Here is a 55,525-nt window from a genome sequence, read left to right as displayed (position 1 = left end):
GACGTCGGCCAGGTCGTTGTCGAGCATGACCACGTCGAACACCACATTGGGCAGGCCGTCACGGTCCTGGTCGTGGGTTTCCAGCCAACTGCCCACCAGCGCAAACAGGCGCGCCGGGTGATCCGCGAAACTCTCGATCGTGATTGTCGCGCTGTAGTTCATGTCACCCATGTGCATGCCCTGGGTGTCGGGCTTCCAGACCAGTTCGACCTGGACCTGGTCGGTCCAGCTGTCGAGCTTTTCGGGGGCCACCAAGCGGCGATCAATGAGGTAGGCCGTCAAAGCCTGCAGCTTGATCACAGCAGCACCGCCGTGATGCGCCCACGGCCCTGCAGCGATCGGACGGCTTGCTGACTGAACTCCAAGAATGTTTCGCCACGCTCGGGCAGGTCTATGCCGGTGTTCTCCGCGCTGTCGCGGCGGGTCACGGTGGCAAACTGAGTAAGCAAACTGGCCTTGGCGCGGCAGTACACGGCGCGTTTGTACGTCGCTGTGTGAAATGTGCGCTCCGGCAGCACCATAGGGTCCGCAGATTCCACGGTGGTGACGCCTACGTTCTGCCATTCGCTTTTGCGCTTGGCCAGGTCTCGATTGACCTCGACCAGCGCGGTGGTCAAATCAGTGACCAGCATGTCCACCAGGTACTCCGCCGGCAGGCGGTAACTCTTCTGGAACTCGGTCACGGAGAGGTTCGGCCAAAAGCCGTCGTTCTCGATCGCCTGTTCCACAAAGGTCGTGGGTTTCCCGGAAAAGCTGCTCATTGCTGGCCACTCAAATAGGGGCGGGAAAACTGTTTCAGTGAGTCATGGCCATAAATGGTTGGCTCACATCCACAGTTTCTCGCCGGGGGGGTAGTCGGTTATTCGGTGGCGTTGTTAGCCAGGTCTTTTGCCAGCGCTTTGCGAGCGCCTTCCAGGCGCGTGCCCACACCGGCGGCGGGGTGCAATTCAGTGGCGCGTTCAAAGTGGGTGATGGCTTTCGCCCAGTCCTTGGCGGCCATTGCTCTGATGCCAATCAACTTGTGGTACTTGGCCGGAATTTGCTCGGTGAGCTCCCATTCGCCATCTACTCGAGGCAACAGGTCGGACAGGTACGGTTCCGGGCTGCGACCGGCCTTCTGCTCGGCTTCAGCCCACTCGATCACCGCATCGGCGACAAAGGTCGGCACGTCGCGCTTGAAGCGCTCAGGCAGCGGTTGGTCTTGTTCCATGGCGAAGTTCGCCAGGTCCAGGCCCGCTTCGAACTGCACGGTGTCAAACAGCCAGACCAGGACCTGCATCATCACCGCGTTCGGGAAGCTCAATCCGGAATCGCGATAGCGCTGCACATAGTCCAGGTACTTGGGTAGCAGCTCGTCACGCTTAAGCTGCTGACGCAGTTCGCGGCTGTTGATCGCGCTGATGCGTTCGAGGTCCTGCTCCAACGCGTCTTCCATCAGCTTCAAGTGTTTCTTCGCGTTCGCTGGGCTGGAAAGCGCGGTGGCGGCGGAATACGCCACCGCTTCGGCACCGGCGCGTACAGCAGCGGCTGGGCCTTCGGCTTGAACGCGGCGCTTGTGCGCCAGTGCCAGGCTCATCAGATCAACACCACGTTTTCAGCGGCCGCGAATTTCTCCAGCTGCTCGATCACGTAGCCTTCGTTGCGGCCGTTGTAATCCTCGACGCGCGAGCGTTTCGGGTTCTCGAGCAGGTGACGGCGCCAGCTGCTGTCCTGGAAGTAAATCGAGAGGTTGTCCCAGCTGGTGACGACCACGGCGTTGACCGGGAAGTGCGGTACGGTGAAGGTCGGCAGACCACCGTAGGTCGCGATGACCTGGGCACTTTCGATGCGCTCTTTCTCAGTTGGCTTGCCCGCCTGGCTGGAATACAGCTTGGCCTTGTCGGCTGCCAACAGGTCGCTGCCAACGATCGCCACCAGGTCACCGCCATCGCGGAACACGGAGCTGATCATCTGCTTGGTGTCGTGCACCAGGGCGTCGAGGTTTTCGTAATCGCCGCCGGCGCCGAGGGTGATTTTCCCGACGGCTGCGCCTTCGTGCAGCACCTGTTCAGGAATCTGCTCACGCGCCAATTGCAGCCAGCCTTTGTTCACGTCCTGCAGCATCGGGTAGGTGGCCAGATTGGTCTGCGCTGCAGCATGAGTACCGTGCCAGCCAATCATGATGCGATCGAGGGCGATCTGTTTCTGCACTGCCGCCGAGTAGCGATCTGCGAAGTCCGGAAACTTCGCCCAGCTGTCGATTTTGGCGAAAGGCAAACCAACGTCCGACTCGGTGGCGAACAGCTCATAACCCTCGCCAGTCAGGTCGGAAACATCCTTGGCTTCGCGATCAGTCGTCTTGGTGTTGGTGCGGCTGGTCACCGGACCGTTCACGCCGAACATGACCTTTTCGCCCTTGATCTCAGTGACAGGCACGACGTTGATGCGCTCGAGGAAATCGGCGCGCTCGGTGATCTTGTCGTTCAGTTCCTGGGCGATGCTCGGCTCGACGTTGAACTGGCGAGTCACGTCGACGCCATAGGTTTCGCCGATCGCCAAACACAGTGCGGAGTATTGCAACAGAGCACGGTTGGACAGGGATTTCTGGCTCATATCACAGCACTCGCGCTTTGGTGCCGGCGGGGCCGGTGGAGCGCGGCAGCTGGCGACCTTGAGGGGTGTTCGACAACGTAGCGAATTGCTTTTGCAGTTGCGCCAGGCTAGCCAGTACGGCTTTGTTGCCGGACTGTTGGCGGCTGAGGTTCTTCTCTTCCTCGGCCGTGGTGACGATTGCATCGACCGCCGTTTGCACGTCATCGATCGGTGCCTGGTCCGGCTCGTCTTCGGTGACAATAGGCTCAATCAATACTTGCAGGCCTGCGGCCACAATCATCAATTGCTCGATCAGGGCTTTGACGGCCTTGGCTGTAGCTTCATCCATTGGGGGTTTGCTCTCGGTGGGGGTTTGCGGGTCTGCTGGGGTTTCTTCGATACCGAAGCGCTTGAACAGCCCGGTGAACATGCCCAGAAGCTTGGTCAATTCGCCTTGAGGCTGATCGTCGCGGAGAGGGCCAAGCTCATGAGAGGCGGCGAAATACGCGGCCTTGCTTGTCTTGTTTGAAAAGTAGAGTTCCTGAGTGCCCAGGCTGGCCGGTTCGTCGGTCACACCCAAGCCAGTCAGATAAGCCTTGCCGGTGTTTGCGAAGTTGGGAGTGATCTCGATGCTGGTGAACAGCTTTTCGCCCTGGTCGTTAAGCCACAGCAATTTGTTGTTCGGCTTCAGTTGGGCCTCGAGCGCGATCTGCCCCGGGGCCAGATCGTCGCCTTCTTCCACCAAGCGCACCGCGAAGACAGTGCCATGCGAACCTGGCCAGCGTTCGTGGTCACACCAAATAACGGCGGTGTACAAAGAAGGCTTGTAGGTCTCAGCGATATCGCGCAGTTCCTGGGGAAGGATCTCGCGGCCATCTACGGTCGGGCCGCTGGTGGCGACACGTTTCCAGAACGAAACAAGGGAACGGGGCATGGGCGTTAACTGCGCTCAATCGGTGATTTGAGCCGCCAAGATATGGAGCAAAACGCTCTCTAACAAACGGTTCAATTGCGCGCTTCTCCTATATCCGCGATCTAGGTGAAACCCGGAATTTAACCCCGCGTTTTCGCTGTTTTCGCCGCATAGACTGCGGCCCATGTACTACTCGACCGAAGTTAAAGAAGCCGCCAAACGCCTGTTTCTGCGCCGCTGTAAGGCCAAGGAAATTCAGGCGCAACTCAACCTGCCCAATATCCGGATCGTCTATTACTGGATCCGCCAAGGCGGCTGGGAAGACATGCTGTCGGACGAGGAGCCGCTGACCGCTGTAGGCCGACGCATCACCCTGCTCCTGGACAAGGTCGGAAGCCTGTCCAAGGACGAATTGAACGAGCTCGACCGGTTGACCACCGTCCGTGAACGGCTGTTGAAGCAATCGGCGAAACCGGCGATAGCGCCGATCGGCGATCCGCCGGCAGACGACGGCCAACGTCGAGACAGCCAGCGCAACGACCGCCGGGACAAAAGCGATCGCGGCGAAAAAGGCGGGAAGAAGCGCGAGAAGAAAGCCAAAAACGAAGTGGGCGAGCTGACGGAAGTCGACTTTCTCGACAAGTTCATCAGCAAAATGTACGGCTACCAAAAGGAGCTGTTTGCCGCCAAACAGAACCCGCTGACGAGCCGGATCCGGAACATCCTCAAAAGCCGCCAGGTGGGTCTGACCTACTACTTCGCCGGCGAAGCGTTCATGGACGCTGTGCTCACTGGTGACAACCAGATTTTCCTGTCGGCCAGTCGCGCCCAGTCCGAGATTTTCCGCAGCTACATTGTGTCGTTTGCTCAAGAGTGGTTCGGCCTGGAACTGACCGGCAACCCGATTGTGTTGAGCAAGGACGGCAAGCCGTGGGCCGAGCTGCGCTTTCTCAGCACCAACAGCAGCACCGCCCAAGGTCACCATGGCCACGTCTACGTCGACGAATATTTCTGGATCCGCGACTTCGAAAAACTGAACACGGTCGCCAGTGCAATGGCCACCCACAAGAAGTGGCGTAAGACCTACTTTTCCACGCCCAGCGCCGTGTCGCACCAGGCCTACCCGTTCTGGACCGGCGAGAAATTCCGTAACAGCAAACGCAAGAACGCCAAGGATCCGTGGCCCAGCGAAGCACAAGCCGCAGCTGGCTCGCTGTGTCCGGACGGGCAATGGCGCAAGGTCATCACCATCCTAGACGCGATCGCCGGCGGCTGTGATCTGTTCGACCTCGAGCAGCTGCAGCTGGAGTACGACGAAGACAAATTTCAGCAGCTGTTCATGTGCAAGTTCATCGACAGCACGCAGAGCGCATTTTCCCTGGTCGACCTGGAGCGCTGCTATTCCGATCTGTCGCTGTGGGCCGACTACGACCCCGACGACCCTCGCCCCTTCGGCAACAGCCCCGTGTGGATTGGATACGACCCGAGCCGCACCCGCGACGATGCAAGCTGTGTGGTCATCGCCCCGCCGCTCGAGGACGGCGCCAAGTTTCGGATTCTGGAAAAACACAGCTGGCGTGGGCAGTCGTTCAAGTACCAAGCCGAGCAGGTCAAGAAACTCACGGAGCGCTTCAACGTGCAACACATCGGTATCGATACCACCGGCATCGGCTACGGCGTGTTCGACCTGGTGCGCGACTTCTATCCGCGAGCGACCTCGATTCACTACAGCCTCGAAACCAAAAACACTCTGGTGCTCAAGGCGCAGGACACGATTCAGGGCAGCCGCATCGAGTGGGACGCCGGCTGGAATGACATCGCTCAGGCGTTCCTAACGATCAAGCGCGGCACCACCGGCGGCGGGCAAGTGACGTACAGCGCATCCCGTACCGACGCGTCCGGCCACGCCGACATTGCCTGGGCAATCATGCATGCCCTGGCCCATGAACCCCTCAACACCAACAAGCAGCGGCGCAGCCGCTACACACTCAGCGGATCAAGCACCAATGGGCAAACCAGTAAAAAACCAGCCGCAAAAACCAGCACCAGGTCCGATGCGGGCGTTTTCATTCGGTGCACCGGAGCAGGTCCTGACCGAGAACATCGGCCATTACTTGGGCGTGTTCGCCAGCCACGACGGAAAGACCTACACGCCGCCGGTGTCCCGCCAAGGCCTGGCCAAGCTGCTGCGCGCCAACGCTCATCACGGCGCCATTCCCGGGTTCAAACGCAACCTGCTGCTGCGTGAGTTCATTCCGTCGGAGGGCTGCTCGGTCCAGACCATGCGCTGCGCTGGGCTGGATTTTATGGTGTTCGGCGAGGCGTATTTCCTGCGCAATCGCAACGCTTTCGGCCAGGTGCTGCAGATGGAGCACCTGCCCACGATCAACATGCGGGTAAGGGTTGGTGGCGGGTTTGTGATGCTGTTGCCGGACGGCAAGCAGATGGAGTTCGAAGAGGATGAAGTTGAACACGTTAAGGAGTACGACGTGGAACAGAACGTCTACGGCGTGCCCGACTACCTGGGCGGCATGCAGGCGCTGTTGCTCAACGAAGCCGCCACCCTCTTTCGTCGGCGCTACTACAGCAACGGCGCGCATGCCGGTTACATCTTCTACACGAACGACCCGAACCTGACCGAGGAGGACGAAGAGTCCCTGCGCGATCAGATCAGCGCGAGCAAGGGCGTGGGCAACTTCCGCTCGATGTTCGTAAACATCCCGGGCGGCACCGAGAAGGCGATTCAAATTATCCCGGTCGGCGACTTCCAAGCCAAAGACGAGCTGGAGAAGGTCAAGAACATCACCCGTAACGACGTGATCGCGGCTTGGCGGATGAATCCGGCACTGGCGGGCATCATCCCGGAAAACAGCGGTGGCTTCGGCGACATCGAGAAGATCGATCGCGTGTACACCAGCAACGAGATTCGACCGATCTGTCAGTTGTTCAACCAGCTCAACGACACGTTGCGCGAAGACAGGCGATTCACCTGGAAGAAACAACCAGAAGTAGTTGATTCACCTGCATCTGGTGCCTGATCAAGAGATTGCCACTATATATTGTGGCAATATAGTGGCGATTGGCTGCCCTGGGGAGGGACACAATGCGAGTTGAATGCAAATGCGGACACAGAGGGCGGATCGCTTCGAGAGAGAAGCTTTCCACGGAGTTTGCGAAGTTGTACTGCCAGTGCCTGGACGCAAAGTGCGGCCACACATGGGTGGCGAACTTGACGTTTTCGCACACGTTGAGCCCGTCGGCTCAGTCATTCGAAAGGATGTTGTTCGATCATTTGCGGGACATGCCCAGGGCGAAACAGCGGGAGCTGTTCGAGCAACTGGGTTCGCAGGCGGTGGCGTGAGACGCAAACCGCCGAATCAAGGATGTCGGCGATCAGATACATCTACTGAGCTATCAGCGATCGGAAATCAACTGGCTTCCGCCTCATCCGGGACGGTTACAAGTGCCTCAGTTAGGCGCCGCAGTTGCTTTCGGTCCTGCTCATTCAACTGACGGTAAAGCCCGATCAGGCTACGTTCAATTTTCGAAAGTGCGTGCCACTCAAACTCAACAGCTTGGGCATGGCCATTCTCGATTTTTGCGCGATCCAACATGCTCACTACTCCATATAAGTGCATTGCTGAATCGACGTTATCGGGACGATAAATGGCTTTGAAACTATGAGGGCGACGAATGACATACATGTTTTGTTACAAGTTAATTCGAACTCTTTGCTACGTCGTCGGCGATCGCCTGCAGGAATCGACGCACAGATTTTTGGTCGTCGAGAGGAATGCTGCGATAGCGCTTAATCAGAACTTCTTCATCGTCACTCAAGGCACCAGCACGCTCAGGCGTCCGGGCTCCGGTGACGACGTAGAGGACATCAAGACCCACAGCGTGCAAGGCCTTCAGATAGCCAGTATCCGGGCGACGCTCATCGCGCTCATAGCTGCCCTGGGTGTTTCGGGTTACTCCCCCAATCTGGGCCATTTCTTCTTGTTTAAGGCCCAATCGGACCCGTTCTTCGCGCAAGCAATCGCCAGCGCTCAACTCCGAGAGCCCTACCGGTGACAAATTTTTCAAACTCTAGCCCCTTTACAGGACAAATAAACTGGTCATAATCGGCGCTGTACGAACACGAACCCACACAAACGCACACGAGCCAACACTATGCCCGCCCCCCTAACAACCGAGCAAGCCCGTGAGTCTCTGGATCGCAAAGGAATGAGCATTGCGGAGTTTTGTCGCATTCACTCGCTGAATAACAATTTGGTCAGCGACCTTTTGAACGGTCGTAAAAAAGGTCGCCGTGGGGAGGCACATCGCGCCGCCGTATTACTCGGCATCAAAGACGGCGTGATCGAACAGTAATGGCACTGGGCCACAGGGAAAAGCAGAAGATGAAAAGCTCAGTTCTAAAGACTCGACGTCAGGTAGTCAGCGCAATTATCTGCGCGTACCCAGGCGGACGCGAATGCGCAGCGGCGCGTATCGGTCTGTCACTCAAGAAGTTCGATAACCACGCCTACGAGAACAACAACAGCCGCCCGTTGACCGACGCGCAGATTTATCAGCTCGAGCTCGAGGCCGGAACGACCTTTTTGCCGGAGTACATCACGGCCATGTACAGCGGCATGTTCGTTCCTGTAGCTGAGCCCGATTCATTGGACAACGTCGAGATGTACGCCCGATGTGTCCAGGCTGCCGCCAAGAAGGGCACCGTCGACCACCTCATTGCCGAGGCATTGAAAGACGGGACCATCAACGAAGCCGAGGCTGAAGCAATCCTTCACGCTGACACGCTGCATCTGGCAGCCAGGCACGCCGAGGTTCTGGCGGTCATCCAACTGCACGCGTCGAAAGCGGGGAAATCCAAATGACTCAGTTGCCGGCAGTACAGGAATATCAGGACGTGCTCAAAGCAGCAGCGCTTGTGTTTTTGGAGCGTCACCACTGTGAACACCTGGGCGACGATCAACAGTTGTTCGACCGCGCCGTGCAGCACCTGGTCAGCGACTATGACGCGCTCACACAGACCGCTGAAAAATTGGTGCATTTGGCCTGCAGCGATATGTCCGCCGTTCGCGATCGGCAGCGCCTGGACATCGTCAGCAGCACGTCGACACACACCGTCATCATCGACCCGGCCACCGGCAACGCGTGGGCCGTCCCGGTCAGTTTGATCTACGAACGCATTCTCAACGCACCGGACAACGGTCGTTTCCGCGTAGCCGCACCGTAACCCCCAACCAATAAATCCGCCTGCCCCACCCCCGTGGGTTTGGGTGAGCTGCGCCCGAAATTGAGGTTTGACGATGGAAAACGCCCTGAACATCAACGCAAAGCTGCCGCCGGATCAAGCCCAAGCGCTCTTGGCAAACCTGCGTGAACAGTACCGTCTCAGCCTCAATGACCTTTGGTACGCAGACCAATACCGCTTTATCCCCGAGGGCCTGCGCCACGGTTCGATCCTTACCAACGATCCAGTGATGGCCGCTCGAAAACACCTGATCGGCGCTCTTGCCGGCGCTCTGACCCAAAGCCTCAAAACAGTGAAAAAACCATGAGAGACGATCTGCGCCTCGACGTCCTACAGCGCATCGAATCGGAGTTCGGCCTAAAACACCGTTCACCTACGAACTACATGCGTGGCGGCACCTGCCCAAAGTGCAACAAAAAAGAGCTGTACACCCGTTTCGATAGCCCATGGCAGCTGATTTGTGGTCGTCAGGAGAAGTGTGGTCACACGGTGCATGTAAAGGAGATCTACGACGATCTGTTTGAGGACTGGAGCAAGCGCGTACCCGCCACCGAGAGCGCCCCCACAGCGACTGCCCGGGCATACCTGGAGTTTGCCCGAGGCTTCGACATCTCGTTGATCGCCGGATGGTTTACCCAAGAAACGTTTTATTCCAGCCATGACCAGGCAGGCAGCGCAACGGTGCGTTTCGCCTTGGAAAAGGGCGGGTACTGGGAACGCCTCATCGACCGGCCTGCCCGCTTCGGCAAGATGAAGGCTCGCTTCAAACCAGGTGAAACCTACCGTGGCGTGTGGTGGTGTCCGCCGTGCGTTGATCTGCTTGAGGTCAACGAGATCTGGATTGTTGAAGGGATCTTCGACGCAATCGCACTGGTGCACAACGGCCTTTCTGCCGTCTCGGCGATGTCCTCGAACGCCTTCCCTGAGGAGTCGCTGAAAGTGCTAATGCGCGATCGCACCGACAAGTTGCCGAAGCTCGTTTGGGCGTTGGACAACGAGCCAGGCGCACATGCCTACACCCGACGCTGGGTCCGCCAGGCGCGTGAAATGGGCTTCGTCTGTGAAGCAGCACAGATCCCGCAACGCGACGGCCGGAAGCTCGACTGGAACGATCTGCATCAGCGCTGGGCCTTCATCGAAGGTGATGAAAAACGAGCCGCCCAAATCGCTACAGAAATCAAACAGATTCGCCACCAGGGCGCGCTGCTGATCGCTGAAAGCGCTGCCGAGAAGGCGTTGCTGATGTACGACTGGAACAAGCGCGGCGAATTCCACCTGGGCTTCGGCAACCGCCTCTATTGGTTCAAGTTGGACATGGAGAAATACAACCGTGCCGTGCAGGACCTCGAAGACAGTGAAAAGCACGACGAGCAGCTGCTGAACCAGGCGCAAATGCGAGAAAAGGCACTGCAGCAATCCGGCAGCGTGGTGGAGATCGCCAACTGCTACCCGCAAGCCCTGTACTTCCAGCGGAACGAAGTCACCGACGAGTCTTGGTACTACCTGCGCGTGGACTTCCCCCATGACGCCGGCAGCGTCAAGAACACCTTCACCAGCGGCCAGCTCGCCGCCGCCAGCGAATTCAAAAAGCGACTGCTCGGGATGGCCGCTGGTGCCATGTATACCGGCAGCGGCCAGCAACTGGACAAGCTCATGAAAGACCAGCTCTACGGTATCAAGACGGTGTCCACCATCGACTACGTGGGCTACAGCAAGGAATACGAGTGCTACATCTACGGCGACGTGGCCGTCAAGGATGGCAACGTTTACCCGGTGAACAGCGAGGACTACTTCGAGTTCGGGAAAATGCGCCTCAAGACCCTACAGAAGGGCGTGCCGGTGCAGCTGCAGCGCGATGCTAAAGGCTACGACGAGGAATGGCTGCGCTTGCTCTGGATCTGCTTTGGCACCCAGGGATTGGCGGCCTTGCTGTTCTTCTTTGGCTCGTTGTTCTGCGAACAGATCCGAGCCCGGTATCAGTCGTTCCCGTTCCTCGAGGCCACCGGTGAAGCCGGCGCCGGCAAGACCACCTTGCTCAACCTGCTGTGGAAGCTGCTCGGCCGTGAAGGCTACGAAGGGTTTGACCCGATGAAGTCCACCAAGGCCGGCCGGTCGCGCTTGATGGGGCAGGTGTCTGGAATGCCGGTCGTGTTCCTCGAGGCCGACCGCCATAGCGAGGATAAGGCGCACGCCAAAACTTTCGAATGGGACGAGCTGAAAGACTTTTTCGGCGGCGGCACGCTGGCGACCAAGGGCGTCAAAACGGCGGGCAACGAAACCTACGAGCCTCCGTTTCGCGGCACGATCGCAATCAGTCAGAACGCCGCCGTGGTTGCTCACGAAGCGATCATGACGCGCATCGTAAAGCTGCACTTCATTCGACCGACCGTCACCCCTGAAAGTCGCGCTGCAGCGGACAAACTGAACGCCCTGGACGGAAAAGCGCTCAGCCACTTCCTGCTGCAGGCAGTACGCAAAGAGGCCGAGGTGATGGACCTTTTCAGCAAACGCTTTCCTGAACACGAAACCAAGCTACGCCGGCTGCATACCCATTGCTTCGCATGTGACACCCAGTTCAAGGGTGATGGTGCCTGCAGCAAGTGCGGCAATAGCCTGCGGGGCTACATCGGTGTCGAGCGAATCATCAAAAACCACGCTCAGCTGTTCGCCTTACTGGATGCCATCCGCCTGGTCACCACCTTGACCGAAGTGCAGGTCAACGCCACGCGCCGGCAGATCGTCGAAATGGCGATCGAGCGGCAGAGCACGACCAACGCTGACCACAGCGCCGTTGCCGAGTTTTGGCAGGTTTATGACTATCTGGAATCGATCTACGACGAGCCCCTGGTCAATCACAGCAAGAACCCCGACGTCATCGCCATCAACCTCAACGAGTTTGCCGAGCGTGCAGCAGAACATCGCCAGAAGCTGACCGATGTCACCACGCTAAAGGATCTGCTCAAGGAGTCCCGTAGCCACAAGTACCTGGACTACAAGGCGGTAGACAGCGCTGTACGGTCAGCGCAAGCACTCAAGAACCCAATGGTCACCCGTTGCCCCACCGTCAAATGCTGGATTTTCAAAGCCTGATCAGGAGGCAAATCGATGCAAATCCAAGTGATTGTTGAGCAGGAACGGGACAACGCGATCGAGGAGATCCGCCGGATCCACGCGGTAATGGCCCAGCTGGGTTACGAGGGCAGAACAGTGTTCGCCGAAGCCTACGGCGCTGACGGCCTGGTCCAGATCCTTGAGGTTCGTGGCAGCGGTGGCCAAGGGGAAATTCTGGTCATGGACTGTTCACGCGAACAGATCCAGGCAGTCCTGGAATGGCAGTCCTGCGACGACGAAGGGGAGTTTGAAGATCTGGTGATTCACCTGGTGCGTAAGGCCTGAGCCAAGCACCAGTTTCTAACGCCGGCTGGGCCGGTAATTGAGTGGTGTCGAGGAGTTCGTACCTCCCCGGCACCAACCACCACTGAGGGCAACACCATGCAAGCACAGCACCAAAGCAGCAGCGACTCGAAGGCTATCACATTGCCGGCCGGCGGCGTGCAGGAGGCTCGCCACTTGATGGTCATCCGCATCGTCGGTACCGCGCTTTTTGACTACCAGTTGCGCAAGACACCTGACGCCCGGATCCGTCTCGAATCCCTGACCACCATGGCCCATCTGCTCGGTGACCTCACTGCAACCGAGGCTGATGTGGTGGCCCAGCTGTTGGCCAAGCCCACACTGTTTGGAACTTCCGTATGAACCCAATTGCACAACAAGCGCTAGAGCGCGCCAGAGCAAGCACTGCTGATGCGAAACAAGGTCGGTCGACCACCCGCCGGCGCTTCTGGACAACGGCCGAAACGGCGCGCCTGGCCACCCTGTATTCGGACACTCCAATGACTCAGCTTCAGGCAAAGTTTGGACGTCCAAAGTCAGCGATCTATGGCAAAGCGAAAGAGCTCGGATTGAAGCGCAGCGCAGAGTTTCTGGCGGGCGAGCATTCGGGTCGGCTTCGTAGCAACGACAACCCCGGTGTGGCCACTCGCTTTCAAAAAGGTCACGGAACCTGGAACAAGGGTAAGCCATTCGCCGCCGGTGGCAGATCTGCAGAGACACAATTCGCTTCGGGCCGGCTGCCGCACAACCATGTTCCGATCGGAACGGAAGTCATGGCCACGGATGGATACCTGAAAATCAAAGTTGCCGAACCCAACACGTGGGAGTGGACACACCGACGCAATTGGGAAGCGGTCCACGGACCAATAGCGACGGGTTTCCTCCTGGTTTTCAGAGACGGTGACCATAACAACTGCAACGTCGACAACCTTGAATTGATAACCCGGGGCGAACTCATGCGGCGCAACACCATTCACCGATACCCGGAAGAACTCAAATCGACTATTCGCCAACTCGGCAAACTCAAGCGCGCAATTGGGGCCGCTCATGAATAACAAAATGACGGATCTACGAAACCACTTGTTTGCCACCTTGGAAGCCCTTCAAGACGAAGAGAAGCCAATGGACATTGAACGAGCGAAGGCGATCGCCGAAGTAGGGAAAGTCCTGGTGGACTCCGCGAAAGTGGAGGTCATGTTCATCAAGGCAATGGACGGCGACGCCAAAAGCACCGGCTTTATCGAGTCTGAAAAGGAACTGCCGAATCACCCCCGAGTGACGCACCAATGACCAGCTCGACCACGCCAGCAACAGAAAGAATCCGGCCTGCAGTGGCGAGCCAGCGGCTTGATCTTCCCAGCGTCTGCGATATCTGCGGCTTCGCTCGCTCGATACGCCGACATCAGGCCTGCAGCAAGCTACGGCAGCAACGGAAATCAAAGGAGTGGACGGCCATGATGGAAGAGAAGCTTGCTGCTCGAGCAGCTCGGGAGAAACGTTATGCACGCTGAGCCAGGAAATGAATTGCCGCAGGAGCTCCGGCCCCCGCAAACCATCAAGGGCCTGAAACGCCAAGCCACCAAAATAAAGAAAACGCGAGGCATTCGCCATGCGGAGGCTTTGGAGATCGTCGCTCAAAGCATGGGTTACACCAGCTACAAGTCGGCACTGAATGATCTGGGAGACTCGGCCCTGGAGCCTAGCCAATAGATCTCAGATGTTTGTAATCCAACTTCTAATAACGAAGCCCCGGCCGCAGCGCTAAACTGCCCGGGGTGCTCCAGCTTACTGAGGGCTAGCAATGAACTCCCGATCGGACAACGTCCTGGTATTCACCGACCTGCAGCGCATAACCGGCTATCAACGCCGTTCTGACGTTGAACGGTCACTGATCGACCAGGGCGTTCGCTTGTTCCGTGGTCGCACCGGGCCCTGGACAACGTTGGACCTGATCAACCAGGCCGCCGGCATGAAGCCAACCGCAGCAGATCGATACGACTCCGACATCCTATGAAAAAAGCACGGAAGCGGAAGCATAATCCGCACATTCCCGCCCATATCGACCAGGCCGCTCTCCCAGCGGCCGTTTACTTTGACCAGAGAAACGAAGGGGTCTGGTACACACTTCATCGCGACGAAACTGGTATTCAGCGCCGGCGAAACATCGCGCCGGCCGATGTCTCCTTGGCCGATCTGCATCAGATCATGGACGAGGCATCTAACGTCGACCGTGGAACGCTTCGCTACGTTTGCACGCAGTTTCACGAGAGCGATCGCTATAAGAAGCTCAGCCCAAAAACCCATAGCGATTACTGCTACTCGCGTGATGTTCTGCTTACGTTGCCCACCAAACTGGGCAAGCCGCTGGGTGATCTGGCGGTGCGAAAGTTTAGTTCTGCCCTGGTGCAACGAATCGTGGATCGGTTAGCGGACGAAGGGACCCCGTCCAAAGCCGCGCACGCCCTTCGCTATCTACGTCGTGTACTGCAGTGGGGTCGCAACCGCGGCTATCTGGAAGCAAACCCCGCACTGGGCATCGAAGCCCCAGTCGAACGAAAACAGCGCCGCCTTCCAAATCATCAGGTCATGGACACGCTCATCGATCGGGCCATTGCACGGGGATTGCTGATTCGTGGCGAGAAAGGCGGCTGCCCCGAATATCTCGGTTACGTCATGGAGCTGGCCTATCTCTGTAGGCTACGCGGAATCGAAGTCGTTACCCTGACCGACGCGAACGAGCTGGACACCGGAATTCTAACCAACCGTCGAAAGGGCAGCCGGGACAACATTGTTCGCTGGACACCGCGCCTGCGAAAAGCTTGGGACCATGCGAAGGCCTATCGCGCCAAGGTATGGGCTAAACGCAAAACCGCGATACCGATTGCGCCGTCACGCCGCAATATCATCGTCGCCAGCCATGGCGGCCCGCTTCGCAAGTCAAGCCTGGATACGGCGTGGCAACGTTTCATCACACTAGCTCTGGCCGACGACATCATCACGCCGGAGCAGCGGTTCGCGCTTCACGACCTGAAACGACGTGGCATCACCGACACGGTGGGCACGCGAGCGGACAAACAGGAAGCCAGCGGCCACCGTGACCCGAAGATGATGGATGTCTACGACCACAGCATACCGACCGTTTCCCCTTCCGCAGATTGAGCAAATCAGACGTAACAAGCGACACAGGGCCCGCCATATACGCGGGCCTTGGCGCGTCTGGACGTAACAAGGAATCACGTAACTCATTGATTTATATATTTGAAGCACCTTCCTTGTAATCAGTAGGTCCCGGGTTCGACTCCTGGTGCCGGCACCATACAAGGTTCCAGAGAAGGCTTTCAAAATCTCTGGAACCCCCGAAAAACCCGCCTTCTGGCGGGTTTTTTCGTTTTAGGGTTTTGTCGGGTTACGTCAAAATCTGGTGGATTCCAGCCGTTTTAGGGGTAATGTTAGGGGTAAGGTAATTCGATAAAGGGGGAGTACCCTTATGTCGCGCACCACTGCTCCACTCTCCGATTCGGCTTGCCGCTCAGCCAAGCCCACCGACCGCACCTACAAGCTTTTCGACGGCGACGGCCTCTACCTTCTAGTCCAACCCAATGGCCGTAAAGGCTGGCGTCTCAGGTATGTCAAACCTGATGGACGCGAAGGACTGACCTCGTTCGGCAGCTATCCCGTGGTCGGCCTCGCCGATGCGCGCAACAAGCGCCTGGAGGTCAAGCGGATGCTGGCGAATGGCATCGACCCCATAGAGACCAAACACCAAGCCAAGACGCAGGCCGCAATCAAAGGCCGAACCTTTGAAAGCGCCGCACTGGACTGGCACAAAGCGATGTCTGCCAAATGGGCTCCGGGCCATGCCAAGACCGTCCTGAGCCGCCTCAAAACCCATGTCTTCCCGCTGATCGGCGCTCGCTCTATTGTCGATCTGGACACCCATGACCTGATGCAACCTCTGGAAGCGATCCAGAAACGCGGCACGATTGACGTCGCTTTAAGGGTACAAAACTATCTACAAAGCATCATGCGCGAGGCGAAACGTGCTCGACAGATCGCGGCAAACCCTGCCTTCGACCTTGAAGGTTTGATCAAAGCCCCGAGGGTGATTCACCGCCCTGCTTTACCCTTATCGCGTCTGCCTGAATTGCAGGAGCGTATCGACACCTACAGAGGCCGCGCACTTACTCGGCTGACGGTCATGCTCTCGCTGCATGTGTTCGTCCGCTCCAGCGAACTGCGCTTCGCCCGCTGGAGCGAGTTCGACCTCAAGCGCGGCACCTGGGAGATACCGGACACTCGACCCGCATTGGACGGAGTACCCTTTTCAACAAGGGGTACGAAGATGGCCGGGGACATCCACCTTGTACCCTTATCGCCGCAAGCCGTGACTCTGCTTGAACAGATCCACGTCCTCACCGGCAAATTCGACTTGGTGTTTGCAGGCGATGCCAAGCCCTGGAAGCCCATGTCTGAAAACACGGTGAACAGCGCACTCAGAAAGATGGGCTATGACACCAAAACCGAAATCTGCGGGCATGGGTTTCGTTCGATGGCCTGTAGCGCACTGATTGAGTCAGGCTTGTGGTCGGAGACAGCCATTGAACGGCAGATGAGTCACAAGGAGCGCAATAACGTCCGCGCCGCTTACATCCACAAGGCAGAATTCATCGAGGAGCGCAGGCTGATCATGAACTGGTGGAGCCGGTATCTGGAGGCCAACCGGCAGGAGCATGTCACTCCACACGAATTTGCGAACCAGACCGGAGCGAACGTCACTCGCCTAAAAGCAAAACGTGGCGCAACCGAGTAAGCGCTCGGTCTTCATATCTCATTGATCCGCTTGTCCACGCGGGTCCATCCAAACAGGGCTGCAAAGCCGCCCTGCTTGGATGGACCTCACTTAAAAATGTAAAGCCCACGCAACTGTCTGTGGAAAACCACAGATTTCCACCGGTGGATAATTTCATCCACAGCTGCAGAACTCCCGAAAAATCGAGTCTTGACCCGAATTATCCACAGGCGTAGAAAAGATCGGGCAAAGCGCTGTCGTTGACAGCAACCCAGATAGCCAGAACCTTTAAGGCTACGCCACACCGTGGTGGTTCTCCCAAAGTGCGATTAGCGTCCGGCAGCTCGCATGGTCACAGTAATGTGATGGATGCCTACTTTTACCAGTGTGCCCACTGCGGCAACTCATTCCCTTTCATAGCTGCCCTGCAGCAACCTATCCACTTGGCCATTTCCTTGCGCCAACCTGCGCCCGTCTCTTTCTTCTGGAAAGAGACGGGCGCTCCAACCGCTGCCGCAGCCCAACTCGTACAAGGCTTTGCGGCATCCCCCCTCGTGACAATCGGTGTGACAAACACCGAAAAGTCACCAGCAACAGCGATGCAGATGATGGTGCCGCAGCCCACGGAATGGACTGCACCTGACTGACAGTCAGGCATGCCACAGTCATCGCATCACTGCCTTCACCCGACTCAGGATCTCGCAGCATCGGTCTCGTCAGCCAGTGCAGCCTCCACCCGCCCACTTCCTCGGAAGTGTTCAGGAGGCCAGATCATGAGATGCCCAAGCTCCCGGTCGTAAGGAGCCGCCAGTCCCGCGTTGGTGGACAACCCTCACAGGTCGCAGGGGCCTTGATCCCTGATAACACTCAACATTCTTGGTGGGATGACGTGGAGAAAGTTTTAAAAGTTTTGGCTTCGAGAGGAGTTCGATCATGGCACTGGTGGGTAAGCGAGGTGGCCGCAATTTTGGCTTTGGCCGACAACTGAGTTATGCCGGGCCGCAGGCGCTGAAAGATCTATTTGGCGGCGGGCATTACGGCACGGTCAAGGCGCACAGTGATCGATGGCAAGCGTTTGTGCGCTGGTGTCGCTCAGATGATGGACCAAGACTCAACGATGCGCGGCAGATAGATCGCCAGATCTTGTCGGATTACGCGGCGCATCTACGTCACTTAGTCGAGCGCGGCGACCTCGCTATCGCCACCGCACAAAACCAATTGTCCAGCGTCAACCGAACCATGGCGGCACTTCGCGGTGATCAGTATGTGAAGGTGCCGAGTCCGAGCAAGGCGTTGGACATGCAGCGCACCACCATCCGCACGACAGTTCCACAAGGCCAAGACCGCGAACACATGCAGCGGATCGTCGACGTACTTTGCGAACACCAGAAGCCGCGCGCCGCGGCCATCGCTCAGTTGGCGCGAGCCACCGGCATGCGCTTACGTGAGGTCATTTTGGCGGACCTACCCCGTCTAAAACGTGAAGCCAAGCAATTCGGTAAGATCAACATTCAGGACGGCACCAAAGGTGGCCGCTCTGGCGCATCAGCTCCTCGTTGGATTACGGTAGATGATCATATTCGTGACGCGCTGAGGTTTGCCGAACAGGTCTCGCCCGACGGTAGCCGCAACCTGCTTGCCCCGAACGAAAGCTACCTCGATTTCCAACGGGGAATCGTTCGCCCCGCCCGACACATCCTCCATCAGCACAACTTAAAAGGCTTCCACGAATTGCGGGCAACCTATGCGTGCGAACGCTACGAGCAAATCACCCACCATCTCGTGCCCATCAATGGTGGCCGCTGCTATCAGCTCGACCGACACCTCGATCAGGAGGCCCGAGTGCAAATCAGCTATGAGCTGGGACACGGTCGTATTGACGTGGTGTCGGCATACATTGGTGGTCGAACATGAGCAAGCCATTCAATATGGAGCTATTCCTGGCAGGAGTTTTGACCGGGTCACATGCCACGCGCCAGCGCCACCTGCGTCAGGCGAAGGCTATCCAATCCGCAATCTCGGAGCGTTGGCAACGCGACCCCCCTTGGGCTTGGCAGAGAAAACACCTTGCCTGGTTTCTCAATCACCACCTAAACCGGCACAGTGAGTCGACGCGCTATTACTATTTCCTGACCGTGCAACTGCTCACTCATCGATTAGAAAAATCATGGGGCTTCAACCACCACTAAACGGGAGGCAGAAAACGACCATTGCCGCCACTCAAGCTTCGTCTGCCAATGGCTTCACAGCGTGAATGGCGCTGCGCTATGGGCAGCTCTAAATGGTCACCACGGCACGTTCTCTCCTGAGCCAAAACTCATGAACGAAGCAGTGCCTATCTAAAGTTACTGACTGCGGTCGGCTAAAGCGGCCGCTTTGCACCATTTTCTGTTCTACTCATGGGACGGTTCTGCGGTAAAACTGACGTAAGACTCGATCTGCGGCTGGTCCTAACGGGATCATAAATATATTTAGTTTGTATTTCTCTAGATTAAGGGGGTAGGTTTGGAACTGCTGAAGCGGGCATTTATAAACAGCATAGTTCAGGATCTGATAACACTGAACGGAACTGAGTTCGAATATTTTTGCCTCCCTATATTTGAGAAACTAGTAGGAGAGGTAGCGATACACAAGGGGAGTAACCTCTACGCAAAGCCGATCAGTCGAACAGTCGATTTCTCTACAGACAATTTTAATATCGTGGGGCAATGTGGTACTGATGAAGGATATTTCGATTCATTTGCTAGTGATTTTGATGAGATCTTAAAACTTAAAATCGAGAACACTAAACCTATTAAGGATATTAATTCAGCCCTCAAGAACAGCAGTCAATGCCAAGAGATATATCTATTTGCAAATCAAGAGGCAAAAGCAGGGCGTCTTGACAAAGTTGACAAATTGATTCGGCATTTGGCACTGGGTAGGCAGGTAAAAGTTTATGACTCGGAGAAAATCGCCGAAATTGTATCAGATAATGTAGGTGATCAAAGATTTGTCGTAGAGTTACTAACTTATTTACCTCGTGCCTCAGCCCTCTATTCGGCTATTTCGAAAGCAAACGAGCTTCCTGTACTTCCCGCAGAATACATATCTCGCCAACCTGAAGCGGACATAATCAATCTGGTAAAGGGAAGCAAAACAACAGCGCTGTATGGTTTGAGCGGTATCGGTAAAAGTAAGTTAGCTCTATCTGTTAGCCATCGTTTGAAAAACACTTTTGATTCTGTAGTTTGGATAGACGCGTCAGTAACTGAAGCTTTTGACTTTGGATCTGTAAAAGTCAGTGGGTATGATAAAAATCTAAACCTTGCCTATATTTGCGAAAAATTTTCAGTCTTAGTAATTCTCGACAATATCTCCGGCGATGCAGGCGAGTTGGAAAACAAATTCAAAGCTTTCGCAAGTGAAGGAAGTCGACTTCTTATAACGTCAATTGAGAGAGTTCTGGATAAATCGCGATCTTACCAAGTCTCAGAGATGAGCGATGCTGAGTCGCGAGAATTGATCAAGAGCTTAATCGATTTAAATGATTGCTTTGTCGAACGTATCATCAGCCAAGTGGGTGGGCACCCTCTGTGCTTAGGGTTGGTATGCCAAATTATTAAAGAGGAAGAATTTGATCCCGAAGAGGTTGAGGAGTTTTTGGGTGAGATCGAACAGATTCCTGATGAGATCGTAGCCGGACGCTCGCAGACAATCTCCGATCTCGTAATCGGCAAGTATCTCGAGAAATTTAAAACTGAACTTTCCCTGATTGCACTTTTAGATGCTGAAATGGTAAGCAATTTCGCATTTAATAAACTGCTAGGAAGCAAGGCCTTAAGAAATTTGGAGAAGACCGCCTTGGTAGTCAGGTCTAGCCCAAATTATTCAACGATCCACTCAATTGTACTACTATCTGTTAAAAAAACAGTTGCACACAGCCCCGAAGTTGACGAACTTACATTCAAAATAGGCGAGTTACTTCTAGAGCAAAATGAGTTTAAAAATAGCGGTTATTATAGTTTTTGCGTACTACACAAACAGGTTTTAAAATCACTATATCATTCACCCTTGAATGAGCGCCATAGAAAAGCCATCTTGTATGCAATTGTTCAAGTTACAGACAACTTGGTTCATAAAGGTGAGCTTGTTCGGGAGATCGATTCTTTTGATTTAAGCGGCAATTCCCTAGAGGATCTTCTTCTACTTATAGAGTCGATGGAGCTTAAGTTAATCTCTATTGATCGCCCCACATCTCCTGAAGGCTATCATGTTGAAGCAAGACGTTCTATTGAGAGGCTAGGAAGTATTGAGAAAGGTCTTCAAGAGGGAACCGCATCAATGCTGCTTGTTAGGCATCATATTGCCAAGCTTGAGTATTGGGATGGTAATGCGGAAAGAGCTAAGCTGCTATTTGAAAACCTTCTCAACGACTATCCGGGAAGTGAGCAATGTATCTTGCAATTGGCGAGAATTGCTGACAACTCAAAAAATCTAGCCGAAGTGGAGCGCTATGTGAGCATGGTGCTAGATTCAAGTGCGAGCGAAGCGTCCTACTCGATTATTCTATCTTTTTACGACTTAATGGCAAACTCGAAGTACAAAAATCTTCGAGCCAAGTACATAGAGGCAAGGCTTGAGAAATTCTTGTCAGATATCTCAATAAACTTAAGATCATCTTTTGATCATCCATATCGGATATTGAGTCGACTGTCTAGCTATCTCGGCTTTGAGCTGCCGGACGCATTCAAAGAACTCAGCGAAGCGTTGCCGCCCCCTGACAATATTGATACTAATCAAAAACTCATGATGGCTTACGCAGATATTCAAGCCGCTCTCTATCGACTTTTCAAATATAAAAAATTTGAAGGAAGGGAAGCAAAACTTGACTACGCTTCGGGCCTGGCTAAACATTACTACAGTCATGCACTTCGTGATGGTAATGATTATGCCAGAGTAAAGGTAGCGAAATTCTATATTGAGATTGGCGATTTCGACGAGGCGGGTCGATTGCTCGATGAGGTTGAAAATTGTGATGCATTTTTCCACCAAGCTCGAGCTAAGCAGTTAAGAGGGCAGAAAAACTTTACTCTCGCGATAAATCAAATTAATTTGGCAATTGATAAGTTAGGGAGCGAAAAAAATCTAGAGCATTTTTTAATAAGCTTTTTAAACGACAAGGCAGAGATTTTGCTCGATTGCGACATAGATGAAGCTATAAAAATATTGGAACTGGCTATCTCCAAACAGTCGAATTTTAAAACTAAAGCTGCTTGGGAGCGTAAGTTAGGCTTTTGGAAGCAGAGGCGGGTGCAGGAGTAGCGTTAGCAAGTAGATATCGTGTTAAAAGTTAGCGTCACTGCACGCAGATACCCCATTTTTAATCAGGAGTAGATCCGTACCCTTTCCTGCTTAAAACCTCGCGATTCTGATCCTATGGATCAGAGTCGCGGGAGCACCACTGGCTCATTCAATAGAATTCGGAAAAATCAGCTCAAAGCTTGACACACGAATATCTATTTTTAATCTGCGAATGGAGATACGACCCTTTAGAGGCTGCATTTATTAATCCGGCATACTCGTATTCAGGAACAAATGAATATTGATACACTGCCCCATTATTAAATTCCACCTCAAGAATTTGCTCGTCGGCATCATAACCAATCGAACTCACATTACTAGATATTACAGACGTACGTTCCATCGCTTGTGTCTCCGGTTGTTTTATTGGGTGTGCTTAACCTGCAGTAGGATCCTGTTTGCGCCAAGCTTCGATCAGAGGCTTATAATTTTCACTTTGGACAGACTCAGTCCATCCACCGCTCCTTACACGCTCACCGTCTTCGCCCTTCGGTACGACGATTAAAGGATCGTCGCTTTCAGGACGCCTCCCTTCAGGAGGGCGATCTATGATGGCTCGTATCGGCATGTTAACGGCCTCACCCACTATTAACGCCTCCCCAGTACGGAGAACGGGAAGCATCGAAAAAAGCCCTTTTAGATTGTCAGATGCGCACGAAGTAACCTGTGACCGGTCCGAGTCGTTTGTTAAACGTAAGGAAATTACAGTACCGCACTGCGAGAGGATTGTGCTATCCACTTCAGATGGACGCTGGCTAACAAGCATTAAACCAACACCATACTTCCTCCCTTCTTTCGCAATGCGTCTTGCGGCAGCAGCAGCTCGGCTTTTTGACTGAGGACTGAGATATACATGCGCCTCTTCGAGTACGACAAGTAAAGGCCGCTGTCTGCCACCCTCCTGCTTCATTCGCCCCCAAAAGATTGCGTCGTACAATATCCTAAGTACGGCACCTATTAGGTCATCGACGACTGCCGTGGGTATACCTGACAAATCAAATACAGAAATAGGTATATCCGCACCTACCCAAGATTCGAGCAGCGCATCAAGATCAGCGGCAGTTGTACCATCGGTGTCTGGGGACCATGGTCCAGGGCGAAACAGAAATTGCATTCGCGGATCACGGAGTTTACTTTCTAAGCTATCGAGATGAGGACGTGGCAACTCTCCATAAAGTCCACCATAGATCTTTTCTGCACCTGCCTCCGTTGTAATTGGCCTGAATTTTGGGCGTAAGAGTTGCTCACTGTCCCCTACCGCCTTTACCGGAGGTACCCCATCTTCAAGATAAGCTCTCGTCGCCTCCGTTTGATTCTGGTTCTTACTTACTGTATGAGTTGCACTGTGCAACGAATATAAATCGTGCCAAAGCTGATACACGGAAAACGGTAGCGGAGTGTCAACAGTGACAGCGAGGTCGGGCAAACCATGCAGAGCACCTCCCGGTTTCGAGGTTCGCTTGTTAGATAGTAACTTTTCTTGTAACAAAACCAATGCCGTTCCGGTGACAGATCCCATTGCCATTGAGATAAATTCTTCGGCCGTGAGTGCCCAAAACGGGATATACAGCTCTCTTTCTCCTAAAGTTGGATCAGCACCAACTCGAAAAACTCGGGCTTGTTCACCAAAAGCATTCGCATACTCTCCATGAAGATCGAACAATACTACGCGAGCTGATTGGAAGCGTGAACGATCAGAGACAGCGCCCAGCAAATTTGCTACAGCATTCGACTTGCCTGAGCCGGTACTTCCAACCACAGCAGAGTGGCGGGTAACTAGTTTATTTATATCAAGATATGCACGAATTGATTCAGCACTTGCAACTCGACCAACAGCTACATAACCGTCGTCATCTTCGGGGGCATACACCGTTTTTAGATCAGACTCAGTGACAACATGGACTGAGTCACCTATCGACGGATATTGAGCAATACCTCGTTCGAATTTAGTTCCCCTTCGTCCTTGCCCTACGAGCTCGACTCGGAGCCAACGATTACCAAACTGTGTAGCAAGCTCTGGCGGACCAGGGGCAGCTCCAGCGCCAACTTGCGATATCACTCCGTATAGATCAACGTATCCAGACGGAATACGAACAAATCCGCCTACTTGCCCAACTCGATATGCTTCACCATGTACGAATAGAAGACCTGCAGGAGTGCTATCCGCAAGCTTTACGCTAATGCTTGATCCGTTAACATCCTCAACACTGCCTAGTCGGGAAGGATCAGAGTTTAAGTTAGCGCTACGCATCGTTGTTACTTCCACCGCATAGTTGTTCAAGAAACAGACCGAAATAGTGGAAATCACCCAACCGACTACGAGGCTGAAGTTCTTTTTGTTCGTCGACTCCCACCTCCTCTTCGGTCAACCACGGCAGATGCTCTTTTCCGCCAATAGTCCCAGAGCGATATCGGCCTACACGGTTCCCCACAACGGCTCCATCCCAAGCAAGAACGGTTAGATTACTTTGCTTAACTGCGTACTCGACAGCTCTGGAGTGTTGATCCAGACCTGAGTACATTAAGGCGAAGCATTGCGCATTGCGATTGCCTCGCAGTCCATCTAGTAAAATCTCGTTCAAATGTTCGTCGAGAAAAGAGTAGCCACACACAACTAGTCTTGGTGCATCCTTTCCTTGAAAAAAAGCTCTCAATCGGTCAAGCATAGCTAGATATGGCATGCGACGGCTTTGGTCGTATTTGAGGTGTGACGGAAAAATCATGACCTTACCGGCTTCAGCTTCCCGCGTAACGCGGACAACCCGTGTAACTTTCACTCCGTTTACTACTTCTTCGCTTTTCTCCCAGTTAACCGACCCGTGTAGTTTCCATAATCTCGTCCATCTGGAAGGTATTAGATCGTGCTCAATAGACGCTAAGTCGAACCAAGGCTTATGTGAGCCCACGAATCCATCAAAATGGGGAAGCGGATGCTGTTCAAATGCCTGTTCAAACAGAACATCATAATTTGGGGTGAATATTTCTATAGGCGCGTCACGATGGACGCCCCCCACCCAAGATGCAAAACGATTGTACGCATTACGGTACGCTGGCAATGGTTTATTGACTTCATCAAGGATGAGAGCACATATCACCTCGTCAAGATCACATAACTCTTTCTTGGTCATTCCTAAGACACTAGAACTCCCTCTACGATTCGCCAGCGTACGCAGCTCTGTGAGAACATCTTCAACAGTAGGAGACTTTCCATCGTCTGACTTGCATTCAGTACATAAGGAATCCCAATATTCCTTATACTTCGTAGTACCGCCCGCGTTTTCGTCGCTCGCTTTAAGTCCTATTGCAATGCGAGCTGTCAATTCTACAACCGCGGGAATCAATACAATACTTTTTATACCATTAGAGTCGTAAACACCCAAGGGACAGCCTGCGCCGACAAAACAGCCTATTCGCTGTTTATCGTCTTGCAGTACTTGCCTTAAGTTCCGGGCTTGTTGTGCTGCGTCATGGATAGCAGGTAAAACGCTATATTTAGGCGCACTCGCCTCTGGCGCCTTACTTAATGCAGAAACTGCGCTCGAATTATCGGTCACGGCCTTCAATTCCCTTGGTATTACCCTATTTTTTGCAGTGCCATCTGCCTCATCGATAGTGGCAAAATGAAATTGATATCACAACCACTTTTCTGCATTTAAGCTGTGGGCCTATTTTTACGGTAGGCTGCTCATGTTTTTTACGGACGTCTTGCCCAAAGGAAAAGATTTTTACTTGAACATTCAATTATCAAGTAGTCCCCCTCCGATCAGGGTAGTTTTAGGGGTGTGAAGAAAAACTGTTTATTAAAAAACCTATATTTTTTAATATGTTAACTGGGTAGTTCGACTCCTGGTGCCGCACCATACAAAACGAAGCCCCTGCAGAAATGCAGGGGCTTTGTTGTTTCTGGAATCTGACATTCCCGCCGATATGAAAAAAACCCTCAAATAGCTATTGCTCAAGGGGGCCGTTATTCAATGTGAGGTTGCTGCTAAGCAGCTTCCACCAAGATCGAAATCCGCCGCCCAAGCTGCTGCAATGCACGCTCAACATTCTCGATCTTTGAGTGATGCAGAAAATCGACCAAGCGATCGACCTGCGGTCGTTGTACACCCAAACGGCGCGCAAGCTCGGCTTTGCTCACGCCACACTCAAGTAGCGTATTCCACAACGCAACCTTCGCAGCGGTCAGCGCAGGCAGACGCAACACGGCATCACATTCCTGATCACTTGCTTGGCCGGTGGGAATCATCCGCCGATCATCAACGTAGATCGACAGGGCTGTTTCGATTGAATCAAGCGCGCTCGAAAGCGCTTCCCCGAGAGTATCGCCAGCGGCGTACATCTCTGGAATTTCTGCGCAGGACAACCAGACACTGCTCGGCTCCTCGTGTACTTCCAACGCATATTCGAACATTACGCTTCCTCTCATGGGTACAGCTGGGTCTCAATCCTTGAGGCCCAGCTGCTTGATTATCGATTTTCTCAACCCTTCACCCATCTCCTTGGCTCCGTGGTCGGGAAACACAGTTGATTTGCCGTTCAAGGAAACCTTGAAGTGACTGCCCTTGCCGGTTTGGAACTCCGCACCTTGGGCTTTCAACCATCGCCGAAACTCGCTGTACTTCATGTGCGTCACTCGCCGTTTCGGTAGAGCGACTCTGCAACATATTTGTTGCCCGTGCAACATAACTGTTGCACGCAAATAATTTGTTACACCCGCCACCACCCGGCCACGATTGCGCTCAACCCTGCCCAAAGCTACCTTCAACCCGTCGCTGCCAATTCAGCGACCGGGCCTGATAACCCAGGTAATATGTAGGCGCTTCAGCGTCCTAATCACGTTTGCCGGCGTTTTTTATGCCTGCGCATTCTTGCAATGGCGGCTGTGCGTGGGAGACCTTCGGGTCTGCCGGGTTCCTACATTTCCGGTTTATCAGCCTGCGTACAGCTGCCACCCATTCGCCTGATAACGAATGCGGCAGCTCCAATGCAATGTAGGAGTCTGGACATGCAAGCTATCGAACGATCTACAATTTCTACCCTCGCGCCATCGATCATCCCCTTTCACCACCCAGCAAACGGAAGGTGAAGTCATGACCAATCCCCAAGATCTGAAAACCCTCGGCCTAACCCATTTCTCTTACCAATCCAACCACGCACTGTTTCGCACCAGCGCCGGCGTCCCGGTGACTACCGCCCTCTCCCACGCCTCGCATTTGCTGCACATCTCCAGACTGCTGACATCTGATACAGACGTCGCACGCGATCCAGACCTTCACGCCTGTGCCTCGCAGTACTTGCAGGAGTTAAGCAAGGCATTGATTGATGACGCGGTGAAAGTGCTCGGAGCATCGAGTCCAAAGCCATAAACCGACGCCCACAAAAAACCCTCGCATCTCTGCGAGGGCTTTGTGCAACAGCACCAACCAGTGCCCAGCACTCTGAGCAACTAATCAGACCTGGCTGACCTCGAATACAAACGAAATCTTGCGCAAACTCGCACTCCAAACATAACGCAGATGTTTACCCTGCTTCGGAATCGACACAGTCGGCGGGCGAAACGCGGCGACGCATTCATGGCCGGGCAAACGCACGCTGTCGTAGAGCAAGCCCCATGACAGGTTTTCGCGCAGTTGCCGGGCGAATGCCTGAGACGGGCCATAGGCATCTGGATCGGGCTGATGCAGATGCGGGAAGTCATGGCGGATGTCGTGCAGCGGTTTGATCACGCGATTGATGTAGGTGCGCATGGTCAATTCCAGATCGGCCTCGCTGGTCGCGGCGAGGAAGCGCTCCTGGTGATAGCAGGTCTCGGCGATGGCCGCGGCCTGGCTGCTGGCGGCGTAATACACACCAAACGTGCCGTCGGTGAAGCGGCTGCTTTTGCCGATGTGGGTGAACGCCGCCATCACCGGCGTTGAACCGGGGCCGGAGAGACGATCTTCAGGGCGCACGCGGTCGAGGACGCCGGCCTGGGCGATCAAACGATCATTGGTCAGCGCTTCGAGGGCGTAGGCGATTTCCAGATCCTCCGGGTCGAGCACATCTTCGAACAACGCAATCGGCGGGAAGCTGCTGTTGACGATCCGATAAGCACGCGGCCAATCCGGATCGACCAGCGCCGGCGCCTTCAACCGCGCACACCGTCGAGATAACGACGTACGTCGGCGATGTCCACCACCCGCCCGGCGAGCATGTAATCCAGCGCGGTTTGACCGTTGAACGGCGCGGCAGTGTTCGGGCTACTAACCCACGTGTAGGCGCGCTCGCGACTGTTGCTGAAGATGATGCTCAGTGCCTTGTGAATACCCATCAGGTAGGAAATTCGCTCAAGCGTGTCGTGCGGCAGACGCACGTTCGGCGGCAGGTGTTTGTATTTGTAAAACGTCGTATTGCCGACCCCGCCCAGCAGCGTTCTTTGTTGCTCGGCGTTACAGCCCCAGCGCTCCATGAGGTTGAAAAAGAACTTCAGCGCGACACGACCGGCTTCGGGGACGTCGAGTTGCTCGCGTGGGGTCAGGGCTGGGGATGAGGTGGGCATAGGGTCGTCCAAAATTACTGCGCATACGTCAATGCTAGTACACATACGAATAAATGTTGAAAACCTATCCACAAATGTATCAAAGCCATTCTTCTCTTCACATATCAGGACACTTGAACATTTCCTCTATCAAATCGAAACGCTGGCAAATATTTCTGGCTTCTCTCATTGCACTTGCCGTCTTCTTTGAAGGTACTCGTACGTCAAAAGGCATTCGCTGGTTCGAAACGACCTGTAGGAGGAACAGTCGCATTGCATCTTCGATAGTGAGTCCGCAGACGTTAAAAACCTGAGTGGCACGCATCATTAAATCCTCATCAATGCGGCAACACACGTCTGTAGTTTTCGATAGCGCAGCCATTTCTCACCTCTGCCGATTGAGGTGCGATTTCCTGAGTTCCTGGTTCGCACGTCTTGGCCTTATTCCAGCCGCTTTGTCGTCGCCTCGCTATCAGCCCAATCCCAACTTCCCATACGACCCGTCCACAGTTCTCGCAGGTAAAACCCGCCCACCGTGTCAGCCATTTCCCTCAGCAAAACAGCCGAACGCCCCAAAACCATGCACTTTTTTTGACCCCCATCACCCCCATGTCGCCTAAAACCCCGATCCTGTGTCAGCCTCCAGCCATCGGCGGAGACATCAATTGGCTACTAATTGCGCGACAACTATGCTCAGGTACAGGAATATAGCCAGCATATGGCGCCGTACCGGCACTGACGTACTCAACAATACCCAGCCCACTTCAGAGGGCATTACCCATGGATAGCAGAACCTTACGCAACCTCATGCGCATTGTGCAGACCGGCTCGTTGTCGGCCGCAGCCGAGCACTCGTGCCTGACTGTGCAGGCGTTGGCCGCGCAGTTGAACAAGGTCGAAGAACAGTTCGGTTTCCGCTTGTTTCGCCGTTCCAACAAAGGTCTGACGCTGACGCCGCAAGGCACCGAGCTGACGCCTTATATGGATCGAGTGCTGATTGCTACACGGCAGATGGAAGAGAAGGTGGAAGCCTTGAAGGTGCCCGGCCAGCGCACCTTGAAGGTCGCGCTGAACAACACCTTGCCGCCGGACTTCAATCGACGAATGATCGGACGCCTGATCGAGGTTTTTCCCGACTATCAGATGGAATTCAGCTACGCCGAGTCGATGGAAAACCTCAGCAAGCTGAAGAATGAAGACTTCGATCTCGCGGTGCTGATCGGCCCGCAGCGGCCGGGGCTGCCGAGTATTGTCCTGCCGGAAGTGCAGGTACAGGTGGTTGGCGCGCATTGTGGTCAGGAGAATGATCCGCTGACCTTGCTCGGCAACAAGTTTCAGGTGCGTCCTGCAGAAGATTGTCCGTATTCCCACAGCTTTTTGCGTTTTCTCGACGCCGGGCTGGGCAATCACGAGAACGGCCAGCGCATGATTTACTCGTGCAGCGAGACGCTTACCCTGTCGCTGATCACGCAAATGGATGCCGTCGGCATGGTTTCTCGCGAGGCCGCGCAGAAATATGGCCTGACGATTTTCCCCGGTTTCGAGGATTTCCTAGAAGTGCGCCTGGCGGTGAACAACCCGAATCTGTCCGGCAAGGCGCTCAACGACGTGGTCGATCTGCCGCTACATGAACGCGCCGAGCGCAATGTACGCAGCCGTCCCAACCGCCACACTGAGAAAGAGGTTTTTGCTGAAATACGCACATAACAACGTCGGAATGGCTGCGTAAAATTCCGGGCGGTCGAGCTGTATGTGCTGATCCTTGATCAACAAGGGAGTCAGGCTGATCGCAGCGACGATCGCCACCGGCAAGTATTCCAACGCACGCGCGACGAACGGCGGCCAGTGCTCGGTGTTGACTTGCAGGGGCAAGGCGCGCGGCAGGAAGGTCACGGCCATCATCAGCGCGACCACCAGAATCAGGAACGTTTGGTCAGGCATACACCCACCCCGCAACCCACGAACGTGGCGATGAAGACATTGAACGGCGAGTTGCCGACCAGACTCAGCGCGCCCATGCAAACCACAGCGGCCAGCGCGGCGATGAGTTTGTTGCGCGTGTTGCACAACGAGACCAGCACATAGAGCATCATCGCGGTCAGCGCGTAATCCAGCTGATACTTGATCAGGTGCGCTGCATATTGCGCGCACAGCGCTCCGAGTAGCCCGCCCAGCACCCACGAGGTGTGGCAGAACAGATTGAAGCCAATCAGATAACGCACGTTGACCGGCGCGCCTTTGCCGAGTTTGACGCTATGGAAGGCGAACGATTCATCGGTCAGCCCGCCGGCGTAGCACCAGCGCTCCATGCGGCTTAGGCCCAATGCGCGCAAGGCCTTGGCCATGTACACCGACATCAGCATGTGGCGCGCATTGATCAAAAACGTGGTCAACACAATGGTGGTCAACGACGCGCCGCTGCTGATCAGCGCCAGCGCCGCGAATTGCGAAGCCCCGGCGTACACGAACAAGCACATCGCCACCGGCAGCCACAGCGGCAGCCCGGCATTCACCGCCATCAGTCCGAAAACGAACGACACCGTGAAGTAACCGGCCACCACCGGACTGGCTTCGGCAAACGTGCGCGACGGCTGATGGTTGACCATCAGCGGCGCACTGCCGGACCTTTCATTCATAGATCCCTCTCAAATGTCCGTTCGCCGTGAGGCTCGCAAAAACCCTGGGCAGTCCAAAAACGCTTGCCCGCGAGGTTAGCGTCGTCGACGAACAGAAACATCCGCAGCACACCGACCCGCTTCATGTCGGCGGATGCCGCTTCCACCAGGCGCTGGCCGACGCCTTGGCTGCGATAGCGCGGGCTGACGGCCAAGTGGTTGATGGTGCCGCGACTGCCGAGCATGCCGCCGAGCACCGCACCGACGATTTCACCTTCGATGTCGAAAGCGAGATAGGAGGTGGTGGTCTTCTGGATCAGCACGCCGCGCAGGCATTTGGCATCCTGCCATTCGCAGAACGACACTTCGTCGAACTGGCGAAAGAAGCGCTCCATACGCTGCGCGTCCTTGGCCGTAGCGCGCCGCAGCACCACCGGCGTCGAGCACTCGACGCCATCGATTTGAGTGATCTGATTAGCGAACAATGTCGAAAGCGGTCCCGGGCCGCGAGAAAGAGATCGCCAGAATCTGCCGGTACGCCATGGCATGGGAATGCGTGTTGCGCGCAGGGGTTACGTAATGGCGCATGTCGCGGTCGAGGAAGTACGTGGTATCAAGGATTTCCTGGTAGGTGGTCGACGCCAGTTGCTCGCCATGGATGTCGTACAAACGACTTTCCGCGCCCTCGACGTTGTTGCGGCCCCAGAAGTGCACACCGCTGAACGGATAGCCGTCGCAGTGAATGCCTTCCGGGGTGATTTCAAGTTGTTTGCCGGGTTTGATCTCGATGCGGATCTGGTGAATCTGGCACTGCCAGATTTCCTCGTGCAGCTCTTCCGGCAAGACGTTTTTATACACTTCGAAATCGGTGTCGATCAGGCTGCGCATCACTGGCGAGTGCAGGACTTCTTCAGAGAAGTCGGCAAAGTGCCGCACCACACCGCCAACGTAGCTGTTGTTGGCTTTGGATTGCACGTACGCGCGATGTTCAAGTTGCGTGAGTTCGCGCGTCTTGGGGTTGTACTCGAAGTCGCTGTAACGACGGTAACGCATGCCGGCCTCGGCCTGACCGTAGTAGCTGTCAGGCTCCATGTTTTCCCAACTTTTGGTCAGTCTGACGAAGTCGGCGAAATGACCGTATAGATTGAAGTCGGCGCCCTGCACATTGGCGTATTTGTCGCGCCGTAGCGATTCGCCCACTTCTCTGTTTAAAACGATCATTACCAAATTCTCCGCTGCGTTGAGCGGCCTAATTTATTAGGTGGAGAATTTGCGTCCATGAGAAAGAATTTCAGGCATTTAAAGCCCCGTTTGAAACGCGATCTGCAGCAGCTGAAAAACAACTTTTTAATGACAAAAACACGGGTTATTTGCGCCTCTCAGGGAAAAACAGTCGAAAAAAAACCCCAAACGATTCGGGGTTTTCTTACGAGTTTTACAACTCAACCGATCATCAGAAGATATTGATCGGGTAATCGACGAACACACGCAGCTCGTTGCCGCTGACGTTGTATTCGCTGGATTTCTGCGAAACACGCAGGATCGAGCTGCGCAGTTTCACGCTCAGGTCTTTAGCCGGGCCACTTTGCACGACGTACTTGAACTGGTTGAATATCTCGCGCTCGGTGCCGCCTTCGCTGGTGGACGTGGTGATGTTGTCGCCACGGACATAGGCAAAGTTGTAGCTCAGACCCGGTACGCCAAATGCGCCGAAGTCCAGGCCGTAGCCGAGCTGCCAGCTGCGTTCGTCTTCGGCGTTGAAGTCCGACCAGTAGGAGTTGGCCAGGTAGATGGTGTTGCCACCGTCACCGACCCGACCCTGACCTTTCTGGTAACCGCCGTAGGCGTAACCCAGGTTGCTGTCGCCGGTGGAACGCTGGTGCGCCACGGTGAACGAGTGCGGGCCGGTGGCGAAAGTCGCTGCCAGGCTCCAGATCTTGTTGTCGTCGCCGGTCACACCGTTTTCGCGGACATAAGAATTGTCCAGCTTGGTGCGGTAGCCGTTGAAGTCCAGGGTCAGCGACTGATCCTTGTTCAGCGGGTACACATAGTTGGCGTTGATGTACTGCTTCTTCAGCACGTCTTCAACGTCGGAAGCGTACAGCGCGCCCTTGAAGTGCTCGGTGAACTGATAGCTACCGCCCAACACGTTGATCGCCTTCAGCCCCCCGCTGTCACGGCCTTCAGCGCTCTTGCGCGATTCGGCGGTGAAACGACCGGCATCCAGCTTCAGGCCTTTGATCTCTTGCGAAGAGATCATGGTGCCGGTGTAGCTTTCCGGCAGCAGACGCGAGTTGTCGTAGTTCAGCACCGGCAGGGCCGGCATCTGGTCGCCGTAGGTCAGCACTGTGTTCGACACGCGGAATTTGACCGCTGCGCCAACCTTGGACAGGTCATCAGCCGCGTTGCCGCTATCACCCTGCTTGAAGAAGTCGATACCGCCGGCGCCGCTGCGACCCTTGCCGCCGTCCAGACGCAGTGCGTACAGACCGAAGGCGTCTACACCGACACCAACGGTACCTTGAGTGAAACCGGACGAGAACGTACCGATGGCCGCTTGGCCCCACTCGGCTTTGTCATCGTTGCCGTTTTTGTAATCACGATTGATGTAGGCATTGCGCAGCAGCACTTTGAGGCTGCTGTCTTCAACAAAACCCTTGGACTCGGCCTGGTCGTTAGCCATGGCCTGAGTGGCGCTCAACATCCCCAGAGCGATCAGACTGATTCGCTTATTCAACATTTTATTTTCCTTATTACGGGTTGAAACGCGCTGTGTCGAACGGCTGAAACGGCGCTATCGCGCTCTTTTTTCACCCCGAAACAAAAAGGCCCGCCCACGACAAAGTCATGGCGGGCCTTTTTTATTTTTTTGAGTCATGGCGGTTGGCCACAGGCGTTGGGCCGAATCGTAGCCGCGCCCTCAACAATGTGTCAATTTCAAGAATCGTCTTTAAATAGGCGAAAATCGTCTAAGGAACGGCTTTATTGCGATAGCCGATTGCAGGAAAACGCCGGTAATCAGTGATTCTGTGGGGCTCAGGCGCAGCTGTCCGGCGTGCAAACCATCGAGGAAACGGACGACGCCGAGGCAGGAATCGCCTGACGCAACCATTCAGCAAATTCCTGCGGCTTGCCTAACCATGGGCTGATGTCGATCAGCGTGAAGCGCCCGTCCTGTTCCAGGGCAAAGGTCGGAAAGCCTTGGCCGCCCACCTTGGCCAGCAATGCGCGGCTGTTCTTGATGTGTTGTTGAGTATCGGCAGATTCGAACGCGGCTTCGAAGCTGCTCGCTGCATAACCGACTTCCAGCGCCAATTCGATCAGCACTTGTTTATCGGCGATCCGCCGACCTTCGAGGTAATGCGCGGTCTGCAACCGGCCAAGCAACTCTAAGCCACGACCATCGAGTTTTTCCGCAGCCAGAACGGCAGCAATCGGCGGAGCAGAATCGAACACCGCTGTGTGATCGCGCAGCAACCCTTTGAAATAGGCTTCGCCAAATGGCTGCCCGCTGAACTCGGCAATGCGCCGGTCGTGGGGCATCACGTAATAGCGCAATTGCGCTGAAACGTTCTGGCGATTGGCGCCGGTCATCATTCCGCCGCCGTGGGCAATCACCGGCAGTACTGCTTGCGCCGCTTGAACCAGCGGTTTGGCGCCGTAGCACCAGCCGCACAACGGGTCGTAAATGTAATGAAGGATCATCGGAAAACTCCGGCAGGAAAGTAGGGAAAAATCGATGGCGGCACGTTAGCCCTTTGCTCGTTGCGGAAAAACGCTGGATTGGCTTCCAGTCTGTTTCGCCAATCGGTCGAATTCCGCCTCTGATAATTTGTATCAATCTGGAAACAAGTTGAAACAATCAAACCGGGTAACCTATAAGGAATTATTCACTACAGCAAATGCAAAGCATTACCATTCGCGCCCTCGAATTCTCCTACCCTTTCGGATGCGCCGATCAATGCCTGCCCCGTTCCGTCTCACGCCCGTCACTCTTGGTCTTTCTGCCTTTTTGTCTTCCGGTTTGGCTTACTCCGCGACCGAACTCCCCGCCACCTCGATCAGCGCCGAAGCGCAGGCCGACGACCCGCGAGTGAAAGTCAGCAACACCGCGACACGCACCTCGACTCCGGTGCGCTACGTGCCGCAGGCGATCGATTCGATCAAGACTGCCAACGTTGCGGATTACGGCACCAATGACATCGAAGATGCGCTGAGCGGGATCCCCAACGTCAGCGGCGGTGGCGACACGCGTTTTGACAGCCTGCGCATCCGTGGTTTCGACGCCAGTAACGACTTCTATCTGGACGGCATCCGCGACGACAGCCAGTACAAACGCGACCTGCACAACATCGAGCGTGTGGAAGTGCTCAAAGGCCCGGCGGCGGTTCTGTACGGTCGTGGCAGCCAGGGCGGGATCGTCAACCGCGTAAGCAAAATGCCGGAATCCGGCCGCCGCTCGACCATCGAAGCCCAGGGCGGCAGCGAGGATCTGCGCAGCCTGTACGCCGACCTCAGCACCGACCCGAGCGAGAACATCAGCCTGCGCCTGAACATGGGCAACATGGATGAAAACAGCTTCCGCGATGGCGTCAGCGGCAACCGTAAACTGTTTGCGCCGTCGATGAGCTGGCAGCTCACGCCGGACTTGAACTGGCTGGTGCAGTACGAATACAGCCGCTACAACCGCACGCCGGATCGCGGCATTCCGGGTGTCAACGGGCGCCCGGCGGACGTCGGCCGCGATACCACCTACGGCAACGATCACGATTTCATCGACGACAAGTCGCAATCCCTGCGTTCGAAACTCAGCTACGAACTCAGCGACAACTGGCAACTGCGCCACACCCTCGGCGTGTTCAAGCTCGACAGCGATTTCGACAACACCTACCTGACCGGTTACGTCCCGGCGACCAACAAGGTCACCCGTCAGCACTGGCAGCAGGACCTGACCACCCGCAACATCTACAACAACCTCGAACTCGAAGGCGGATTCGACACCTTCGGCCTCGAGCATCGCCTGCTTACCGGAGTCGAGACCGGCAGCCAGCGCCGCGACCCGACGCTGTACAACGCCGCCACCGGCCGTGGCATTCAAGCCGTGCCAGCGCTGGATCTGTACAACCCGGATCGCAGCTTGCGCCACACCGGACGCATGCAGGTGGCGAGCAGCAGCCACACCGAAGTCGAAAGTCGTGCGATCTATGTGCAGGATCAACTGCGCCTGAACGATCAATGGCAGATTCTCGCCGGCCTGCGTTACGACACCTTCGACATCGAGTCGACTAACAAGCTGCGCAATATTTCCGAAGACCGTGACAGCCACAGCACCAGCCCGCGTGTGGGTGTAGTCTGGACGCCGCTGCAAAATCACTCGTTCTACGCCTCGTGGACCAAGACCTTCTCGCCGGTCGGCGGCGGCTTGATCGGTATTACGCCGGGTGTGGCCGGCAACAGCAACGACCTGAGTCCCGAGCTGACCAAGCAGAAAGAAATCGGCGTCAAAAGCGACTGGCTCGACGATCGCCTGAGCACAACGCTGGCGATCTATGAACTGGAACTCTACAACCGTCGCACCACCGACCCGGTCGATCCGACCCTGACCGTCATGAGCGGTCTGCAACGTTCGCGCGGGATCGAGCTGACCGGTACCGGCCAGATCGCCGGCAACTGGTATGTGCGCGGTGGCGTCGGTGTGCAGGACGCGAGCATCGTCAAAGACAACAACGGCCTGGAAGGCAAACGCATCAGCAACGTGGCCAAGCGCAACGGCAGCCTGTTCCTGACCTGGAAACCGGAGATGGGCTGGTACGCCGAAACCGGTCTGACCCTGGTCGGCCAGCGTTACGCCGACAATGCCAACACCACGGTACTGCCGGGTTACGGCCGCTGGGACGCGCTGGCCGGTTACCGCATGAAGGATTGGGATCTGCGTGCGGCCCTCAACAACATCACTGATCGCGAGTATTACGATTCGGCGACCAGTGCTTTCCAGATTCAGCCGGGCGCGCCGCGTAGCCTGGTAATGACCGGGACTTACAGTTTCTAACGCAAAAAAAAGCGCTGCCATCCCGGCAGCGCTTTTATCAATCCTTGTTGTCCCGCTTATCCCTCCATCACATCCCACAACGCATCCAGTTCGGCCTCGCTGAACAGGTCAGCGGGGTAACGCTCGATCATCATCCGGCGCGGATCAGGTTCCCTGATCTGACGCGTTCCATTGGACTTCAACCAGTGCGCGACAATCTGGAGCGACTCAGTATTCACAGGCATGGGATGCAACGTTCGCTCGCTGATTACGTTCACTTCGGCGTTCATTTCAGCGCTCCCTCCCCGTTCGTGAGCGGCTACGTTATCCAAGGTTCATGACAGAATTGTTGAAGTTGTCCTTCACTCTCTGTGCATCCAGACCAATACAAGAGCTATGCCAATGTCTCGCGATTGTCGACCAGCGGACATAAAGAAACCCGCAGTCCTGTCGGGCTGCGGGTTTCTCTTCAAACGGCGATGGCTCGGGCGATTATTTAATCAACTCAAGCTGTTACGTCGGCACTCACTCTTTGTGCGGCGCGGGCTGCTGTTGGGTAAGGCAGTGAATATTGCCACCGCCCAGTAACAGTTCACGGCCCGGCACCATTACCACTTCGTGCTGCGGGAACAGGTTCTGCAGAATTTCTCTGGCCGGACCGTCCATCGGATCGTTGAAGCTCGGCGCGATGATGCCGCCGTTGACGATCAGGAAGTTCACGTAGGAGCCTGCAAGCCGCACCGCAGGATTACGCTCCTGAGTGCCGTCCACCGGATCGACGCCAGCGCACTCTTCCTCGGTCGCATACAGCGGCCCCGGAATCGGCATCTTGTGCACCGTAAATGGGCGACCCTTGGCATCGGTGCTGTTTTGCAGCACTTTCATTGCGGCCTGGCAGCGCGGGTAGTTCGGATCCTGTGGATCATCGGTCCACGCCAGCAGCACTTCGCCCGGGCGCACGTAGCAGCAGAAGTTATCCACATGACCGTCGGTTTCGTCATTGAACAGACCGTCCGGCAGCCAGATGATCTTATCCACAGCCAGATTGGCGCTGAGTACCGCTTCGATTTCTTCGCGGCTCAGGTGTGGGTTGCGATTGCGGTTGAGCAGGCATTCTTCGGTGGTGATCAGCGTGCCTTCGCCGTCGACATGAATCGAGCCGCCCTCCAGCACGAAGCCTTCAGTGCGATAACGCGGGCTGCGCTCGATTTCGAGGATCTTGCCACCGACCTGCGAATCGCGATTCCACGGCGAGTACAGACCGCCATCAAAGCCGCCCCAAGCGTTGAAATCCCAGTTCACGCCGCGCACTTCGCCGCTGTTATTGATGACGAACGTCGGGCCGCTGTCGCGCACCCAGGCGTCATCACTGGACATCTCGACCACACGGATATTTGGCACGTCGAGGCGCGCGCGGGCGTTTTCGTACTGGCCGGCGGACACTGCCACGGTAACCGGTTCGAAACGCGCGATAGCCTTGGCCACTGCAGCGTGAGCCGCTTGCGCTGGCTTGCCACCCAGACGCCAGTTGTCCGGACGCTCGGGCCAGATCATCCAGGTTTGAGTTTGCGGCGCCCACTCGGCCGGCATGTAGAAGCCATCAGCGCGGGGGGTACTTTTCAATGTGGTCATGGCGATCAGGACTCCGGGAAACCGACGAGGTTTGCAAATTCAGCAATGGCGACTTTATAACCGATAAATATCGGCAATAGAAGAAAATTAACCGCCACCCATCTAAAATACGAAGAATAATACAGATATAAATCTGCTTTACAGACCTTCATCAAGCACTTTGGCCAGCATGTCGACAAAGAAATCCACGCTTTGGCGCGACGTGACCATCGGCGGTTTGATCTTCAATACGTTGAGATAGTCGCCCGTGGGCTGCATGAAAATCCCCAACTCGCGGAGACGATCGCACAGCAGCGTGGTTTCCTCGGTCGCCGGCTCGAGAGTCTCGCGACTGCGGATCAGCTCAACGCCGAGATAAAACCCCGAACCATGCACCGCGCCCACCAGCGGATGTTTATCGATCAGCGCTTGTAGCCGTGCCTTGAAGTGCGCGCCCACCACCTGCGCGTTCTCCCAAAGCTTTTCTTCTTCCATCACATCCAGCACCGCCATACCTATCTGGCAGCTCACCGGACTGCCTCCGGCAGACGAGAAGAAATACCCTTCGGCTTCCAGCGCCTCGGCGATTTCCCGGCGAGTGATCACCGCGCCCAGCGGCTGGCCGTTGCCCATGCCTTTGGCCATGGTGATGATGTCCGGCACCACGCCCTGTTCCTCGAAACCCCAGAAGAAATGCCCCATACGTCCGTAACCGACCTGCACCTCGTCGGCGATGCACACACCGCCACGCGCGCGGACTTTTTCGTAGACCGCCTGCAGATAACCCGGCGGCAGCGAAATCCCCCCGGCATTGCCATAAACCGGCTCGCAGATAAACCCGGCCAGTTGCCGTTGCTGTTCATCGATTTTTGCCAGGTGATGTTCGACGCTGCGCACGTAGCCCGGCGCCGAATCAACGCCGCGAAATTCGCCGCGATAAGTGTTCGGCGCTGTCACCGCGTGCACCCAGTCCGGTCGGCTGCCGAGGGCTTGCGGGTTGTCGGCAATCGAAGTCGACACCGCATCCGCGCCGACTGTCCAGCCGTGATATGCCTCAAGCACACTGAGCATGTCGCGACCACCGCTGTAGGCCCAGGCCAGACGGATCGCCAGGTCATTCGCCTCGCTGCCACTGTTGACCAGAAACACCCGGTCCATGCCTTCCGGCGCCAGTTTCAGCAAGCGCTCGGAAAACTCCGCCACCGCCGCATAGTTGAAGCGCGAGTTGGTGTTGAGCAGCGACCACTGACGGCTCGCAACGGCCGCCATGCGCGGGTGACCGTGACCGAGCACCGCAACATTATTGAGCATGTCCAGATAGGAACGCCCCTGCATGTCGATCAGGTGATTGCGCCAGCCGCGTTCGATGCGCGGCGGGTCAACGTAATAGTGCTTTTGGGTACGGGCGAAACTGGCATCACGCCGAGCCAGCAAGGTTTGCCCATCCAGCTCCGGTTCGGCATCGCACGCCAGTCCCAGCAGCGCCGCTGGCGACGGGCACAATGCTTGCCACGCGGCTGCGCGCGAGGGCGTGCAAAACAGCGGCGCGCCGAGTTCAGCATCACGGATCAACTGCACGATCAATGGGCCGTTGACCGAACCCAGCACTTGTCCTTTTACCAGCGCGGCGCCGCTGTGCAGCGAGGTGACAACGCCCCACAGCCGCACGCTCAGTTGCGGGCCGTCCAGACGTAGCCCGCCATCCGCAGTTTGATGCAGCACACCGGCAAACGGCGCTTCCACCGTCGCGCCATCCGGCACGCGGAGTTCGACGTGCAGCGGGAAAGTCTCCGGCTCGTCAGCGCAGTCGGGCCGCGTGCGCGACAGCCGATATTGCCCGTAGCGACTCGCAGCAAGACCATGCGCAGTCGCCGCTTTACTCAACAGCCGCTGATCAATGTCTTTCTGCTCCCAGTTTCCCGCCTCGAAATGCGGGCTCAGTACGCCGAGATCGATCAGCGCGAATTCTCGGCCGACCAGACCGGGTAACAGCGGCGCAAAACCTTCGCTGTCGATAGCCGGCAGACTCTGCCCGACCGCAGTGAGAATCGCCGCTTCCATCAAGCCCAACGGCACCGAAGTAGCAACGTGGAAAATCTCCCACTCGTGGCTGAGATTGTCACGGCTATACGTATTGCCGGGATCGATGCTGACCTGTTGCTCGCCGCTGAGCACCAGTACCGCCGCCCGCGCGACGATCAATGGCCAGAGCGCCAGCAGCTCAGCGTGTTGCAGTGGATTGACCGCGTGATACGCCTGCACCGCCGGCAGGATGACAAACGGATCGCCACCGGCGTGATGCAGCAGCGCCGCGCAGGTCACCGACAGATCGGTAATCCGCCACGTGCGAATCAGATCGCCGAAATCGATCACGCCTTGCAGTTGCCAGTGGCGCAGGGCGTCGCGCTGCCAGACTACGTTGTCATCAGTAATGTCCATGTGAATAGCTTGCACCGGCAGCTTTTCCAGCAACGGCTGCAAGCGGCGCTCGGCGTGCTGCGCAGCTTCGGCGATCAGCGTGCGCTGCTGCTCGTTCTTGATCACCGGCAGCAAATGACTGATCAGCGCGCTGGCATGGCGCGCATCCCATTGCAGCGTGCGTTCAAGGCCCGGATGGTCGAACCCGGCCAGGGCCAGATCCATCTCGCCGCAGAGTCGGCCAAAACCGGCCACCACATCGGCGCCCAAGTGGTCGAGGTGAGTCAGCGACTGGCCTTCGATGTAGCCCAGCAGCCGCACATGCACCGGCTCACCGTCAATCTGCAGCGACAGCAGACCTGCACCGCTGTTGGACGGGATCACTCGAGGGACATGCACGTTCGAATGTTCCGCCAGATACTTGAGGCCGGCGTGCTGGGCCTGCAACTCCGCCAGCGAATAATCGCCACGGCAGATCTTCAGGACGAATCGTCCGCGCTCGCTGTCGACTCGATAGTTGAGATCCTGCTGACTGCCCAGCGCCTGCAACGTACCGCTCAGCCCGTAATGCACCGCCAGCACATGCAGCGCCTGCTCCACTGAAACCTGCGGGCTGGGCAAACTGGCGCGGTGAATTAACGTGGCGAACGACATGGAACGACCCCTGAAATTTTATTAGGTGCTTATATCGCCATTGCTTTCAGCGATCTGCAACCCCTTCACATCCTGTTACCCGTGCAAGTTAGGGCAAAATATGTCTGGGCACTCGCGCCACCCCGCACTTTGCGCAAGAATGTCGACCATTAATCCTTTTTTGGAGAATCCCTCATGAATGTGGTCACCACCGACCTGCCCGGCGTTTTGATTATCGAACCCAAGGTTTTTGGTGACGAGCGCGGTTTCTTTTACGAAAGCTTCAACGCCAAGGCTTTTCAGGACGCAACCGGTCTAAACACGCAATTTGTCCAGGACAACCATTCCCGCTCGCAAAAAAGCGTGTTGCGCGGCCTGCATTACCAACTGGAAAACACGCAGGGCAAGCTGGTGCGTGTGACCGCAGGTGAAGTGCTCGACGTAGCCGTGGATATCCGCCGCAGCTCGCCGACTTTTGGCAAGTGGGTAGCTGTGCGCCTGTCTGCTGACAACCATCGCCAACTTTGGGTGCCGGAAGGTTTTGCCCACGGTTTCGTGGTGTTGAGCGAGTTCGCCGAATTCCTCTACAAGACCACCAACTACTACACGCCATCGGCCGAGCGCGCGATTCGCTGGGACGACCCCGATCTGGCCATCGACTGGCAGTTGGGCGCAGAACCGAAACTGTCCGCCAAGGATCAGGCCGCGTCGTTCCTCAAGGACGCTGAAGTTTTTTCCTGAAACCTTGTACGAATCTTCCACGGGCGCGCATCCGACAGCGGGTGCGCAGACTAAGCCCGTGGGCCTAGGCATAATGCGTCTGTTCCCTCAGGCGCTTGATGCTCATGACTCCACCACTCCCCCGCAGACCTCGCTGGCGCAGCCTCGCCCTGCTGGCCCTGTGCCTGGCTCCGCTGCTGTGGCCGCTGGAGCATCTGGCCGAGCGCTATTACCGCAGTGAACTGGCCGGCCAGAATCGTCAGACCCTCGACCTCTATGTGGCCAATCTGCTGGGTACCCTGCACCGCTACGAAGTGTTGCCGCAGATTCTCGGCGATCTGCCGGCCCTGCGCAGGGTGCTCGGCGCACCGGACGATGGCGTCACTCAGGGTAACGCCAACCGCCTGCTGAAAAACATCGCCGCACAGACCGGTGCCGAAGTCATGTACCTGATGGACACCAGCGGCAAGACGCTGGCGGCGTCGAACTGGGATAAACACGACAGTTTTGTCGGACGCAATTTTTCCTTCCGGCCGTACTTCAGCGAGGCCATGGCCGGGCGGCTTGGACGCTTCTTCGGTCTGGGCACCACCTCGGCCAAGCGTGGCTATTTCTTTGCTGCTGCGGTGCGCGACGGCGAAAAAGTCATCGGCGTGCTGGTGATCAAAGTCGACCTCGATCACACCGAAAGCCTGTGGGGCAAAACGCCCGAGCAACTGCTGGTAACCGATCACAACGGTGTAGTCATTCTCACATCGCGCCCGGAATGGCGCTTCCGCTCGACCCGTACGCTGAGCGACGCCGAGAATGCCGCCATCACTGCGATCCAGCCCTATCCGACCCGCGAACCACGGCCGCTGGACCTCAGCCCGGCAGCCTGGCTGACGCAGACCCACGACATCGCGGAAACCGGCTGGAGCGTAAGCATCCTCGCCCCACGAACCTTGATCGATCGCCCGGTACGCACCGTGGTTGCCATCGGCGGCGCGACTCTGTTGGTGGTGATGCTGTTGCTCGGTCTGATGATGCAGCGTCGGCGCCATTATCTGGAACGCATTGCCTTTGAGGCCAAGGCCCGGCGAGAACTCGAAGGTCGGGTTGCCGAGCGCACCAGCGATCTCGAAGGCCTCAACCGACGGCTGAAACAGGAAGTATTGGAGCGTGAACAGGCCCAGCAGGAACTGGTGCGCGCTCAGGACGATCTGGTGCAGGCAGGCAAGTTGTCGGCATTGGGCACCATGTCGGCGAGCATCAGCCACGAACTCAACCAGCCGCTGGCGGCGATTCGCAGCTATGCCGAGAACGCCGAAGTGCTGCTCGATCACCAGCGCACCGATGATGCCCGTGGCAACCTCAAACTGATCAGTGAGCTGACCGGGCGCATGGCCTCGATCATTGCTCACCTGCGCGCCTTCGCCCGCCGCGATCGTCATGCGCCGGAAAGCGTCGCCCTGCAACCGGCGCTGGACGATGCCTTGGCGCTTCTGGCCAAACGGCGCAGGAGCATGGATGTCGAGTTGATCCGCGACCTGCCCGCCGCGACGCTGTGGGTCGAGGCCGGCGAAACCCGCTTGCGCCAGGTACTCGGCAATCTGTTGGCCAACGCTCTTGATGCCCTGACCGAGAAAGGCCCGCCGCGCAAACTCTGGCTGAGTGCCGAAGCCACCGCCGATGGCGTCAACCTGTACATTCGCGACAATGGCCCGGGGTTCTGCATGGAAGCCCTCGGCCGCGCCAGCGAACCCTTTTACACCACCAAGACCCGCACCCAGGGTCTGGGGTTGGGCCTGGCAATCTGTGAAACCCTGATGCGCGCCTTTGGCGGTGAACTGTCGTTCGCCAACCACAAGCAAGGTGGCGCCTTGATTACCCTGCGGCTGCGCGCCGGTGCGCCCGGGGTCAGCCTGCAACCGTCCGAGGACCGAAGTGCATGACCATCGACAACCGCATTCAGGTGGTGCTGATCGACGACGATCCGCACCTGCGACAGGCCCTCGGGCAGACACTGGATCTGGCCGGTCTGAAAATTCTGCCGCTGGCCGAGGCCAAAGGTCTGGCCGGGCAACTGGAACGCGACTGGCCGGGCGTGGTGGTTAGCGATATCCGCATGCCGGGTATGGACGGTCTGGAGTTGCTGAGCGAACTGCACGCTCAGGATCCGGAACTGCCAGTGCTGCTGATCACCGGCCACGGCGACGTGCCGCTGGCCGTCCAGGCGATGCGCGCTGGGGCCTATGATTTTCTCGAAAAACCCTTCGCCAGCGACGCCCTGCTCGACAGCGTACGCCGCGCCCTGGCCTTGCGCCGGTTGGTGCTGGACAACCGCAGCCTGCGCCTGGCCCTAAGCGACCGCAATGAACTGAGCACGCGGCTGGTAGGTCAATCCGCACCCATGCTGCGCTTGCGCGAACAGATCGGCGCGCTGGCGGCGACCAAGGCCGACGTGTTGATCCTCGGCGAAACCGGCGCCGGCAAAGAAGTGGTCGCCCGTGCATTGCATGACTTGTCGAGCCGTCGCAACGGCCCGTTCGTGGCAATCAACGCCGGTGCGCTGGCTGAGTCGGTGGTCGAGAGCGAACTGTTTGGCCACGAACCCGGCGCATTCACCGGCGCGCAAAAGCGCCGGATCGGCAAGTTCGAATTTGCCAATGGCGGCACACTGTTCCTCGATGAAATCGAAAGCATGAGCATGGATGTGCAGGTCAAACTGCTGCGCATGCTGCAAGAGCGCGTAGTAGAACGGTTGGGTGGCAATCAGTTGATCCCGCTGGATATCCGGGTCATCGCGGCGACCAAGGAAGACCTGCGCCAGGCTGCGGACCAGGGGCGTTTCCGCGCCGACTTGTACTACCGCCTCAACGTCGCACCGCTGCGCATTCCGCCACTGCGCGAACGCGGCGAAGATGCGCTGGTGCTGTTTCAGCACTACGCCGACGAAGCCAGCGCCCGTCACGGTTTACCGCCGCACGAACTGCAACCGGCGCAACGCGCGCTGCTGTTGCGTCACACCTGGCCGGGCAATGTCCGGGAATTGCAGAACGCGGCGGAGCGTTTCGCCCTCGGTCTGGAGCTGGCGCTGGACAACACCGAGTCAGAGGGCCATGGCGGCGCGTCGTTGGTACTCAGCGGCGGCCTCAGCGAGCAAGTCGAGCATTTCGAAAAATCCCTGATAGCCGCCGAACTTGCACGTACGCACAGTTCCGTGCGCAGCCTCGCCGAGGCCTTGGGCATTCCGCGCAAGACCCTGCACGACAAACTGCGCAAGCACGGCTTGAACTTCGCCGACAGCGGTAGTCACACAGACGATTGCGAATGAACACTTTTCGAGAGATCAGGACATGAACCGCGATAGTGAGTATCTGGAAGTCGTGCTTCATCGCGACATTCCGCTGACCCGGGAGATGGGCCTGAAAGTGCTCGGCTGGCACGACCACCAACTACGTCTGCACTTGCCGCTCGAACCCAACGTCAATCACAAGAGCACCATGTTTGGCGGCAGCCTGTATTGCGGCGCGGTGCTGGCCGGTTGGGGCTGGCTGCATTTGCGTCTGAAGGAAGTCGGCATAGAGGACGGACACATCGTGATTCAGGAAGGCCAGATCAGTTATCCACTGCCGGTCACGGGCGATGCCACCGCGATTTGCCCGGCGCCGGATGCGGCGGTGTGGAAGAAGTTTCTGGCGATGTATCAGCGTTACGGGCGGGCGCGGTTGACCCTGAATACGCGGATTGTGAACGTGGGAAGTGATGAAGATGCAGTGACGTTCAGCGGGCAGTACGTCCTGCACCGCTGAAACAACAGATCAGCCGCGGGCCAACTCCAACAACTTCGCCCGCCACGCAGCCTTCGCCGGCAGCGCCAGAAAAAACTCGTTGCGCAACGATTCCCGCGCCGGATAACAAAACGCTTCACCGTTCAGATCCAACACTTCGCCGCCCGCCCCTTCCAGCACACCTTGCGCCGCCGCCGTGTCCCACTGCGAAGTCGGCGCCAGTCGCGGATAGCAGTCAGCCACGCCTTCAGCCAGTAAACAGAATTTCAGCGAACTGCCGATATTCGCCAGTTGCAACTCACCCAGACTGGCGCTCAATCCGGCCAGTAAGCGCTCCTGCTCCGGACTGGAATGACGACGGCTGGCAACTACCGTAAATGCTTCACCCGGAGCCAGAGCATCGCGAACTTGAATTTGCTCAGGCGTGCCGCCGGTGTCGCCGCGCCATGCGCCGAGCCCGGCGCCGCCAACGTAAAACCGACCGCTGGTCGGAATCGACACTACACCAAACACCACCCGGCCGTTTTCGATCAGGGCGATATTAACCGTGAATTCCTCGCTGCCGCTGATGAACTCCTTGGTGCCATCCAGTGGATCCACCAACCACCAGCGCGTCCAGCCGGCACGCACGCTCTGGGGAATGTCGGCATCCTCTTCGGACAGAATCGGAATGCTCGAATCCAGCGCCGTCAGACCGGCCACGATCACATGGTGCGCCGCCAGGTCGGCAGCGGTGACCGGCGAATCATCGGACTTGGCGGTGACCGCCACCTCGGCGCGCCAGAACGGCAGGATCGCCGCGCCAGCTTGCAATGCCAGCTCGATCACCGGCGCCATCAACGGATGGGGAAAATTCATCGACACTTCACTCATGACTGAAAAAATCCGCGCTGGCTCAGCAGATCGCGGGTCAGATACAACGCCGCCAAGGCGCGCCCCTCGGTAAATTGCGGATTCTGCGCCAGCGTCGACAGATCGCGCAGGTTGACCTTGTCCACGCGCATTGGCTCGGGTTCATCGCCTTCAAGACGTTCTTCGTACAGGTCGGTGGCCAGCACAACCTGGATCTTCTGGCTCATGTAGCCGGGGGACAAGGACAGTTCGGTCAGATGCTCGAGTTGGCGCGCGCCGTAACCGGCTTCTTCCTTGAGCTCACGCTCGGCCGCTGCCAGCACATCTTCGCCCGGTTCGATCAAACCTTTAGGTAACGACAATTCGTATTCATCGGTACCGCCGCAGTATTCCTCGACCAACACCGCGTGCTCGCCGTCGAGCATCGCCACGATCATCACGGCGCCATAACCGGCGCCCTTGCCGACCAGTCGCTCATAGGTGCGCTCCACGCCGTTGGAAAAACGCAGCTTCAGCTCTTCCACGCAGAACAGACGACTGGTGGCAACAATCTCGCGGGCAAGTACGGTGGGTTTCTGGCGCATGCAAAGCTCCTTGGCGTGAACGCGCTACTATAACGCGGCTTTTCCGATTGTTTACGTCGGATATCTTTCTACCGTTCGAGACGTTGCCATGCCTTCACTACCCTGGTCCGACATCGATACCGTTCTGCTGGACATGGACGGCACGCTGCTGGACCTGCATTTCGACAATCATTTCTGGCTGGAACATCTGCCGCAGCGCTACGCCGATCGCCACGGCGTCAGCCGGGCCATGGCCGAGATGGAATTGCAGCCGCTATTCGAGCGCCATGCGGGTCAATTGCAGTGGTATTGCCTGGATTTCTGGAGCACCGAGCTGAAGCTGTCAGTGCGCGAGCTGAAACTGGAAACCGCACACCTGATCGCCCTGCGCCCGGATGCCGATACGTTTCTGGCGGCGATCAAGCAAGCGGGAAAACGCGTGGTGATGATCACCAATGCGCACCGTGATTCGCTCTCACTGAAACTGGAACGGATCGAGTTGGCACCGTACTTCGAGCGGATGATCAGCTCGCACGATTACGGCTTCCCCAAGGAGAACCCGCAGTTCTGGGATGCGTTGCAGGCTGATATCGGTTTCGACCCGGCGCGCAGTCTGTTCATCGACGACACCTTGCCGATCCTGCGCAGTGCACGGGATTTCGGTGTGGCGCATCTGTTGGCCGTCAAGGAACCGGACAGCCGCAAAGGGCCGAAGGACACGGCGGAGTTTGCGGCGGTCGGGGATTATCGCGATCTGATCAAAGGCTTATGACCCCTGTCGAAATCATTGTGGGATTCTGCGTTATTCAGGAATACGCAGCGTCTGCCCCGGATAGATCTTGTTCACGTCCTTGAGCAAAGGCTTGTTGGCCTCGAAGATCTTGTTGTACTGGTTGGCATTGCCATACACCGCGAGGGAAATCGCGCTGAGGGTGTCGCCCTTTTTCACCACGACAAAGCGTGCAGCAGTGACCGCCGGCCCGGTCACCGTAATCTGATCATCAACGCTGCCCACGCCCTCAATATTGCCCACTGCCAGCAAAATCTTTTCTTTTTCTTCCTGGCTCGCCACTTCACCGGTCAGCGTGACTTTGTCACCCTCAACGGTCGCCTGAATGTTCGGATTGCCCAACCCGACCTTGCTGATGTGTTCCTTCAACTGCTCGCCGGCATTGGCGTTGCCGGGGGTCAGCAGGTCGATCAGTTTTTCGCCCGCTTCTTTTACAAAACTGAAAATACTCATAGCGCACACTCCTTGATTTAGATTCCAGACGCCCAAGCCTAGACCACCTTGAGCAAATCCGGTTCCTGACCGACCAATGACCCTGCCCACACGCAAGCGTTAGAATCCCTCACCCCTTGCCTGCGCCCCGGAGCGAAGATGGACATCAAGCAGCTGAAATTCCTCATCGCCCTCGACGAAACCCGCCACTTCGGCCAGGCCGCCGCCCGGTGCCACATCACCCAGCCGACCCTGTCGATGCGCCTGCGCAGCCTGGAAGAAGAACTCGATCTGCCGCTAGTCAATCGCGGCCAACGCTTCGAAGGCTTCACCGCGCCGGGCGAGCGGGTGCTGGCGTGGGCGCGCACGGTGTTGGCGGCGTACGACGGTTTGCAGGCGGAAGCGGCGGCGTGTCGCGGCAATCTGGTGGGTACCCTGCGGCTGGGCGTGGTGCCGCTGTCGAGTTTCGATGCGCTGCCGCTGATGCAGCGCCTGCATGCGCAGCATCCGAACCTGCGCTTCGAACTGTCGGCGCTGAGTTCCGAGCAGATTCTCGAGCAACTGGCGAACAATCGCATCGATATCGGCGTGTCCTATCTGGATCGGCTGGACAACGAGCGTTTCGAATCGCTGGCCTTCAGCGAAACACGCATGGGTCTGCTGTATGACCAACGCTTCTTCACGTTCGGCGAGGAACCGTTGAGCTGGGAAGCGCTGATCGAGCTGCCGCTGGGCATGCTCACCAGCGGCATGCACTTTCGTCAGTCCATCGACCATAACTTCCACAGCCGTGGCCTGAGCCCGCAACCGCTGCTGCAAACCGATGCCGTGCATCAATTGTTGCAAGCGGTGCATGGCGGATTCTGCTGTGCGGTGATGCCGCTGGACGGTGGCCTGGAAAACCTCACCGATGACCTGCGTCTGCAACCGATTGAAAGCGCACAAACCCTCGCCCGTCTTGGCTTCATCATGCGTCGCGGCGCGCCACGGTCGGCGTTGGCTGAGGCCTGTTTCGCGCTGTATCAAAAATCGCCAACAGCGTCTTGATCGACGACATCTATCGGTAGATCAGTATTAGCGATTAGACGCGACAAGTTGCCGCGCCTAGTCTTAACGTTGATCAAACCGTCGGTGATGCCATGAACGCCAAGCGCCCTGCCTGCGCGGCGCCTGCTCTGCAAACGCCCGCGCCCTCTGCCAGCCAGACTTACAGCTACAGCGATCTTGCGTTGCAAGAGTCGACCAGCACCGCGCTGGCCGAAGAAGTCGCGTTGGCGATTGCCTACAACGGCATCAGCCAGGCCGTGATGCTGGTGACCCCGACCGACCTCGAAGATTTTATCGTCGGCTTCAGCCTCGGCAGCGGCATCATCGAACACGCCGAAGACATCTACGACCTGCAACTGAGCGGATCAGGCTCGGCGCAGTACGCCCAAGTAACCATCGCCAACCGTGCTTTCTGGAACCTCAAGACTCAGCGCCGGCAACTGGCCGGCACCAGCGGCTGCGGATTGTGCGGGGTGGAAGCGGTCGAACAGGCGCTGCCCGATCTCAAGGTGTTGCCCGGCGCACCGTTACCGCCGATTGAATGGCTCGACGGCTTGCGCCAGCGCATCGGCGCGTTCCAGCCGCTGGGCCAGCATTGCGGCGCAGTACATGCGGCGGTGTTCATGGACGCCAGCGGCCAGTTGCTGCTCGGGCGCGAAGACATCGGTCGGCATAACGCGCTCGACAAACTGATCGGCGGCCTGATCCGACAGAAGGTTTCCACCAGCGGCGGCCTGGCGATTGTCACCAGCCGTTGCAGCCTCGAATTGATCCAGAAAGTTTTGCGCGCCGGCATCCAGACATTGGTCAGCCTCTCCGCGCCCACCGGCCTCGCCGTGCAATGGGCGCGCCGCCACAATCTCAATCTCATCCACCTGCCGCAGAAAAATGCGCCGCGGGTGTATAGCCCAGAAATGGAGAAACACCTGTGAGCCAACATCATCAAGCCGACCAGAAACCTGTCCCGCGCTATAAGCCTTACAAAGGCGCAGCCGGCGGCTGGGGCGCGCTGATCAGCGTGGCTCAGGCCTGGTTGACCAGCGACAATGCGCTGAAAAACCTGCGCATGATGCTCAAGACCAACCAGAACGGCGGCTTCGACTGCCCGGGTTGCGCGTGGGGCGACTCGCCGGAAAGCGGCATGGTCAAGTTCTGCGAAAACGGCGCCAAAGCGGTGAACTGGGAAGCGACCAAGCGCCGGGTGGATGGCAAATTCTTCGCCAAACACAGCGTGACTGCGCTGCTGGAACAGAGCGATTACTGGCTCGAATATCAGGGGCGTCTGACCGAGCCTGTCGTCTATGACGCCGAGACCGACCACTACAAGCCAATTAGCTGGGAGGACGCGTTCGCGCTGATCGGCAAACATCTCCAAGGCTTGTCGAGCCCGGATCAGGCCGAGTTCTACACTTCGGGCCGCGCCAGTAACGAAGCCGCGTACCTTTATCAGCTATTCGTGCGCGCGTTCGGCACCAACAACTTCCCCGACTGCTCGAACATGTGCCACGAAGCCAGCGGCGTAGCGTTGGCGCAGAGTGTCGGCGTCGGCAAAGGCACCGTGACCTTCGACGATTTCGAACACGCCGATGCAATTTTCGTCTGGGGCCAGAACCCTGGCACCAATCACCCGCGCATGCTCGAACCGTTGCGTGAGGCGGTGAAACGTGGCGCGCAGGTGGTCTGCGTCAACCCGCTGAAAGAGCGTGGTCTGGAACGCTTCCAGCATCCGCAGCACCCGATCGAAATGCTCACCAACGGCGACAAGCCGACCAACACCGCGTATTTCCGCCCGGCGCTGGGCGGCGACATGGCATTGATGCGCGGCATGGCCAAGTTCCTGCTGCAATGGGAACGCGATGCGCAGAAGGCTGGCGCGCCAGCGGTGTTCGATCACGACTTCCTCAATGAACACAGCGTCAACGTGCTCGAGTATCTGGGTGTGGTCGATGACACTCCATGGGAGCAGATCGTCGAGCAGTCCGGCCTGACCCTGGTGGAAATCGAACAAGCGGCGCGCATGTACGCCAAAGGCAAAAACGTAATCATGTGCTGGGCGATGGGTATCACCCAGCACCGCCACTCGGTGCCGACCATTCAGGAAATCGCCAACCTGATGCTGCTGCGCGGCAACATTGGCCGGCCGGGTGCCGGTCTGTGCCCGGTGCGCGGCCACAGTAACGTGCAGGGCGACCGCACCATGGGCATCAACGAACGTCCGCCCGTGGCGTTCCTCGATTCGCTGGAACGACGCTTCCAGTTCAAGGTGCCACGTCACAACGGGCACAACGTGGTCGAGGCGATCCACGCCATGGCCGAAGGTCGCGCCAAGGTGTTCATCGGTCTGGGCGGCAACTTCGCTCAAGCCACCCCGGACAGCCCGCGCACGTTCCAGGCACTGACCAATTGCGACCTGACGGTGCAGATCAGCACCAAGCTCAACCGCAGCCATCTGGCCCACGGCAAAGATGCGTTGATCCTGCCGTGTCTCGGTCGCACCGACATCGACATCCAGACCGAAGGCCCGCAAGCGGTCACCGTGGAAGACTCGTTCAGCATGGTCCACGCCTCCAACGGCCAATTGCAGCCGCTGTCGAACCAGATGCGCTCGGAACCGGCAATCATTGCCGGCATCGCTGCCGCAACTTTGGGCAGCAAACCGGTGGACTGGAACTGGCTGGTGGCCGACTACCGGCGCATCCGCGAGCTGATCGCCGACACCATTCCGGGCTTCAAGGAATTCAACGAAAAGGTTAAAAATCCGGGAGGCTTCTATCTCGGCAACAGTGCCGGTGCGCGCAAGTGGAACACCCCTTCGGGCCGGGCGAATTTCCGTCCGAACGTGCTGCCCAAGGATCTGGTGCACGAACGCACCCGCGCCACCGGGCAATTGCCGGACCTGATCCTGCAATCGATGCGCTCACACGATCAGTACAACACCACCATTTACGGTCTCGATGACCGTTATCGCGGGGTCAAGGGTCAACGTGATGTGGTGTTCGTCAACGAAGCCGACATCATTCGACTGGGCTTCAAGCCGGGGCAGAAGGCAGACATCGTGTCGCTGTGGGACGATGGCCGTGAACGTCGGGTCAAGGGTTTCACTTTGCTCGCATTCGATATCCCGGCCGGGCAAGCGGCGGCTTATTACCCTGAAGTGAATCCGCTGGTGCCGCTGGAAAGCACCGGGGATGGCAGCCATACGCCGACGTCGAAATTCATCGCAATTCGCCTGGAAGCGGCGAGTGAGACCGGGTTGATCATGGCCAAATCGGCCTGATTTCTCACTTTTCAGCGCGCACAAAAAAGGCCGCTTTTGTATAAAAGCGGCCTGTCCGAAGTAGCTAAAGACCGGCGAAAATCGCTTAAGTTCCGCAGTTAAAACAGTAACTTGCGTAATTGTATACAAGTCGTGCTATTCGTCGGATTTCGATTGTCACGCCCATCACAGAGCCTCAGGATCGCGCCGTCATCCCTTTGAGGCTCCTCTATGAAGTTCTCCCAGATTCTCTTGTTGTCCCTTGGCCTGGTCAGTGGTTTCGCTTCTGCCGGAGGCACCACCGAAGCAGGTGTGGGCGGCGCATTGGGCGGGGTTCTTGGCTCGGTCGTCGGTCAGTCTTTAGGCGGCAACACAGGTTCCACCATCGGCGCAGCCTTGGGCGGCGCGGGTGGTAGCGCAGTTGGCGCCGACAAACGCAGCCGTGGCGAAGCGGCCATTGGCGGCGCGCTGGGCGCGGCCGGCGGTAACGTAGTGGGTCGCAGCCTTGGCGGCTCGACCGGCAGCCTGATCGGTTCGGCCGCAGGTGGCGGCGCCGGTGGCGCGCTGGGTAACTATATGGGCAACAAAAGTGATGACGACGACCGTCGTTACGACCGTGGCCGTGACGATCGTCGCTACTACCGTGACGACCACCGTGGTCGCGGTCATGCTTACGGCCACCGCAAGCATAAAAAGCACTATCGCCACCGTTAATGCGCATGCTTGAAGAAAAATCGCAGCCGAGGGCTGCGATTTTTTTTGCGCATTTTCAGACCACCAAGCGCTCCAGCGCTTCACGCAATCCGCCGGGAATGGCCACGGGTTGATTGGATGCCCGATCGACGAATACGTGCACGAACCGTCCCGCCGCGCAGGCCTCATCTTCGCCAGCCTTGAATACCGCCAGTTCGTATTGCACCGAGCTGTTGCCCAGTTTGCCAACGCGCAGGCCGATTTCGATTCGATCCGGGAACGCGATCGAGGCGAAGTAATCGCACGATGAGCTGACCACGAAACCCACGACTTCGCCGTCATGGATATTCAGCCCACCGACCTCAATCAGGTAGGTGTTCACCGCTGTGTCGAAGAAGCTGTAGTAGGTCACGTTGTTGACGTGACCGTAGGCGTCGTTGTCGTGCCAGCGCGTGGTGATGGGCTGGAAGTGCCGGTAGTCGGTGCGTTGCGGCGTCGGGTTGGACATCAATGTCGATTCCTCAAGTTATCTGCCCAGTCTAAAGGTAAAAACCTTTGCCTCGCGCCGCCAACTCACCGATCAACGGCGCCGGCCGCCATTGGTCACCCTGCCGCGTCTGCAACGCCAGCAAGCGCTGATGGATATCTGCCAGTCCCTCATCGTCCGCCCAGGCCATCGGGCCGCCCCGGTCCACCGGAAAGCCGTAGCCATTCAGGTACACCAAGTCGATATCCTGCGCCGACTCGGCAATACCTTCCTGCAAGATCTTCGCGCCCTCGTTGACCAACGCCAGCATGCAACGCTCAAGAATCTCATGGGCTCCGATCTCGCGACGTTGAAAGCCCAAGTCTTCGCTGACGTTCAACACCAGCGCATCAACCTCGGGATCATGCTCCGCCTGCCGGCTGCCCGGCTCGTAGTGGTAATAACCGTTGCCGGACTTCTGCCCGAACCGACCCAACTCGCAGAGCCGGTTATCAATCTGAACCTCTGGCGCATCCTGCCCTTCACCGGCGAGTTCACGCGCACGCCATTCAAGATCAATCCCGACAACGTCATACATGCGAAACGGCCCCATCGCGAAACCAAAGCTCTGCAACGCGGCATCAACCTGATGTGGATAAGCGCCTTCAAGCAGCATCTTACGGGCTTCGAGGACATACGGATGCAGCATGCGATTGCCGATAAAGCCATGGCAGTTACCCGATACCACGCTGACTTTGCCCATGCGCTCGCCCAATGCCAACGCTGCTTTCAACGCTGCCGGGGATGTTTGCGCGCCGCGAACGATTTCCAGCAGT

The 55,525-nt window shown here is 57.0% G+C and carries 60 protein-coding genes (2 of these 60 only partly in view); 31 read left to right on the top strand and 29 right to left on the bottom strand.

The annotated features are described in order from the left end of the window. The 5 genes from ACP7EE_RS01005 to ACP7EE_RS00985 form a co-directional block, all read right to left on the bottom strand. Positions 1–300, bottom strand: the 5' portion of a protein-coding gene (locus ACP7EE_RS01005) for a phage tail protein (protein ID WP_426232909.1). It extends 144 nt beyond the left edge of the window; only the first 300 of its 444 coding nucleotides appear in the window; it begins with the start codon at positions 298–300; the stop codon falls past the left edge of the window. Continuing rightward, positions 297–761 (bottom strand): head completion/stabilization protein, encoded by a 465-nt coding sequence (locus tag ACP7EE_RS01000; RefSeq protein WP_426232907.1) that lies wholly within the window; start codon positions 759–761, stop codon positions 297–299. The genes ACP7EE_RS01005 and ACP7EE_RS01000 overlap by 4 nt, the downstream gene beginning before the upstream one ends. Positions 762–859: 98 nt before the next feature. Beyond that, complete coding sequence (gene gpM, locus ACP7EE_RS00995; RefSeq protein ID WP_426232905.1) at positions 860–1,576, bottom strand: phage terminase small subunit; 717 nt, start codon at positions 1,574–1,576, stop codon at positions 860–862. Next, entirely contained in the window at positions 1,576–2,592 is a 1,017-nt protein-coding gene (locus ACP7EE_RS00990; RefSeq protein ID WP_426232903.1) for a phage major capsid protein, P2 family, read from the bottom strand. The genes gpM and ACP7EE_RS00990 overlap by 1 nt, the downstream gene beginning before the upstream one ends. 1 nt (position 2,593) lies before the next feature. Then, complete coding sequence (locus ACP7EE_RS00985; protein ID WP_426232901.1) at positions 2,594–3,505, bottom strand: GPO family capsid scaffolding protein; 912 nt, start codon at positions 3,503–3,505, stop codon at positions 2,594–2,596. A 163-nt stretch (positions 3,506–3,668) separates the two neighbouring features. On the opposite strand from ACP7EE_RS00985, the gene ACP7EE_RS00980 reads away from it, so the two are divergent. The 3 genes from ACP7EE_RS00980 (at position 3,669) to ACP7EE_RS00970 (ending at position 6,845) form a co-directional block, all read left to right on the top strand. Further along, the gene (locus tag ACP7EE_RS00980) at positions 3,669–5,732 is read left to right on the top strand and encodes a terminase large subunit domain-containing protein (protein ID WP_426232899.1); all 2,064 of its coding nucleotides are present in this window, start codon (positions 3,669–3,671) and stop codon (positions 5,730–5,732) included. Continuing rightward, positions 5,644–6,522 (top strand): phage portal protein, encoded by an 879-nt coding sequence (locus ACP7EE_RS00975; protein WP_426233414.1) that lies wholly within the window; start codon positions 5,644–5,646, stop codon positions 6,520–6,522. Before ACP7EE_RS00980 ends, ACP7EE_RS00975 begins: the two co-directional genes overlap by 89 nt. 65 nt (positions 6,523–6,587) lie before the next feature. After that, the gene (locus ACP7EE_RS00970; RefSeq protein WP_008084736.1) at positions 6,588–6,845 is read left to right on the top strand and encodes an ogr/Delta-like zinc finger family protein; all 258 of its coding nucleotides are present in this window, start codon (positions 6,588–6,590) and stop codon (positions 6,843–6,845) included. 67 nt (positions 6,846–6,912) lie between these two features. Here ACP7EE_RS00970 and ACP7EE_RS00965 read toward each other — a convergent pair whose 3' ends face one another. Next, entirely contained in the window at positions 6,913–7,098 is a 186-nt protein-coding gene (locus ACP7EE_RS00965) for a hypothetical protein (RefSeq protein ID WP_426232897.1), read from the bottom strand. A gap of 103 nt (positions 7,099–7,201) precedes the next feature. Next, on the bottom strand, positions 7,202–7,570 hold the full coding sequence (locus ACP7EE_RS00960) for a helix-turn-helix domain-containing protein (protein ID WP_426232895.1): 369 nt from the start codon (positions 7,568–7,570) through the stop codon (positions 7,202–7,204). Between the two features lie 87 nt (positions 7,571–7,657). Between ACP7EE_RS00960 and ACP7EE_RS00955 the strand changes: the two genes are divergently transcribed. The 16 genes from ACP7EE_RS00955 to ACP7EE_RS00880 all read left to right on the top strand — a co-directional run bounded on the left by ACP7EE_RS00955 (position 7,658) and on the right by ACP7EE_RS00880 (position 22,233). Next, positions 7,658–7,858: a DNA-binding protein gene (locus ACP7EE_RS00955; protein ID WP_426232893.1), complete on the top strand. Its 201-nt coding sequence runs from the start codon at positions 7,658–7,660 to the stop codon at positions 7,856–7,858. Between the two features lie 29 nt (positions 7,859–7,887). Next, positions 7,888–8,367 carry a YmfL family putative regulatory protein gene (locus ACP7EE_RS00950; protein WP_426233412.1) on the top strand — a complete coding sequence of 160 codons (480 nt, stop codon included), beginning with the start codon at positions 7,888–7,890 and terminating at the stop codon, positions 8,365–8,367. Continuing rightward, a complete protein-coding gene (locus tag ACP7EE_RS00945) occupies positions 8,364–8,729 on the top strand; it encodes a hypothetical protein (protein WP_426232891.1) in 366 nt (121 codons plus the stop codon). The genes ACP7EE_RS00950 and ACP7EE_RS00945 overlap by 4 nt, the downstream gene beginning before the upstream one ends. Before the next feature lie 73 nt (positions 8,730–8,802). Beyond that, positions 8,803–9,054 carry a hypothetical protein gene (locus ACP7EE_RS00940; RefSeq protein WP_102685915.1) on the top strand — a complete coding sequence of 84 codons (252 nt, stop codon included), beginning with the start codon at positions 8,803–8,805 and terminating at the stop codon, positions 9,052–9,054. Then, positions 9,051–11,837 carry a toprim domain-containing protein gene (locus ACP7EE_RS00935; RefSeq protein WP_426232889.1) on the top strand — a complete coding sequence of 929 codons (2,787 nt, stop codon included), beginning with the start codon at positions 9,051–9,053 and terminating at the stop codon, positions 11,835–11,837. Before ACP7EE_RS00940 ends, ACP7EE_RS00935 begins: the two co-directional genes overlap by 4 nt. A gap of 15 nt (positions 11,838–11,852) precedes the next feature. After that, positions 11,853–12,143 (top strand): hypothetical protein, encoded by a 291-nt coding sequence (locus ACP7EE_RS00930; protein ID WP_426232887.1) that lies wholly within the window; start codon positions 11,853–11,855, stop codon positions 12,141–12,143. Positions 12,144–12,239: 96 nt separating this feature from the next. Further along, a complete protein-coding gene (locus ACP7EE_RS00925) occupies positions 12,240–12,503 on the top strand; it encodes a hypothetical protein (protein WP_426232885.1) in 264 nt (87 codons plus the stop codon). Next, positions 12,500–13,195, top strand: a complete 696-nt coding sequence (locus ACP7EE_RS00920) for an HNH endonuclease signature motif containing protein (protein ID WP_426232883.1) — start codon at positions 12,500–12,502, stop codon at positions 13,193–13,195. The genes ACP7EE_RS00925 and ACP7EE_RS00920 overlap by 4 nt, the downstream gene beginning before the upstream one ends. Beyond that, positions 13,188–13,430, top strand: coding sequence for a hypothetical protein (locus tag ACP7EE_RS00915; protein WP_426232881.1), 243 nt, complete (start codon positions 13,188–13,190; stop codon positions 13,428–13,430). The genes ACP7EE_RS00920 and ACP7EE_RS00915 overlap by 8 nt, the downstream gene beginning before the upstream one ends. A gap of 180 nt (positions 13,431–13,610) precedes the next feature. Next, positions 13,611–13,850: a hypothetical protein gene (locus ACP7EE_RS00910; RefSeq protein WP_426232879.1), complete on the top strand. Its 240-nt coding sequence runs from the start codon at positions 13,611–13,613 to the stop codon at positions 13,848–13,850. Between the two features lie 91 nt (positions 13,851–13,941). Continuing rightward, positions 13,942–14,154 (top strand): hypothetical protein, encoded by a 213-nt coding sequence (locus ACP7EE_RS00905; protein WP_426232877.1) that lies wholly within the window; start codon positions 13,942–13,944, stop codon positions 14,152–14,154. Further along, the gene (locus ACP7EE_RS00900; protein ID WP_426232875.1) at positions 14,151–15,299 is read left to right on the top strand and encodes a site-specific integrase; all 1,149 of its coding nucleotides are present in this window, start codon (positions 14,151–14,153) and stop codon (positions 15,297–15,299) included. Before ACP7EE_RS00905 ends, ACP7EE_RS00900 begins: the two co-directional genes overlap by 4 nt. A 328-nt stretch (positions 15,300–15,627) precedes the next feature. Beyond that, positions 15,628–16,950, top strand: a complete 1,323-nt coding sequence (locus ACP7EE_RS00895; protein WP_426232873.1) for a tyrosine-type recombinase/integrase — start codon at positions 15,628–15,630, stop codon at positions 16,948–16,950. A gap of 912 nt (positions 16,951–17,862) precedes the next feature. Further along, entirely contained in the window at positions 17,863–18,843 is a 981-nt protein-coding gene (locus tag ACP7EE_RS00890; RefSeq protein ID WP_426232871.1) for an integrase domain-containing protein, read from the top strand. Beyond that, on the top strand, positions 18,840–19,118 hold the full coding sequence (locus ACP7EE_RS00885; RefSeq protein ID WP_426232869.1) for a hypothetical protein: 279 nt from the start codon (positions 18,840–18,842) through the stop codon (positions 19,116–19,118). Before ACP7EE_RS00890 ends, ACP7EE_RS00885 begins: the two co-directional genes overlap by 4 nt. 316 nt (positions 19,119–19,434) lie before the next feature. Continuing rightward, a complete protein-coding gene (locus ACP7EE_RS00880) occupies positions 19,435–22,233 on the top strand; it encodes a hypothetical protein (protein WP_426232867.1) in 2,799 nt (932 codons plus the stop codon). Between the two features lie 172 nt (positions 22,234–22,405). On the opposite strand, the gene ACP7EE_RS00875 is transcribed toward ACP7EE_RS00880, so the two are convergent. The 5 genes from ACP7EE_RS00875 to ACP7EE_RS00855 all read right to left on the bottom strand — a co-directional run bounded on the left by ACP7EE_RS00875 (position 22,406) and on the right by ACP7EE_RS00855 (position 26,899). Continuing rightward, positions 22,406–22,615 (bottom strand): KTSC domain-containing protein, encoded by a 210-nt coding sequence (locus ACP7EE_RS00875; RefSeq protein ID WP_426232865.1) that lies wholly within the window; start codon positions 22,613–22,615, stop codon positions 22,406–22,408. A gap of 33 nt (positions 22,616–22,648) precedes the next feature. Then, positions 22,649–24,553 carry an ATP-binding protein gene (locus ACP7EE_RS00870; RefSeq protein WP_426232863.1) on the bottom strand — a complete coding sequence of 635 codons (1,905 nt, stop codon included), beginning with the start codon at positions 24,551–24,553 and terminating at the stop codon, positions 22,649–22,651. Then, positions 24,516–25,826 (bottom strand): SIR2 family protein, encoded by a 1,311-nt coding sequence (locus ACP7EE_RS00865; protein ID WP_426232861.1) that lies wholly within the window; start codon positions 25,824–25,826, stop codon positions 24,516–24,518. The genes ACP7EE_RS00870 and ACP7EE_RS00865 overlap by 38 nt, the downstream gene beginning before the upstream one ends. 434 nt (positions 25,827–26,260) lie before the next feature. Continuing rightward, entirely contained in the window at positions 26,261–26,686 is a 426-nt protein-coding gene (locus tag ACP7EE_RS00860) for a type II toxin-antitoxin system HicB family antitoxin (RefSeq protein WP_426232859.1), read from the bottom strand. A gap of 30 nt (positions 26,687–26,716) precedes the next feature. Further along, entirely contained in the window at positions 26,717–26,899 is a 183-nt protein-coding gene (locus tag ACP7EE_RS00855; RefSeq protein ID WP_420646802.1) for a type II toxin-antitoxin system HicA family toxin, read from the bottom strand. A gap of 466 nt (positions 26,900–27,365) precedes the next feature. Between ACP7EE_RS00855 and ACP7EE_RS00850 the strand changes: the two genes are divergently transcribed. Then, the gene (locus ACP7EE_RS00850) at positions 27,366–27,641 is read left to right on the top strand and encodes a DUF3077 domain-containing protein (protein WP_426232856.1); all 276 of its coding nucleotides are present in this window, start codon (positions 27,366–27,368) and stop codon (positions 27,639–27,641) included. 84 nt (positions 27,642–27,725) lie between these two features. Here the strand turns inward: ACP7EE_RS00850 and ACP7EE_RS00845 are convergent, their stop codons facing one another. From ACP7EE_RS00845 to ACP7EE_RS00835, 3 genes are all read right to left on the bottom strand, one after another. Further along, positions 27,726–28,406, bottom strand: a complete 681-nt coding sequence (locus tag ACP7EE_RS00845) for an RES family NAD+ phosphorylase (RefSeq protein ID WP_426232854.1) — start codon at positions 28,404–28,406, stop codon at positions 27,726–27,728. After that, positions 28,403–28,813, bottom strand: coding sequence for an MbcA/ParS/Xre antitoxin family protein (locus tag ACP7EE_RS00840; protein WP_426232852.1), 411 nt, complete (start codon positions 28,811–28,813; stop codon positions 28,403–28,405). The genes ACP7EE_RS00845 and ACP7EE_RS00840 overlap by 4 nt, the downstream gene beginning before the upstream one ends. Before the next feature lie 97 nt (positions 28,814–28,910). Beyond that, complete coding sequence (locus ACP7EE_RS00835) at positions 28,911–29,174, bottom strand: type II toxin-antitoxin system RelB/DinJ family antitoxin (protein WP_426232850.1); 264 nt, start codon at positions 29,172–29,174, stop codon at positions 28,911–28,913. A 398-nt stretch (positions 29,175–29,572) separates the two neighbouring features. On the opposite strand from ACP7EE_RS00835, the gene ACP7EE_RS00830 reads away from it, so the two are divergent. Next, a complete protein-coding gene (locus ACP7EE_RS00830; RefSeq protein ID WP_426201929.1) occupies positions 29,573–30,499 on the top strand; it encodes a LysR family transcriptional regulator in 927 nt (308 codons plus the stop codon). On the opposite strand, the gene ACP7EE_RS00825 is transcribed toward ACP7EE_RS00830, so the two are convergent. The 6 genes from ACP7EE_RS00825 to ACP7EE_RS00800 form a co-directional block, all read right to left on the bottom strand. Next, positions 30,416–30,733, bottom strand: a complete 318-nt coding sequence (locus ACP7EE_RS00825) for an AzlD domain-containing protein (RefSeq protein ID WP_426232848.1) — start codon at positions 30,731–30,733, stop codon at positions 30,416–30,418. The genes ACP7EE_RS00830 and ACP7EE_RS00825 overlap by 84 nt on opposite strands. After that, the gene (locus tag ACP7EE_RS00820) at positions 30,712–31,428 is read right to left on the bottom strand and encodes an AzlC family ABC transporter permease (protein WP_426232846.1); all 717 of its coding nucleotides are present in this window, start codon (positions 31,426–31,428) and stop codon (positions 30,712–30,714) included. Before ACP7EE_RS00820 ends, ACP7EE_RS00825 begins: the two co-directional genes overlap by 22 nt. After that, on the bottom strand, positions 31,425–31,802 hold the full coding sequence (locus ACP7EE_RS00815) for a GNAT family N-acetyltransferase (RefSeq protein ID WP_426202207.1): 378 nt from the start codon (positions 31,800–31,802) through the stop codon (positions 31,425–31,427). The genes ACP7EE_RS00820 and ACP7EE_RS00815 overlap by 4 nt, the downstream gene beginning before the upstream one ends. Before the next feature lie 79 nt (positions 31,803–31,881). Further along, a complete protein-coding gene (locus ACP7EE_RS00810; protein ID WP_420646793.1) occupies positions 31,882–32,628 on the bottom strand; it encodes a 2OG-Fe dioxygenase family protein in 747 nt (248 codons plus the stop codon). A 232-nt stretch (positions 32,629–32,860) separates the two neighbouring features. Then, entirely contained in the window at positions 32,861–34,147 is a 1,287-nt protein-coding gene (locus tag ACP7EE_RS00805) for an OprD family porin (RefSeq protein WP_426201933.1), read from the bottom strand. A gap of 296 nt (positions 34,148–34,443) precedes the next feature. Continuing rightward, complete coding sequence (locus ACP7EE_RS00800; protein WP_426232844.1) at positions 34,444–35,112, bottom strand: DsbA family protein; 669 nt, start codon at positions 35,110–35,112, stop codon at positions 34,444–34,446. 256 nt (positions 35,113–35,368) lie between these two features. On the opposite strand from ACP7EE_RS00800, the gene ACP7EE_RS00795 reads away from it, so the two are divergent. Continuing rightward, positions 35,369–37,456, top strand: coding sequence for a TonB-dependent receptor (locus tag ACP7EE_RS00795; protein ID WP_420646790.1), 2,088 nt, complete (start codon positions 35,369–35,371; stop codon positions 37,454–37,456). A gap of 56 nt (positions 37,457–37,512) precedes the next feature. Here the strand turns inward: ACP7EE_RS00795 and ACP7EE_RS00790 are convergent, their stop codons facing one another. The 3 genes from ACP7EE_RS00790 to ACP7EE_RS00780 form a co-directional block, all read right to left on the bottom strand. Further along, positions 37,513–37,725 (bottom strand): hypothetical protein, encoded by a 213-nt coding sequence (locus ACP7EE_RS00790; RefSeq protein ID WP_420646789.1) that lies wholly within the window; start codon positions 37,723–37,725, stop codon positions 37,513–37,515. A 235-nt stretch (positions 37,726–37,960) separates the two neighbouring features. Continuing rightward, positions 37,961–39,067 carry an agmatine deiminase gene (gene aguA, locus ACP7EE_RS00785; protein WP_426201940.1) on the bottom strand — a complete coding sequence of 369 codons (1,107 nt, stop codon included), beginning with the start codon at positions 39,065–39,067 and terminating at the stop codon, positions 37,961–37,963. A gap of 138 nt (positions 39,068–39,205) precedes the next feature. Then, entirely contained in the window at positions 39,206–42,118 is a 2,913-nt protein-coding gene (locus tag ACP7EE_RS00780) for an aminotransferase (protein ID WP_426232841.1), read from the bottom strand. 174 nt (positions 42,119–42,292) lie between these two features. Here ACP7EE_RS00780 and rfbC point away from each other — a divergent pair, with 174 nt between their 5' ends. The 4 genes from rfbC to ACP7EE_RS00760 all read left to right on the top strand — a co-directional run bounded on the left by rfbC (position 42,293) and on the right by ACP7EE_RS00760 (position 46,611). Next, positions 42,293–42,838, top strand: a complete 546-nt coding sequence (gene rfbC, locus ACP7EE_RS00775; RefSeq protein WP_426232839.1) for a dTDP-4-dehydrorhamnose 3,5-epimerase — start codon at positions 42,293–42,295, stop codon at positions 42,836–42,838. 104 nt (positions 42,839–42,942) lie between these two features. After that, positions 42,943–44,751, top strand: coding sequence for a sensor histidine kinase (locus ACP7EE_RS00770; RefSeq protein WP_420646784.1), 1,809 nt, complete (start codon positions 42,943–42,945; stop codon positions 44,749–44,751). Beyond that, on the top strand, positions 44,748–46,133 hold the full coding sequence (locus ACP7EE_RS00765) for a sigma-54-dependent transcriptional regulator (protein WP_420646783.1): 1,386 nt from the start codon (positions 44,748–44,750) through the stop codon (positions 46,131–46,133). The genes ACP7EE_RS00770 and ACP7EE_RS00765 overlap by 4 nt, the downstream gene beginning before the upstream one ends. Before the next feature lie 22 nt (positions 46,134–46,155). Continuing rightward, the gene (locus ACP7EE_RS00760; RefSeq protein WP_426232837.1) at positions 46,156–46,611 is read left to right on the top strand and encodes a YiiD C-terminal domain-containing protein; all 456 of its coding nucleotides are present in this window, start codon (positions 46,156–46,158) and stop codon (positions 46,609–46,611) included. Positions 46,612–46,620: 9 nt separating this feature from the next. On the opposite strand, the gene cysQ is transcribed toward ACP7EE_RS00760, so the two are convergent. Together cysQ and nudE are read right to left on the bottom strand one after the other, a co-directional pair. Then, positions 46,621–47,454, bottom strand: coding sequence for a 3'(2'),5'-bisphosphate nucleotidase CysQ (cysQ, locus tag ACP7EE_RS00755; protein ID WP_420647163.1), 834 nt, complete (start codon positions 47,452–47,454; stop codon positions 46,621–46,623). Positions 47,455–47,459: 5 nt separating this feature from the next. Beyond that, positions 47,460–48,026: an ADP compounds hydrolase NudE gene (nudE, locus tag ACP7EE_RS00750; protein ID WP_420646781.1), complete on the bottom strand. Its 567-nt coding sequence runs from the start codon at positions 48,024–48,026 to the stop codon at positions 47,460–47,462. Positions 48,027–48,114: 88 nt separating this feature from the next. Here nudE and yrfG point away from each other — a divergent pair, with 88 nt between their 5' ends. Next, positions 48,115–48,777 carry a GMP/IMP nucleotidase gene (gene yrfG / locus ACP7EE_RS00745; RefSeq protein ID WP_426232835.1) on the top strand — a complete coding sequence of 221 codons (663 nt, stop codon included), beginning with the start codon at positions 48,115–48,117 and terminating at the stop codon, positions 48,775–48,777. A 30-nt stretch (positions 48,778–48,807) separates the two neighbouring features. Here yrfG and lysM read toward each other — a convergent pair whose 3' ends face one another. Continuing rightward, a complete protein-coding gene (gene lysM, locus ACP7EE_RS00740) occupies positions 48,808–49,248 on the bottom strand; it encodes a peptidoglycan-binding protein LysM (RefSeq protein ID WP_426201956.1) in 441 nt (146 codons plus the stop codon). Between the two features lie 138 nt (positions 49,249–49,386). Between lysM and ACP7EE_RS00735 the strand changes: the two genes are divergently transcribed. From ACP7EE_RS00735 to ACP7EE_RS00720, 4 genes are all read left to right on the top strand, one after another. Further along, positions 49,387–50,274 carry a LysR substrate-binding domain-containing protein gene (locus ACP7EE_RS00735; protein ID WP_426232833.1) on the top strand — a complete coding sequence of 296 codons (888 nt, stop codon included), beginning with the start codon at positions 49,387–49,389 and terminating at the stop codon, positions 50,272–50,274. Positions 50,275–50,366: 92 nt separating this feature from the next. Then, a complete protein-coding gene (fdhD, locus tag ACP7EE_RS00730) occupies positions 50,367–51,206 on the top strand; it encodes a formate dehydrogenase accessory sulfurtransferase FdhD (RefSeq protein WP_426232831.1) in 840 nt (279 codons plus the stop codon). Beyond that, on the top strand, positions 51,203–53,551 hold the full coding sequence (locus ACP7EE_RS00725) for an FdhF/YdeP family oxidoreductase (protein ID WP_426232829.1): 2,349 nt from the start codon (positions 51,203–51,205) through the stop codon (positions 53,549–53,551). Before fdhD ends, ACP7EE_RS00725 begins: the two co-directional genes overlap by 4 nt. Positions 53,552–53,761: 210 nt before the next feature. After that, positions 53,762–54,244 (top strand): glycine zipper domain-containing protein, encoded by a 483-nt coding sequence (locus tag ACP7EE_RS00720; protein WP_420646775.1) that lies wholly within the window; start codon positions 53,762–53,764, stop codon positions 54,242–54,244. Positions 54,245–54,299: 55 nt separating this feature from the next. Here the strand turns inward: ACP7EE_RS00720 and ACP7EE_RS00715 are convergent, their stop codons facing one another. Next, positions 54,300–54,731: an acyl-CoA thioesterase gene (locus tag ACP7EE_RS00715; protein ID WP_426232827.1), complete on the bottom strand. Its 432-nt coding sequence runs from the start codon at positions 54,729–54,731 to the stop codon at positions 54,300–54,302. A 31-nt stretch (positions 54,732–54,762) separates the two neighbouring features. Further along, positions 54,763–55,525, bottom strand: partial view of a 3-hydroxyacyl-CoA dehydrogenase NAD-binding domain-containing protein gene (locus ACP7EE_RS00710; protein WP_426232825.1) — the 3' portion only. It continues 461 nt past the right edge of the window; 763 of the gene's 1,224 nt are visible here — the last part of the coding sequence; the start codon falls outside the window, past its right edge — the gene reads right to left on this strand; its stop codon occupies positions 54,763–54,765.

It is taken from the genome of Pseudomonas sp. TWP3-2 (genome assembly GCF_049897765.1).
Classification (GTDB): domain Bacteria; phylum Pseudomonadota; class Gammaproteobacteria; order Pseudomonadales; family Pseudomonadaceae; genus Aquipseudomonas.
Note: the sequence above shows the minus strand (reverse complement) of the source record. Positions and strands in the feature narration are given on the sequence as shown.

Bases quoted from the DNA above. Each gene is read 5' to 3' on its own strand.
- ACP7EE_RS01000 (WP_426232907.1), bottom strand. From the start codon at position 761: ATGAGCAGCTTTTCCGGGAAACCCACGACCTTTGTGGAACAGGCGATC.
- gpM (WP_426232905.1), bottom strand. From the start codon at position 1,576: ATGAGCCTGGCACTGGCGCACAAGCGCCGCGTTCAAGCCGAAGGCCCA.
- ACP7EE_RS00990 (WP_426232903.1), bottom strand. From the start codon at position 2,592: ATGAGCCAGAAATCCCTGTCCAACCGTGCTCTGTTGCAATACTCCGCA.
- ACP7EE_RS00985 (WP_426232901.1), bottom strand. From the start codon at position 3,505: ATGCCCCGTTCCCTTGTTTCGTTCTGGAAACGTGTCGCCACCAGCGGC.
- ACP7EE_RS00980 (WP_426232899.1), top strand. From the start codon at position 3,669: ATGTACTACTCGACCGAAGTTAAAGAAGCCGCCAAACGCCTGTTTCTG.
- ACP7EE_RS00970 (WP_008084736.1), top strand. From the start codon at position 6,588: ATGCGAGTTGAATGCAAATGCGGACACAGAGGGCGGATCGCTTCGAGA.
- ACP7EE_RS00965 (WP_426232897.1), bottom strand. From the start codon at position 7,098: ATGTTGGATCGCGCAAAAATCGAGAATGGCCATGCCCAAGCTGTTGAG.
- ACP7EE_RS00955 (WP_426232893.1), top strand. From the start codon at position 7,658: ATGCCCGCCCCCCTAACAACCGAGCAAGCCCGTGAGTCTCTGGATCGC.
- ACP7EE_RS00950 (WP_426233412.1), top strand. From the start codon at position 7,888: ATGAAAAGCTCAGTTCTAAAGACTCGACGTCAGGTAGTCAGCGCAATT.
- ACP7EE_RS00945 (WP_426232891.1), top strand. From the start codon at position 8,364: ATGACTCAGTTGCCGGCAGTACAGGAATATCAGGACGTGCTCAAAGCA.
- ACP7EE_RS00940 (WP_102685915.1), top strand. From the start codon at position 8,803: ATGGAAAACGCCCTGAACATCAACGCAAAGCTGCCGCCGGATCAAGCC.
- ACP7EE_RS00935 (WP_426232889.1), top strand. From the start codon at position 9,051: ATGAGAGACGATCTGCGCCTCGACGTCCTACAGCGCATCGAATCGGAG.
- ACP7EE_RS00930 (WP_426232887.1), top strand. From the start codon at position 11,853: ATGCAAATCCAAGTGATTGTTGAGCAGGAACGGGACAACGCGATCGAG.
- ACP7EE_RS00925 (WP_426232885.1), top strand. From the start codon at position 12,240: ATGCAAGCACAGCACCAAAGCAGCAGCGACTCGAAGGCTATCACATTG.
- ACP7EE_RS00920 (WP_426232883.1), top strand. From the start codon at position 12,500: ATGAACCCAATTGCACAACAAGCGCTAGAGCGCGCCAGAGCAAGCACT.
- ACP7EE_RS00915 (WP_426232881.1), top strand. From the start codon at position 13,188: ATGAATAACAAAATGACGGATCTACGAAACCACTTGTTTGCCACCTTG.
- ACP7EE_RS00905 (WP_426232877.1), top strand. From the start codon at position 13,942: ATGAACTCCCGATCGGACAACGTCCTGGTATTCACCGACCTGCAGCGC.
- ACP7EE_RS00900 (WP_426232875.1), top strand. From the start codon at position 14,151: ATGAAAAAAGCACGGAAGCGGAAGCATAATCCGCACATTCCCGCCCAT.
- ACP7EE_RS00895 (WP_426232873.1), top strand. From the start codon at position 15,628: ATGTCGCGCACCACTGCTCCACTCTCCGATTCGGCTTGCCGCTCAGCC.
- ACP7EE_RS00890 (WP_426232871.1), top strand. From the start codon at position 17,863: ATGGCACTGGTGGGTAAGCGAGGTGGCCGCAATTTTGGCTTTGGCCGA.
- ACP7EE_RS00885 (WP_426232869.1), top strand. From the start codon at position 18,840: ATGAGCAAGCCATTCAATATGGAGCTATTCCTGGCAGGAGTTTTGACC.
- ACP7EE_RS00875 (WP_426232865.1), bottom strand. From the start codon at position 22,615: ATGGAACGTACGTCTGTAATATCTAGTAATGTGAGTTCGATTGGTTAT.
- ACP7EE_RS00860 (WP_426232859.1), bottom strand. From the start codon at position 26,686: ATGTTCGAATATGCGTTGGAAGTACACGAGGAGCCGAGCAGTGTCTGG.
- ACP7EE_RS00855 (WP_420646802.1), bottom strand. From the start codon at position 26,899: ATGAAGTACAGCGAGTTTCGGCGATGGTTGAAAGCCCAAGGTGCGGAG.
- ACP7EE_RS00850 (WP_426232856.1), top strand. From the start codon at position 27,366: ATGACCAATCCCCAAGATCTGAAAACCCTCGGCCTAACCCATTTCTCT.
- ACP7EE_RS00840 (WP_426232852.1), bottom strand. From the start codon at position 28,813: ATGCCCACCTCATCCCCAGCCCTGACCCCACGCGAGCAACTCGACGTC.
- ACP7EE_RS00835 (WP_426232850.1), bottom strand. From the start codon at position 29,174: ATGGCTGCGCTATCGAAAACTACAGACGTGTGTTGCCGCATTGATGAG.
- ACP7EE_RS00830 (WP_426201929.1), top strand. From the start codon at position 29,573: ATGGATAGCAGAACCTTACGCAACCTCATGCGCATTGTGCAGACCGGC.
- ACP7EE_RS00825 (WP_426232848.1), bottom strand. From the start codon at position 30,733: ATGCCTGACCAAACGTTCCTGATTCTGGTGGTCGCGCTGATGATGGCC.
- ACP7EE_RS00820 (WP_426232846.1), bottom strand. From the start codon at position 31,428: ATGAATGAAAGGTCCGGCAGTGCGCCGCTGATGGTCAACCATCAGCCG.
- ACP7EE_RS00815 (WP_426202207.1), bottom strand. From the start codon at position 31,802: ATGGAGCGCTTCTTTCGCCAGTTCGACGAAGTGTCGTTCTGCGAATGG.
- ACP7EE_RS00810 (WP_420646793.1), bottom strand. From the start codon at position 32,628: ATGATCGTTTTAAACAGAGAAGTGGGCGAATCGCTACGGCGCGACAAA.
- ACP7EE_RS00805 (WP_426201933.1), bottom strand. From the start codon at position 34,147: ATGTTGAATAAGCGAATCAGTCTGATCGCTCTGGGGATGTTGAGCGCC.
- ACP7EE_RS00800 (WP_426232844.1), bottom strand. From the start codon at position 35,112: ATGATCCTTCATTACATTTACGACCCGTTGTGCGGCTGGTGCTACGGC.
- ACP7EE_RS00795 (WP_420646790.1), top strand. From the start codon at position 35,369: ATGCCTGCCCCGTTCCGTCTCACGCCCGTCACTCTTGGTCTTTCTGCC.
- ACP7EE_RS00790 (WP_420646789.1), bottom strand. From the start codon at position 37,725: ATGAACGCCGAAGTGAACGTAATCAGCGAGCGAACGTTGCATCCCATG.
- aguA (WP_426201940.1), bottom strand. From the start codon at position 39,067: ATGACCACATTGAAAAGTACCCCCCGCGCTGATGGCTTCTACATGCCG.
- ACP7EE_RS00780 (WP_426232841.1), bottom strand. From the start codon at position 42,118: ATGTCGTTCGCCACGTTAATTCACCGCGCCAGTTTGCCCAGCCCGCAG.
- rfbC (WP_426232839.1), top strand. From the start codon at position 42,293: ATGAATGTGGTCACCACCGACCTGCCCGGCGTTTTGATTATCGAACCC.
- ACP7EE_RS00770 (WP_420646784.1), top strand. From the start codon at position 42,943: ATGACTCCACCACTCCCCCGCAGACCTCGCTGGCGCAGCCTCGCCCTG.
- ACP7EE_RS00765 (WP_420646783.1), top strand. From the start codon at position 44,748: ATGACCATCGACAACCGCATTCAGGTGGTGCTGATCGACGACGATCCG.
- ACP7EE_RS00760 (WP_426232837.1), top strand. From the start codon at position 46,156: ATGAACCGCGATAGTGAGTATCTGGAAGTCGTGCTTCATCGCGACATT.
- nudE (WP_420646781.1), bottom strand. From the start codon at position 48,026: ATGCGCCAGAAACCCACCGTACTTGCCCGCGAGATTGTTGCCACCAGT.
- yrfG (WP_426232835.1), top strand. From the start codon at position 48,115: ATGCCTTCACTACCCTGGTCCGACATCGATACCGTTCTGCTGGACATG.
- lysM (WP_426201956.1), bottom strand. From the start codon at position 49,248: ATGAGTATTTTCAGTTTTGTAAAAGAAGCGGGCGAAAAACTGATCGAC.
- ACP7EE_RS00735 (WP_426232833.1), top strand. From the start codon at position 49,387: ATGGACATCAAGCAGCTGAAATTCCTCATCGCCCTCGACGAAACCCGC.
- fdhD (WP_426232831.1), top strand. From the start codon at position 50,367: ATGAACGCCAAGCGCCCTGCCTGCGCGGCGCCTGCTCTGCAAACGCCC.
- ACP7EE_RS00720 (WP_420646775.1), top strand. From the start codon at position 53,762: ATGAAGTTCTCCCAGATTCTCTTGTTGTCCCTTGGCCTGGTCAGTGGT.
- ACP7EE_RS00715 (WP_426232827.1), bottom strand. From the start codon at position 54,731: ATGTCCAACCCGACGCCGCAACGCACCGACTACCGGCACTTCCAGCCC.